The sequence below is a fragment of the uncultured Exiguobacterium sp. genome (assembly GCF_964277885.1).
In the GTDB taxonomy this organism is placed as follows: Bacteria; Bacillota; Bacilli; order Exiguobacteriales; family Exiguobacteriaceae; genus Exiguobacterium_A.
The window spans coordinates 228,379-286,049 of sequence record NZ_CAXYJR010000007.1 but is presented as its reverse complement, the minus strand read 5'-3'; the positions used below and the strand labels follow the sequence as shown (position 1 = coordinate 286,049).

The window sequence follows — 57,671 nt, the reverse complement described above, 5'->3', positions numbered from 1 at the left end:
CATGTTCCTCCCTCGGTCCAGCCGTACGGAACCCTAGAGGATACTCCCTATTCCATTCGATACAACCACCCTAGCACGCCCTTTTTCCCATGTCAAACAGGAATCCGTTCCACATCTGTCAAATAGAATCAACGTGACTTCATCTGAAAGAGGAGGATGCTGCATGCGTTATAAAATCAATGATCAACTTCGGATTCGTCGTTTTACACCAGAAGATGTAGAAGCCGTTCACGCCTATGCCTCACAACCCATCGTCAGTCAATTCCAGTCATGGGGACCGAATACCGAAACGGATACGAAACAATTCCTACACGATGCGCTTGAAAGTGAACTCGAGACACCAAGACGTCGTTATGTCTTTGCCGTGACGTTTCCAAGTGACGTCGTCATCGGTGCCGGTGAGCTCGTCATCACAGACGTTGAGAATAAAATCGCAGAAATCGGATACGTCCTCTCGCCTGATGAATGGGGGAACGGATACGCGACGTCGATCGCCTCTTTCCTTCTCCAATTTGGTTTCGAAAAACTAGAACTACACCGAATCACGGCAACGTGTGACCCACGAAACGTCGCTTCCGAACGCGTCTTGCAAAAGGTCGGCATGACGAAGGAAGGACAGCTTCGCGAGACGGTCTATCTCGAAGATCACTGGCGCGATTCCTTGATTTACGGCATGCTTGACTGGGAATGGCAAGTGGATCACGAAGAAGGTAACTAACATATGACTTCAAACGGTGTGCCGATGCATACCGTTTTTTTATGGACAATCTCCTATTTTTTTGTTTTTTATCAATTTTTAAACAAACGCATGCTACACTATTCATAATGACAAATTTTAAGAATTGGAGTGAACCTCTTAATGAAAAAATGGACTGCTCATGTTGCTGGACTTGCCGCAACGTTAATGTTGAGCTCGGTTTTACCCGCACCCGCTTTCGCTGAATCACCACCTGTTCAACCGACAGCAGAAACACAAACAGTCACCGAGACAACCGGGACGGCTTATTTGAAAGAGGATGCTGCGTTGCTACAGACGGCTGATTCTACAACGGTCATCCAACAACTACCAGCAGGAACGACATTCAAGACACTCGGTACGGACGGTGACTTCACTCGTGTCAGTTGGCAAGAAGGTACTGCTTATGTCGCAACAAACGTCTTAACGCAAACAGCACCTGTCTTTCAAAAACAAGCAACGCTGATGTCAAAAAGTCCACTCTCATTAGTTGCTTCACCATTTGATTCCACCGTCGTGACGACACTTCCTGCTTATCAGCGAATCGATACATATGGCACCTTCGAAACGTTCACACGCCTGAAATGGAACGAGCAATACGTCTATGTATCTACGACACAACTCGAGCAACTTCCGAAATTAGTTGGAACGCGTTATGCCAAACGAGCGACTGCTCTTTTCGTTGAGCCGAAGACCACGAGCGCAAAGACAGCCGTCACTCAAAATCAAGCATTCGAAACGTTCGGTACGACGGGTAGCTTCACTCGCGTAGCGACTAAAACCGGTTACGCTTTCGTATTGACGGCTGATTTAGCTGATACGCAGGTCGTGAACCATCCAGAAACAGGAGTGCGTTACGTCCAACAGCAGACGACGGTCTATGCCACTGCGACTACGAAAGGAGAAGTCGTACAATCGCTTCCTGTGAATACTTCTCTTCAGACGTACGGCGTCGAGGGTTCATTTACACGAATCAAACGAAACGATGAGTATGCCTATGTATTGACGGCACATCTCGGTACGTTGAAATACTATCCGAAGACTGCACGCCTCTATGTTCAGCGCTCTACACCGATCTATAGTGCACCGAATGCTTCCGGCTCCATAATCGATCAACAAAAAACAAATACCTTATTAACGATCTATGGTAAAAGTGGCATCTACAGTCGAATTATTTTCCGCGGAGTCCATGCCTACGTTAAAACAGCTGATCTTGGCAGTGAAAAAGTATACGCCGCAACCGGAACACGGTACGCCAAACGTAACTTGTCCGTCTATACGTCTGCTTCAACGAAAAGTAAAGTGATGTATTCTGTCAAACGAGCTGACAAACTAACGATTTACGGCACGAGCGGCAGTTACACACGATTAAAAAAAGGGGCGGTCTACGGTTACGTCAAGACGAGTGATCTCGTCACGAAAAAGCCGGATTTGTATGACGTTACCGGTCAACGTTACGTGACAGAGGACGACGTCGTCATTCGGTCACAGGCAAAACTGTCGGGTAAAAAAATCGGCACGTTGAAAAAAGGAAAATCGATCACCATCTATGGAAAAAGCGGTTATTTTACACGTGTCAAATATAATAATATCTTTGGTTTCGTCGATTCGAGTCGGATCGGACTAAATAAACCAAAAGCAAAAGCGAAAAAAGGGACGACGTTTTATGTCCATCTGGACCAGACGCCACTCTTCTCTGCTGACGTCGCTTACAGCCGTCCAGCTGCCTATTTGAAAAAGGGAACAAAGCTGATTGGGCTGAAATCAATTGATGATGATTTTTGGCAAGTTCGCTTAGCCAGCGGTCAAACGGGTTACGTCCTCAACCCTTACATCAGTACGAGTAAACCCGATATGCGTTTGACACAAAAAGCAATCAACCGAACGAAAATCTATACCGTCAAACAGACGACATCCTTCTTTTCGAGTCCAACCAGTCCAAAAGGCAGCGGACTCGTTGAACAAGGCAAACGTGTTTATCCGCGTCACCGGGTCGGAAACTTCTATGTCATCCAGTCAGGCTGGACACCTGTCTATCTTCCGGTCTCTGCCGTGACGATCACGTCCGATAAACGAGTCGTTCAAAAGAATAATACGCGCGGTGAAAAGCTGATCCAAGCAGCCGTTCAACATATCGGAACACCTTACACATGGGGTTCGCAAGATGCCGTGAATGGTGGTTTTGACTGTTCCGGTTTGATTCACTACGCGACGAACAAGGCTGGAAAATACGGTGGTCGGACGAACGTTCGTGGTTACTGGTATGGTGCGTTCTTTACGAATCGCCGGACGAGTATTGCAAGTGGTAAACGCTCAGATATCGTCTTCTTCCAAAATACGTATACGAAGGGCCCATCGCATATCGGAATCATGCTCGATAGCGAACACTTCATCCATGCGGGCGGTTCACAGCTTCAAATCAACTCAATTTATGAACCGCGTTGGCAAGAGCATTTCCTCGGTTTCAAATCGATGTAAGACAAAAGAGACGAACCCGTCGAATTCGACGGGTTCGTCTCTTCTTATCGCAACACGTCAAAATGTCATCTCGACGTATTTCGTCACTTGTCGATCCATCAAGTATAACTCGATCTGTTCACGGTAGGCTTTATAGTGGTCGGATGCGATATGCGCTTCGAGCGCCTCTTCGTCACGATACACTTCATACAGCATGAACTGATGCTCATCCTCGATCGATTGATGCAAGGAATAGCGCAAGCATCCTTCCTCTTTTTGTGCGGCATGATAGACCGTTTCTAAAATCGGAAAGACTTGATCCGCGAGTCCTGCTTTGATGGTAAGTACAGCGTTGACGACGATTTCTCCCATGTTTCATTATCCCCTTTCGTGATTACCTGTATCTGTACCCATTTTCACGAAAAAACACACGTCAAAGGAGCTTGAAGATGCAAACACAACTTTTTGAAGCACTCGAACAATTCGAACCGACGATGATCGCGTTACGTCGTGATTTTCATCGACATCCGGAACTCTCTTTCCAGGAAGTCCGCACACCAGAACGAATTGCAAACTTTTACGCGGAACGGGGCATCCCTCACGAAACAGCCGTCGGAGGTCGTGGTGTCGTCGCGACGATCGAAGGCAAACACCATGGCCCAACGATTGCGGTCCGTGCGGATTTTGATGCTTTACCACTTCAAGAAGAGACGACACTCGCTTTCCGGTCGATCCATCCTGGTGTCATGCATGCGTGTGGACATGATGGGCATACGGCGATGGTGATGGCCCTTGCTGCTACGCTCTATCCGTTACGGGATCAATTGCAAGGAACGATTCGAATCATCCATCAGCATGGAGAAGAGGTCTTTCCTGGAGGAGCCATCCAAATGATCGAAGCCGGCGTCCTCGAAGGCGTCGATGCGATTTTTGCGACACATCTCGAAAATGATTTACCGGTCGGTACGATCGGTTTTCGAGAAGGACATACCTTGTGCGCAATCGACGAATTCGAAATCATCGTCCATGGTCAAGGCGGGCATGCCCAGGCACCGCACAAAACAAAAGATGCGCTTGTCGCCGGTGCACAACTGGTCTGTAACCTCCAACACCTCGTCAGTCGACGGGTCGATCCGTTCGAACCCGCTGTCCTTGCGATCGGGTCCTTCCATGCAGGAACGGCACCGAATATCGTCACGGGTGAGGCACGCATCGTTGGGGAAATCCGGACGTTCAATGAGACACTACGACATCAACTCCGGCAAGAAGTCGATCTTGTCGCCAAAACGACGTGTGCCGGCATAGGTGCCACCTATTCGATTGACTTCACGACGGGTTACCCGGCGCTTTGGAATCATCCGGACGAGACAAAACTCGTTCAGGAAGCCGCTTCTTTCTTACCGGAAGCATCTGTCCGGGCACTCACACCGATGATGGCAGCGGATGACTTCGCGCATTACCTAACACATGTCCCGGGAAGTTATTTCTTTACTGGCTCCGGATATACGGACGGTCGCGTCAACTATCCACAGCATCATCCGCAGTACGAAATCAACGAACAGGCGTTGTTGATTGGTGCGAAGACACTCGGAGCGACGGTTTTACGTGCCTTGAAACCTAAGGATTGACTTTATTTCTGTGTGAATGGTATCATCACAACAATGATAACGAATGACATCAACTTCATATACCCTTATCAAGAGTGGACCGAGAGATCTGGATCGATGACGTCCCAGCAACCTGCGCATAGCAAGGTGCTACGACCAGCAAAGCGAAAGCTTTGGTTGATAAAAAGCGACGACTCCTTTTGCAACCAAGCGAAGGAGTCGTTTTCGTTTTTCTCGCTGTCAGACATACAATGGGAATTTCCCACGGAGAGGAAGAGACGGATGGAAAAAGCAACATTTGCAGGTGGATGTTTTTGGTGCATGGTGACACCATTTGAAGAATTACCAGGAATCGAGGGAATCGTATCAGGTTACATGGGCGGTCACGTCGATAACCCAACGTACGAGCAAGTTAAAACAGGAACGACGGGACATCTCGAAGTCGTCCAAATCACGTTTGACCCAAGCCTGTTCCCGTACGAGCGTCTGCTCGAACTCTACTGGCCGCAAACGGATCCAACAGATGCAGAAGGTCAATTCCAAGATCGCGGCACGCAGTACGCACCAGCGATTTTCTATCATACGGATGCGCAGCATGAAGCAGCAATCGCTTCCCGTGACGCCCTTGCTGCAAGCAATCGTTTCAAACAACCGATCGTGACGCGAATCGATGCCGCTTCTGAATTTTATCCGGCGGAAGAGTACCATCAAGACTTCCATAAGAAAAATCCAGAACACTATAAAAAAGATCGTGCTGCCTCTGGTCGCGATGCTTTCATCGAGCAGGAATGGAAAGATACGACGACGGTCTAATCACCTCGAACAACATACAGTAGCTGAGACTGATTTCAAACATCTCGTTCTTCCCTTACTTTCAGTAGAAAGTGGAGGATGATCGAGATGTTACGGGAGTCAGTTTTTTGTATGCAAACAAATGATGTCTTCTTTATCAACACCCTTACATAAATTTGTAACCGTTTACATAAACAGTCTTTTGTTTTACGGTTAATAAAAATTAACTGGTTAAAAAGGAGATGATTGCATGGAACAAAAAGCGATTCACATATTAGAGAGCTATGAACAATTAAAAGTGATCAGTGATCCGTTACGAACAAAAATCCTCATGTTTCTCGTCGAAAAACCACATACGGTACATCAGTTAGCCCACTTACTGACGTTATCCCGCGCGAAGGTCCTCTATCACGTACGAGAACTTGAAAAGCATGACTTGATTCGTCTCGTCCGGACGGAAGAACAGGGCGGCAATCTATTGAAATACTATCAAGCGATTGCTCGAGGATACATTCCTGCCGATCATCTACTGAACTTCGTCGAGACGAAAGAGGCGACCCGGCAGTCGTATCTCGAAGTATTGGACCGGGCAAAGACACGCGTTCTTACAGCTCCGACAGCTACTTTTTCTCCTTCATCTTCGAACGTCGAGGACTGGATGAGCTTATCACTTCAAAAGGAACTAACGATGTCTGAAGCCGACTTTCAACGCTTTGCTACAAAATATCGTGCTTTATTGGACGAGTTCACACAGTCTCCTTCACTAGACAAAAAAGATAAAAAACACTTCTATATCATGACGACAGCCTTTGCAATTGATGAACCACTGTTTGAGAACGACGAGGTTTAAATCGGAGGTGTCTTATGCTACCTGTTGAAATGGATACGAAACAATCGCTGTTTAAAAATCGATCTTTTTTATTTTTATGGGGGTCCGGTATGTGTTCTGCCCTCTCCCTATCAACCTATTTATTTGTTGAACAATGGTATGTCATCCATACGCTAAACCAGGCGTCATATCTCGGATTCGTCCTCATGGCCACCTTGTTACCCCGTATTTTTCTCATGTTGTTCGGTGGCGTCTTATCCGATCGCTATAAACGTTCGACGATCATGCGTATCTCAAGCGGTCTACGGATCAGTTTTATAATTTGCCTCCTCGTGTTACTTCATGCCGATCAGCTTACATTGTTGACGATTTTAGGATTCGCCTTGCTATTCGGTAGTGTGGATGCGTTCTTTTCGCCAGCGAATACTTCCTTACTGCCTACACTCGTTTCGAAAGAACAGCTCACTAAAGCCAATTCACTGATTCAGACATCTAATCAAATCGCCCTCTTTTCAGGTCCGATTCTTGGTGGGGTCATTCTCAGCTATTCTTCTTACTCGCACGTTTTTCTCGTGATTTTCGGGACACTCTGTCTGACGCTTCTCTTCACGTATGGTATTCGTGAATCTAAGATCAAGCGATCACGTCAGCATTCAGCTCTCTTTGAACTAAAAGAAGGGCTACATTACGTCTTTCACTTTCAGCAACTCAAGCAGACACTTTTTCTTATCATCTGTGTCAATTTCTTTTTCTTTGGACCACTCTTACTCGGAATCCCCTTACTCGTTCATGATGTACTCCAAGGAGATGCGATGGATTTAAGTTATATGCAAGGTGCTTATCAAATGGGAATGCTTGGAGGGGCGCTTTGGAGTGGTTTAACGCAGAAGAAAGAAAACGGACTTACCTCATCGGTCCGATTGATTGGCGCCTTAGGTCTGCTTCTCTTCCTGCTTAGTCAAGTCCAACAGATTTCGTTGTACTTGATCGTCCTGTTATCACTTGGTGTCCTTTCTTCGATCATCAATATTCGTTTCATTACGTTCATCCAGTCTCAGTGTGCGGAACAGACGATGGGACGTGTCATGAGTGTCGTGAATGCAGCTTCAAACGGTCTCGTTCCATTATCTTACGCGCTTCTCTCGTTTTTACTTTCGTTTCATGTTTCGATCACGACAATCATGTTGTACTGTGGTCTTCTCATCCTTGTCCTCTCGCTTTACTTCAGAAGACGAATGGTTCATCTATTCGATTGAAATCAAGTCACAACACATAAAAACATGCGAATCTCCCGATTGAATTAGCGGGAAACGCGCATGTTTTATTTAGTCAATCTAGAACGTGAGTGTTCACCCTCGACTCCTGCAGGGAAAGAAAGCGCGAATCGCGCTTTCGTCAGGGTCAGGTAAGACCCGGCAAATCGCATGGAATGCGGGATGACGCGGCTTACCTCCCGCCTGCGGAAAGCGAGGATGACAGAAACGTTCGTCAGTCGATCGAACTAGTATCAGATTTTTTAAGAGACTTGCTTCGGTATATCCTTCGCCTTCTCTTCCGGCGCCACGACTTGATACCGCTTCAAAACGAAGATCCCACATACCATGACGGCGAGACCGACGAGCTGACCGAATGATAAATCAATTTGCGGTAAACCGAACCAGCCGAACGTATCAACAGCAAGAGCAAAGCTTAACTGCGAAATCAGAACGACAGAGATCGCGACGGACGGACCAAGCAACTGAATCCCACGCATGACACAAAAAACGACGCCGACACCGACAAGTCCACCAAACCAATAGAGTGGCGATACGTTTTGGATCTGCCCGATTGTTCCACCACGAAACAGAACATACGTGACACTTGCTCCGATGAAGCCGACGAAGAAGACCAACGTCGTTGTCGCCCAAGCACCGAACGCGTCACTCATCCGGGCGTTCAATACCGTCTGTAAACTGATCAACATCCCTGCCAATACGGCACACACGATGCCTATTACCATGTTCGTTCCTCCTTACTCATAGCTGTTGCCGTTCGCCTTCTCGCGAATCCGCTCCAGATCGACGATGATGATTTTCCCGCGTCGTCGAACGAGAATCTCTTCTTCACACAATTTCGTGATGATCCGGTTGAGGTGACGATAACTCGTTCCAAGCCAGTCAGCGACGTCATGCAGGCTCGACGTCCGCATCTCCTGATAAAATAAACTGTCACTGGCTTCAGAAGCGATCGACAACAAATATCCTGCAAATCGCTCTTCGACGGTATACAACACGTGATGCGACGCTGATTTCGAGTCGGCATACCACTTGGCTGTGATCGTGCGTAATAAAAATTGCAGAAAGACGTTCGTCGTATTGTGCTCGCGTAAAATCGCGTACGGTACGCTCAACACCTCGACGTCGGTCACCGCTTCGACCGTATTCAATACTTCCCGTTCGTTGATGAACTCAGCGTCACCAATCACTGTCAGTGGTGTCTTGAATCGTAGAATTCGTTGCTTTCCTTCTGAAGAGGCAGCAGATATCTTGACCTTGCCTGAGACAATGAAGTACATCCGGTCGATCGTTGCCCCTGTCGTACAGAGGAGTTCCCCTTTTTGAAAGGTTTCTTGACGCAACCAAGCGCGCGTCTCTTCCGTCAAAATCGTATCCAGTCCATACTGTTGAATGACGGTTTCCATGATCATTTCCTCCCTTTAGGCAAGTGAGAAAATCGCAACTCCTGCAAGCATGAGACCCACACCAACCCACTGACCACGATTTCCTTGTTTTTTTAAAACACCGAACCATCCCTTTAAATCAATCACAAACGCACATAAAATCTGTGCGACGAGTAATAAACACATCGCCCATGTCATCCCGAGTGTTTGGATTGCTGTCAGTTCCGTTACGACGACTAGCACGCCAATCAAACCGCCGCTCGCATAAATCCACGGTAACTGACGGAAGCCACCGATTTTCCGGTCTCGTACGAAACTGTAAATGACTAAACAACCCATCAGACCCACAAAGTGGACGATCAATACGGACAACCACGGTCCGACGCCTGTCGCAAGGCGCGCATTGAATATGCCTTGCAGGGCGATGAACAGACCGCTCATCAAAGCAAACACGACTCCTTGCACGTCATCTCCTCCTTTAATCTCTACACTAGAGTAGACCTTACTCGTGCCCTACTTGAAAAGGACAAATGTCCCATTTTCAAAAAAACATGAAAAAACCCGCTGTCCACAAGTGGAATCACGGGTCCAGCCCTGTATGCTCATGTCGTAAAATGAGTCGTTGTTTGCTTTAGCTGTTCCTCTGCTTCCGTCATCATGCGCGTAAACAACTCCGCAACAGTCGGCACGTCATGAATCAATCCCGCAACCAGTCCAGCGTTGACATACCCTCTCTCCTCATCGCCCTCAAGAGCGCCTGTAATATGATACGACTCATTCGTCTGATCGAGAAAAGCAGCAGGTGTCTCTGCTGTGAGTCGTTCGACGTAAGGACCATCAAGGACACGTCGGACAAATCCGACAGAACGTCCGACGATGCGTGTATCGGTATCGGTCGCATCCATTAAGTGTGCCTTGTATGCCGAATGAACCTTCGCCTCTTCCGTCGCGATCAACCGTGTTCCGAGCTGCGCGCCAGCCGCACCAAGCAACAAAACAGCTGCCAGTCCACGACCGTCACCAATCCCCCCTGCTGCAAGAACTGGAATGTTGACCCGATCGACGAGTTGCGGAATCAAGGTCAGCGTCGTCAACTCGAGCGGTGAGTTGATGCCTGCCGCTTCAACTCCCTCCGCTACGAGTACATCTGCCCCTGCCTGTTCTGCCTTTAACGCCTGTTTGACTGAAGCGACAACCGCGATCGTTTTGATACCGGCAGCTCGGAGTCGCTCTATGTACGGTGCCGGATTTCCTGCCGACAAGGAGACGACCGGAATCTTTTCTGCAATCGCGAGATCAATCAGTGCTTCCGTATAAGGAGACACCCGAATCGCGATGTTCAAAGCAAATGGTTGATCCGTCAGCATTCGTGTCTCGTGGATCCGAGACGCCACTTCATCGACCGACAATGTCCCGCACCCGAGCGTTCCGAGTCCTCCGGCATTCGACACTGCTGCCGTGAGCGCTGCATGACTAATGTTACCCATTCCTCCTTGAATCAAAGGATATCGAATTTTAAAGAGCTCACAAATCAGAAACATGTCTTTCCTCCGTTCTCGCCTTCACTCACATGCTATACTGACATGGAATGAATAGTAGTTCATCTTATTCTAGAAACGAGGTCATTCTGTTATGAAGATTCCGTATCAATCGATTCATCCGAACGTCGCCTCCGATGTATTCATCGCTCCTGGTGCTTATCTGATCGGAGACGTCACGATCGGTTCCGAGTCTACCGTCTGGTTCAACGCTGTCTTACGCGGTGACGAAGGACCGATTACAATTGGAAAACGATGCAGTATTCAGGACAACGCGACGATCCATCTCTATGAAGGGGCACCCGTCGTCATTGAAGATGAAGTGACGGTCGGACATAACGCGATTTTACACGGTTGCAAAATCGGACGTCGTTCGATCGTCGGAATGGGTGCGACCGTTCTTGATCATGCAGACATCGGTGAAGAATGCATCATCGGGGCGAATACGTTAATTCCATCGGGAAAAGTCTTCCCACCCCGTTCGCTGATCATCGGCTCACCCGGTAAAGTCGTGCGTGAACTCACAGAAGCAGATCTCGCGATGATTCAGGAGTCGATTGATTCTTACGTCGATAAAGGATATGCCTTCCGGAACATTCTCGCAGAATCAGCTGAACAGAATACATCTGAATGACACGAATGCGGGGAGGATCAACTGATCCGTCCCGCTCTTTTCATTCGAAAAAATGCTCACCGTTCCGCAAACAGCGGATGTTCCGCTGCGTCGTACGAGGCACTACGTTGGGATACATCATGCGTCTCTTCAAAGATCGATTCGAAGAATCGACTCGCTGGTTGTGCGAGCAATCGGTAATATTGTTCGAACAAGAGCGCCGCATGGTGCCCGCTCCAAGCGTCCGGTAACAGTTCTTGCGGTAATCCGGGATCCGTGAACAGAAACTTCCGGTATTCATGTACGAGCATCGTCCGTTCGACGAAACACTGTTCATCCGTCATTTCTCCGAGTTGGAGCTGACTCTGATGGACGATGTATTGCCGGCTGTAATCCGTGATGAACGTCTCGTAACGCTCCTGCAATTCCTCCAGCGGAAACGCGCGCTCGACGAGGGATTGATCCTGCTTCGGACCATGGTATTCACCGACGAAGAAATCGACATACTCTTCGATCTCATACGACGCGATCAATCGTTCCGCCTCTTTTTCAAGTGGGTTCGGTGAAATCCAAACCCCGTTCGATAAGTTACCAAACCCACTCCACGTCAGTTCTTTACGGAGCTCGTCACGAATCTGCCGCTTGTCCTCCGGAATCGTGTACATCAACGTCCGCCATTTCCCGTCCCAGTCGTGCGGTGTTGATCTGTAGATCCGCCGTGCAGCCTCCTCCATCCGTTCCACCCCACGTGGTGTTAATGAATAGAAGCTTTTATTTCCTTGTTTTTCGGAGACGAGCCAACCTTGTTTAACCATTCGGGAGACAGCAACCCGAACGGCCTGCTCGTTATGTCCGAACTCTTTGACGAGTCGAATCAAACTCCCGACCCAGATGTGATTGCCGTAATGACGGATATAATCGCCGTAAATCGTAAAAATCATTGATTGGGTGTTCGCACTCATGGTATTCACTCTCTCTTCAGTCGTTCATAGTGTGTATTGTTAGTATACGGGTTATTTCAAACGTCGACCATCCTCATCTTCCTTCAAAGCGTGGTGCCCGTTTTTCAGCGAAGGCTTGTAACGCTTCCTGACGATCGGCCGTCGGAATGACGACTTCATAAGCTTCTGTTTCGAGCTGCAATCCTTGTTCGAGCGGGACGTCCCGCCCTTGATCAATCGCTTGCTTCGCTTGGCGCAAGGCAATCGGCCCATTCTGTAACATCTGATTAGCAAACTCAAGACACGTCGTCATCAACGCTTCCCGGGCGACGACGGCTGTCGCGAGTCCGTACCGTTCTGCTGTCATCGCATCGATTTTTTTCGCCGTGAAGATCAGCTCCTTCGCTCGTGTCTCCCCAATCAGTCGCGGCAAGCGTTGTGTTCCACCAGCTCCCGGAATGATCCCGAAGCTGGTCTCCGTCAAGCCGACAAGCGCATCCTCGACGAGAAACCGGAAATCACAAGCAAGGATCCACTCGAACCCACCGCCGAGCGCGTGACCGTTGACGGCTGCGATCGTTGGTTGCGGTAATTGCGCGATCGACGTGAAGACGTTCCGGATCGCGAGGACATTGCGCCGGACTTCTTCTTCGTTTAGATGCACGCGTTCTTTTAAATCGGCGCCCGCACTGAATGCTTTACCCGTTCCCGTAAACAGGACGACCCGCGCTTTTGGATCAATCGATAACGCGTCGACTTGTTCCTGCAAGGCGACAAGCGTCGGATAATCGAGACAGTTCAAACGTTCTGGACGATCAATCCGGACGATTGCGATATAGCCTTCTCGTTCTAAGTGAATCATACGAGTCCCTCCCGATCGACGACGAGTGCGATCCCTTGTCCGACTCCAACACACATCGTCGCGAGACCATACGTCCGGTTCGTCCGGCGCATCTCATGCAATAATGTCGTCAAAATCCGAGCTCCACTCGCACCGAGTGGATGACCGAAAGCGATCGCACCACCGTTGACGTTGACCTTTTCGCTTGGTAAACCAAGTGCTTCGATACAGGCAAGACTTTGAGCCGCAAATGCTTCGTTCAACTCGATTTGATCGAGCTGTTCGACCGTCAACCCTGCCCGCCGGAGAACTTTTTCCGTCGCGTCAATTGGTCCGATTCCCATGATGGCAGGTTCGACCCCTGCTGTCGCACTCGCTCGGTAATACCCGAGCGGTGTCAAACCGAGTTCGTTCGCTTTTTCTTCACTCATCAATAACAGTGCCGACGCACCGTCGTTAACACCAGATGCATTCCCCGCCGTCACGGTACCACTTGGGAATAACGGACGAAGTGTCGCCAGTTTCTCACGTGTCGTCTCGGGACGAGGATGTTCATCACGATCGAAGACGCTAACGTTGCCTTTCCGGTCCATTTGTATGACCGCAACCAGTTCGTCCGTGAAGCGCTCTGTCTCGATCGCTCGTTTCGCGCGTTGTTGGCTTTCGAACGCAAAGTCGTCCTGCGCTTCGCGTGAGATCCCGTACTGACGGGCGACGTTCTCGGCTGTCTCCGGCATCGAATCCGTTCCGTATTGATCTGCTAAACGATCATTGACGAAGCGCCAACCAATCGTCGTATCGTACATCGTCTGATTGCCACGTGGGTTGGCCTGATCCGGCTTCGCGAGAACGAACGGTGCACGCGTCATGCTTTCCGTCCCACCAGCGATATAGATATCGCCTTCACCTAAGGCAATCCCGCGCGCCGCCGCGATGACAGCGTCGAGCCCTGACCCACATAAGCGATTGATCGTCGTACCGGCGACTTCGACCGGTAGACCAGCTAGTAGTCCCGACATCCGGGCGACGTTACGATTGTCTTCTCCCGCCTGATTCGCATTGCCGAAAATGACTTCCTCGATCGTCTTCGGATCGACTTGTGGATTACGCTCAAGCAACGCTTCGATGACGCGTGCTCCTAAGTCATCCGGACGAACCTGACGCAATGCGCCGTTATAGCGACCGATCGGTGTCCGAACGGCATCGATGATGGCGACCCGTTTCATGATGTCACCTCGCGATTCGTATAGTCATAGACGCCACGACCGGTTTTACGTCCGAGTCGTCCGGCTTTGACATACTGTTCGAGCAGTGGTGCCGGACGGTATTTTTCGCCGAGCTTCTCATGCAGATACTTTAAGTTATGGAGACGGGTATCGAGTCCGACTAAGTCCCCGAGTTCGAAGGGTCCCATTGGATAGTTTAAGCCGAGTTTGATTGCTTTATCGATCTCTTCTGCTGTCCCGAGTCCTTCTTGTAACATGTAGAACGCTTCGTTTCCGACGAGCGCACTGATCCGCGAAGTCACGAACCCCGGAAACTCGCGGATGACGACCGTTTCCTTCTGCATCTGACGCGCCACCTGCTCAAGAGCTGCGACCGTCTCATCCGACGTCTCAAGACCACGAACGAGCTCGATCAGTGGCATCAGATGGACCGGATTGAAGAAATGCATCGCCATGACCCGGTCCGCTCGGTTCGTAAAGGAGGCAATTTCCGTTGGACTCATCGTTGACGTGTTCGTCGCAAAATAACAGTCCGGACGTGCATGTGCTTCTAGCGTTTCAAAGACTTGCTGTTTGATGCTGAGTTGTTCCGGTACTGCTTCAATGACGAGATCTGCTTGTTGTGCCGCCTCGGCTAGATCGGTCGACAGATGCAGCCGATCGAACAGTCCCTCGACCTCACTTGTCGTCATCTTGCCACGGATGATGCCTTTTTCCGCGATTCGTTCTAATTCTTGCAGTGCTCCTTTGACGTATTCCTCTTTGATATCAACGAGTGTCACCTGAAATCCGCGGTGTGCGGCAACGTACGCAATGCCACGTCCCATGACGCCGGATCCGACAACGACGATTTGTTCTACCATCTAAATTCCCCCTTATCCCCTGTGCTGTTAAAAAAGGCTGGACTTCCCGACGGAACCCCAGCCTTCCCTCTTGCTTATAGTCCGAACGGATTGAGTGGACGACTGCCGTAATACGACAAGATACTTTTTGTTTCCGTGTACAGATCAAGTGTTTCAATACAGAGTTCACGACCGAAGCCCGATTGTTTATAGCCACCAAACGGTGTACCCGGGAAGGCAGAGAACGGACAGTTGACCATGACGATGCCGGCTTTGATTTGATTTGCGACACGTGTCGCTTTCGCGCCGTCTTTCGTCCAAACAGCTGAGCCGAGTCCAAACGATGTATCGTTTGCTAGACGAATCGCTTCTTTTTCATCTTTGAACGGCATGACGACGACGACCGGTCCGAAGATTTCTTCATTGACCGCTTTCATCTCATGTGTGACGTCTGTGATAATCGTCGGTGCGTACCAGAAGCCTTTTTCGTATCCTTCTGGTGCTGAAGCATGACCTCCTGTGACGATTGTTGCCCCGTCCACTCTCGCCGACTGGACGTATCCATCGATGACATCGACTTGTTGTTGGTCGATGATCGCTCCAACGTGTGTTCCTTTATCGAATGGATTACCAAGGACGAGTTGTTTTGTCTTCGCGACGAACTGTTCCATGAATGCTTCGTAGATCTCTTCGTGGACATACAGGCGCGAGCGCGCTTCACACGATTGACCGCTGTTATAGAAGATGCCGAACAACGAACCATCAACGGCTGCTGTCACGTCCGCATCTTCAAAGACGATGTTCGGTGATTTCCCACCGAGTTCGAGTGTGACTCGTTTTAGCGTCTCGGACGCACGTCCCATGATGTCTTTACCGACTGGCGTTGAGCCCGTGAAGGCGACTTTATCGACGTGAGGATGCTCGACGAGATGGTTGCCGATCTCGCGTCCGGATCCCGGGATGACGTTAACGACACCTGCTGGTACGCCAGCCTCTAGACAAATCTCTCCGAGAATGATTGCTGTCAATGGTGTCAATGTCGCTGGTTTGACGACGACCGAGCAACCGACGGCGATTGCTGGTGCGACTTTCCAAGCTGCCATCATCAACGGATAGTTCCACGGAATGATTTGTGCACAGACACCGACCGCTTCTTTTTCCGTGTAGTTATGGAATTGCCCCGGTACGTTATTGACGACACCACGATGACCGACGATCGCACCCGCATAGAATTCAAAGTCTTCAATCGCTTGTGTGACTTGTCCTTGCGCCGCTGCCAGTGATTTCCCTGTATCAAGAATCTCCAGTTCGACGATTTCGTTGAAGCGGGAACGCATGATGCTCGCAATTTTATTCAAGATTTGTGCCCGACGCCCGACCGGCCACATCTTCCACTTTCCGTGATCAAACGCATCGCGCGCTGCTTGAACAGCACGATCCGCGTCTTCTTTTGATGCTTTTGCGACTTCCGCGATCACTTCGCCCGTCGCCGGATTGTATGTTTTGAACGTCTCGCCTGTTGCGCCCTCGACCTGTTCGCCGTTAATGAGCAAATGATAGACGGACCGTTTCATTTCAAGTGTTTTTTCATGTACTGTCGACATTGTATTCACTCCTGTTCCTGTTGATTGAAAATCGGTGATCGTTTTTCGAGAAATGCTTGCATGCCTTCTGTTTGATCGGCTGTCGCGAACAAGAGATAGAAGTTACGGCGTTCGTGCTCCATCCCATCCTGTAACGATAAATCGACGGCTTTGTTTGCCGCGTCCTTGATCAGTCGCAACGCCATACTCGGTTGGTTCGATAACCGCTCTGCCATTGCCAGTACCGTCGCTTCGACATCAGCCGTCACCCGGTTGATGATACCAAGTCGTTCCGCTTCCTCTGCCTTCATCCGGTCGCCGGTGAAGAGCCACTCGAGCGCCCGCGTTCGACCGATGCATTTCGTCAAGCGCTGCGTCCCGCCTGCTCCTGGCATGACGCCGAGTCCGACTTCCGGGAATCCGAACTGTGTCTCGGGATCGGCGTAGATTAAATCACAAGCGAGTGCCAGTTCAAAACCGCCGCCAAGGACGAACCCATGGACACCTGCGATGATCGGCTTTTTGATTCGGCTGATCCGGTCCCAGTCCGCGAACGGATCGAGGAGTTCCATCGAGATCGGTGTCGCCTCGAGCATCTCCTCGATATCGGCGCCCGCTGAGAACGATTTTCCATTTCCGGTCAAGACGATGACCGTCACCCGTTCGTCTCGGTCGAACGTCTCCATCGCCTCGACGATTTCCCGGACCATCGTTCGGTTCAGCGCATTGTATCGTGCCGTTCGGTCGAGTCGAATCCGACCGATCCGATCGACCATTTCCGTCTTAACGTACTGTTGTGTCGGCATGGACATCTTCACCAATCATCAATGTGACGAGATCCCCCGCAAAGCTCATCAAGTCTTTCCCGGACGCTTTTCCTTCGAGCGAACGCATACCTGCTTGCATCGCTTCCTGACTTTCATAGACCATCTCGCACATCAAGTAATACTTTCCGTCTCCGCCCATTGGTGAACCGACGATTTTCGTGACATTCATTTCTTGCAGTCCTGGAATTTTTGCTGTCAATGGACCATGGACCTCAAAGTAGTGCTGATCGAATGCTTCCTTGTTTTCTGGATGTTTGTACAGTGCGATTAATTTTGCCATCTTGATTACCTTCCTTCACATGAGAGTAGAGACGGGTTTCATCGCCTCGAATGGATTTTTACACGATTTACAGTAGAGAATACTTCGACATGCTGTCGGTCCGAATAAGTTTTCCATCGTCACATACGTCGATCCACAATACGGACAGTCAATCTCCCACTTCCCTTGCTCAAACCGAGGAGGAGCGATACCGAATTCCTTCAATCCTTGCATGCCTTGTTCCGTGATTCGGTCCGATGTCCACGGTGGATCAAACCGGAACTGGACGTCGACCTGTTTGACATTTGGAATCACCTGCAAGGCAGATTCGGTGTTTTTTTTAATGATTTCAAGCGCCGGGCAACCGAGAAACGTCGGGAGAAGCGTGACGCGCACCAGGTAACCATGCTCCGTCGCTTCCGCGTCCATCGTCTCGACCATGCCAAGATCTAAAATGCTGACGCTATCAATTTCCGGATCCTTCACCCCGTTCAGGGCTTCCCGGATTGCATCCTGGAGTGTCGTCGTCATGCTTCCCTCTCCTTTCACCACGTCGCGGTCTGATCAATCAAGTAGACTTCTCCGAGTGTCGCAAGCGCGTCATTCAAATCTTCCGTGTGATCGCCGTCCCGCCCGTTACGCGTCATCTGCATTTCCGGAAGCGTCACGTTCAATTCGACGAGTAACGGTGTGATCGTCTGATACCAACGATCGAGTAAAATGCCTTGTCCTTCGATCAACCGCATCTCTTCGATCAATTGACCGTGTTCGCCATAATCGAACATGTCACCGAAGTCATAGAGGACTTTTTCTAGGGCTGCATCCATCTTCTGCCGCGCCGTCTCCGTCGATTGATAAAGCTGGGTGAACCATGTTTGCCAGTGCAGCAAATGATAGTACAACTCCATGTTGATCTTGACGGCAGCCGTAGCGAGTGGCTCATAACTGCTCGACTTCAAAGCATCAATCCGGATCTTTTTCGCGACCGTGTAGCAATAGTTCCGTACGACGGCGAATGCCCAGTCATATTCAGGCTTCTCCATGTAGTAGCCAGGTCCGTTGACACGTTCGACGAGAATCGAATTCTTTCGTTCATGCGCCAGTCGGACATGAGCTAATGCATCAGCATTTCCTTCGCCAAGTTCTTCGAGAAGTTGGTAATACATCGCCGCGTGTCCCATCGAATCTTGCGCAATCGACGACGAAGCGACGTCCTCTTCGATATGCGGTGCGAGTCCGAGCCATTCCGAACCACGATACGCGTAAAGGAAATCATCATCCGCGAGTTGATAGAGTAAGGAAGCGAGTGCCGTCCGTTCTTGTTCCGTCATTTGGAATCGCCCCCTTGCCAAGACATGATCTCTTTTTCATCGAGCATCTGTTGCTCGTAATGACGCCATTTTTTCTTCAAGTAGCCGTACCCTTTCGTCGTTCGGTAGTCCTTATTATCAAGACGTTGTAACATCTGCTTCTCATCGGGTGATAAACCACGGATATCCTCCCGTTTGACGACCCAGATGTCGACGACCGGTTCCCGGCGCATGAAGTTTTCTTGCGCCATCAACAGTGCCATCTCCTTGTTCGGAGCGAGCAAGCTGAATTGATGGGTGAACGCCGCGTTCGGCGTCCGTTTGCTAAAGACTTCGAATTCGTGATAAAACGTCTCGTTCATCGTGCTTTCCCCTCTCATGCCTTCGTTTCAGCGAGTGCATCCCGTACCCAGGCGTTATTTTCATAAGATGTCCGGCGTAGGTCCAGTCGCTCTTTCGAACGTGGTCCTCCCCCTTGGATGATCGTCTTGAATTTTGTCCAGTCTGGTTGTGCATATTCCCATTGCCCTGTCTCTTCATCAAAACGTAACGTCGGATCAGGGATGACGAGTCCGAGTGAACGAATCCGTGGCACGTACTTCGTAAAGAAGTTTTGCCGGAGCTCTTCATTCGTTTTCGTCCGAATCTTATAGGCGATCGTCACGTCCTGTTTTGATGTCCCGGTCGTCTCTTTCGAAGCTGGTCCAAAGAACATCAACAAGGATTCCCACCACTCATCCAGTGATTCCTGAATCATCGCCCGCTGTTCCGATGTTCCTTCTGCGAGTGCCATAATGATTGATTCCCCGTGCTGCGCGTGGAAGACTTCCTCTGCACAGATGCGTTGCAAGGCACGTGCGTACGGTCCGTACGAAGCACCGAGCATGTTCGTCTGCGTGATGATTGCCGCGCCATCGACGAGCCAACCGATCATCCCGGCATCAGCCCATGACCGTGTCGGCATGTGGAAGACGTTGTGGAACTTCAATCGTCCCGTGAACAAATCATCCATCAAATCCCCGCGTGTCTTGCCATATGGCTTCATCAAATCCTCGACGACACGAAGCAACAGTTGCCCGTGTCCCATCTCATCCTGGACCTTTGCCATGATGCCAAGCTTCCGGCGAAGCGATGGTGCTTTTGGAACCCATTCTTTTTCTGGAAGCGCACCCATGATTTCACTGATACCGTGCATCGAAATCAATTTGATCAGCGTATCCCGGTAAAAAGCAGGCATCCAGTCATCGGCTTCAATCTTTTCACCTTGCTCAATCCGTTCCTTGAAGCGTGCTAATTTTTCTTCTTCCGTCAGTTGGACGGGTTCGAACAGTTGTGTTGCATCATACATGCTAGTTCCTCCTTTGAATCAGACAAGTGATGTCGAGCGTCGATCAACGATCCGAACGGCTTTTCCTTCCGATCGTGGTAACCCTTGATGCGGGTGACAGACGAGATCAATGGAAATGAGGCATTCCGACTTGATGGCGTCACATATCGAACGCATTTGTCGCTCCGAGATGTTTTCGAATTCGATATGTAGCTCAACAGCATCGAGTCCCGCTTTACGCACGAGATGGATTTGATAATGCGGCGTCACGTCCGGTTGCTGGAGCAAGACCCGCTCGATTTCTGATGGGAAGACGTTGACCCCTCGAATGATCAGCATGTCGTCTGTCCGCCCTTTGACACGTGACATCCGTGTCGTCGTCCGACCACAAGCACATGCCTCATGCGTGATCGATGCTAAGTCACCTGTCCGGTAACGAATAATTGGAAGCGCTTTCTTTTTCAAGCTTGTAAAAACGAGTTCCCCGACCATGCCATCTGGTACCGGGTCCCCCGTAACGGGATCGACGACTTCCGTAATGAATAAGTCATCCATGATATGCAGACCTGCCTGCTCCTGACATTCCATCGCGACACCTGGTCCCATGATTTCACTGAGTCCATAAATATCGAATGCCTGTAGATCAAAGGTCTGTTCGAGTTTCTGCCGCATCTCTTCCGACCAGGGTTCGGCTCCGAAGATGCCGTAACGCATACTTGTCTTGCGTGGATCGATACCCCGTTCGATCATGCGTTCTGCTAATCGCAAAATATACGAAGGTGTCCCACAGATCCCATCCGGTCGGAAATCCTCGATTAACGTGATTTGGCGATCCGTGTTGCCACCGGAAATCGGCAGGATCGTCATGCCTAGTTTTTCTGCTCCTGCATGAAGACCGAGTCCACCTGTGAACAATCCGTAGCCGTATGCATTGTGCAATAAGTCAGCTGGTGAACCACCGGCTAAGACTAAGCTCCGTGCTACGGCACCTGCCCAGTCGTCTAAATCTTCTTGCGTATATCCGACGACGGTCGGTTTACCACTGGTACCAGACGAGGCGTGAATTCGGGTGACCTGTTCTCGTTCGACGGCAAATAGCCCGAACGGGTAATGATCGCGTAAATCTTGCTTGCGTGTGAAGGGAAATTTTCGTAGATCCTCGATCGTTTGAAAATCATGTGCCGTCATCTGCAATGTTTGCAGACGTTCTTGATAGAACGGAACGCGTGTGACGTGTGCCATCATTTGACGTAATTGCTCCATCTGCAGCTGCTCCCGCGTTTGCGCATCCATCGTTTCCTGATGTTGATCGTACATACCTGCACCTCCTCATCATGTATACAATAATTAAACGGTCGTTTATTTTTAGTTATATGTTTAACGTACGATACGTTCACAATGTTGTCAATCTTGTTTTGTTAAATGCTCCCAAACGATTCTTACTTTATCACTTCAACGCACCTTACCAGTAAATCAATCAGCTTATAAAGCTATTTTTCATGATCGAGAGTCTTTTTTGGAAAATATTTCTGAAATGATTTGCTCATTTTGTAACGGGTTGATAAAATATCGTGTGACAAGTGTTATACTATTTTTGGTAAGACCACTTGATTGAATGAGGATTCGTTGTAGTGAAGGGGGATCACGATGAAGCCAGGTTTAGCTGTCGGGGATACAGCAGAGATTCAAGCGGTCGTCTCGCAAGATATGTTTGCACGGTTTGAAGGTCAATTGGTTCATCCCGCATACTCGACTGTTTCGATGGTCTACCATATGGAATGGGCAGCACGTCAACTCATCCTGCCTTACTTAGAGGCAGACGAAGAAGGTGTCGGGGGTGCGGTTTCGTTGAAGCATCTTGGCATGGCAGCTGAAGGTGCACGATTGATCGTGACCGCTACAGTAACACGCGTCACAGCACGTCGCGTTGACGCTGACATCGAAGTCCGAGACGGACAATCGATCATTGGAACAGGAGAAGTGACACAATTCATTTTAGAAAAAAGCCGGATTCAAGAAAAATTGCAAGTGAATGCTCCAGCAAAATGAAAGCGCTTACTTATATTTGATAGAGGAGGACTCTACTATGAACACGTTAAACCCATCTACGAATCCAACGCTCTCGATCATGGAAAAAATCGCGGGTCACGAACAAGTCGTCTTTTGCAACGACCCTGTATCAGGGTTACAAGCGATCATCGCCATCCACGATACGACGCTCGGTCCCGCTCTCGGTGGTTGCCGCATGGCGCCTTACGCTTCTGTCGATGAAGCACTTGACGATGTCCTCCGCCTGTCGCGCGGCATGACGTATAAATGCGCTGCAGCTGATGTTGATTTCGGTGGCGGTAAAGCCGTCATCATCGGTAATCCGGCAACGGATAAATCACCAGAGCTTTTCCGTGCCTTCGGTCGCTTCGTCGATTCGCTCGGTGGTCGCTTCTACACAGGAACCGACATGGGCACGACGATGGATGATTTCGTTCACGCTAGTCGGGAGACATCACGCATCGTCGGCATTCCGGAAGCCTTTGGTGGGAGTGGTGATTCATCGATCCCGACGGCTGAAGGTGTCGTCTATGGACTGCGGGCGACAATCGAGACGTTATTCGGTTCGGACGACTTAAGTCGCGCGACTTATGCGATTCAAGGACTTGGAAAGGTCGGATTCAAGGTCGCCGAACAACTGTTACTCGCCGGTGCGACGATCTATGTTTCAGACGTCAATGAAGCCGCGCTCGCAGCAATCGTGACACAAGCCGAAATGGCACCTGGCACGGTTCGCGTCGTCTCACCTCACGAAATCCATTTAACAGACGCTGATATTTTCGTTCCATGTGCATACGGCGGTGTCATTCACGCTCAAAATATCGCCCTCTTACCGTGCAAAGCCATCTGCGGTTCGGCGAACAATCAGCTTGCAGATGAACAGCTCGCTCACGTCTTGATGGATCGCGGCATCTTGTATGCACCAGACTATATCGTCAACGGTGGTGGGTTGATTCAAGTCGCTGACGAACTGTACGGAGCAAATCATGAACGGGTTCTCCTGAAGACGCGTCACATCTATGACGCCGTGCTCGAAGTCTTCAAGGAGTCGCAAGCAGAAAACATCACGACGGTCGAAGCGGCGAACCGGATGTGTGAAAAACGGATGCAAATCCGGGCAAAACACAACAACATCTTTACGAATACGACAAAACCAAAATGGGATATCCGTAACCACTGAAGGAGGGACTGACATGGAGCAACATTTTCCGATTCAACGCATCATCGATGAAGAAGGTCGTATCATCGATGCCTCAAAAGAACACGATCTGACGAAAGAGCTTGCCCTCACCCTGTATGAACAGATGCATCGGATCCGGACGTTCGACCGGAAGGCGATCAACTTACAACGCCAAGGGCGCCTCGGCACTTATGCACCGTTCGAAGGACAAGAGGCAGCGCAAGTCGGTAGTGCACTGGCGTTGTCCGATCAGGACTGGTTATTCCCGACGTACCGGGATCACGGTGCAACGTTGACGTTCGGTGCCGACATGGTGCGGACCCTTCTCTACTGGAACGGGCGCGTCGAAGGTTGCGTGCCGTCTGAAAAACACATCTTCCCTCCTGCCGTACCGATTGCGACGCAAATTCCACATGCCGTCGGTGCCGCATGGGCAGAAAAACGAAAAGGTACGACGAACGTTGCGGTCGCCTACTTTGGTGACGGGGCGACGTCTGAAGGCGACTTCCATGAAGGAATGAACTTCGCGAGTGTCTTCCAAGCACCAGTCATTCTGTTCAACCAAAACAATCAATTCGCAATTTCTGTCCCGATCGAAAAACAGATGCATTCTGAAACGATCGCACAAAAAGCAATCGCCTACGGGATGCCGAGCGTCCGAATCGATGGGAACGATGCATTTGCCGTCTATTTCACGATGCAAGCAGCCGTTGCGCGTGCCCGATCTGGTGGTGGACCAACATTGATTGAAGCCGTCACGTGGCGATTTGGTGCGCATACGACAGCAGACGATCCAACGAAATACCGTGATCAAGCCCGCTCGCGTGACCGGGTCGATCCGCTCGATCGACTTGAACAGTTCTTAAAACACCAAGGCTACTTTGACGAAACCTGGATGCAACAGCTACAGGAACGGCATCAAGCAGAAGTCGAAGCGGCAGTAACTGCGATGGAGCAATTCAAGGCACCAGACGTCAATGACTTGTTCGACCATACGTACGCGACCTTACCGGTTGATGTCCAGCAACAAAAAGAAGCGTATCTGCTAGCAAGGGGGAAATGAGATGGCAACACCAATCAATCGTCAAACAGAGATGACACTCGTTCAAGCTGTCACGGATGCCCTGCGGACAAAATTGTCGGAGGATGAGACGACACTCGTCCTTGGAGAGGACGTCGGAAAAAACGGTGGTGTCTTCCGAGCGACGGACGGCTTACAGGAAGAGTTCGGGGAAGACCGGATCGTCGATACACCGCTCAGTGAAGCCGGCATCGTCGGTACGTCGATCGGTCTTGCCATCAATGGCTTTAAACCGATCGTCGAGATTCAATTTCTTGGCTTCATCTACCCTGCCTATGAACAAATCATGACACACGTCTCCCGGATCCGGATGCGGACGATGGGACGGTACAGTGTGCCGATGGTCATTCGTGCGCCTTATGGTGCCGGCATCCGGGCACCGGAAATCCATTCCGACAGCACGGAAGCACTCTTTACATCGATGCCTGGTCTCAAGGTCGTCTGTCCGGCGACGCCATACGATGCAAAAGGGTTATTGATTGCTGCGATTGAAGATCCGGATCCCGTGTTGTTCCTTGAGTCGATGCGCAGTTACCGCTCATTTAAGGAAGTCGTACCGAGCGAATCGTATACCGTTGAAATCGGAAAAGCGCGCTGCGTCAGCGAAGGGACGGACGTGACGTTGATCGCCTGGGGAGCAATGGTTCAAGTAGCCCAAAAGGCAGCAACGGCTGCTCAGGAACGCGGGATTTCTTGCGAAGTCCTCGACTTACGGACGCTTTATCCGCTTGACCGGGAAACGATTGCTGCTTCCGTTCAAAAGACGGGTCGTGCCGTCATCGTTCATGAAGCCGCAGCAATGGGTGGTCTCGGTAATGATCTCGTGACATTGATCAACGATACGGCGTTTCTTTATTTACGGGCACCGATTGCCCGCGTGACCGGTTTTGATGTTCCGGTTCCGCTGTTCGCCCTCGAAGACCATTACATTCCGACGCCAGAACGTGTCCTTGCGACGATTCAGCGTACGGTCGAGTTTTAAGGAGCTGAATGCCATGATCGAAGTTAAATTACATGATGTCGGTGAAGGAATGACAGAAGGTGAAATCGCCCATTACCTCGTTCAAGTCGGAGACCATGTCACGACGGATCAACCGGTCGTCGAGGTCGCGACCGATAAGATGGTCGCCGAACTACCGGCTCCTGTTTCCGGGATCGTCAAGGAAATCATCATCCCGGTCGGTCAGACGGTGCAAGTCGGTACGACGTTATTGCACATCGAAGCAAATAACGCTTCCGACATGCCGGTCGCGGTAACACCTGAAGCGTCGTCCGCTCCTGAACCAGCATCGGTTGCTGTCACCGCCCCACCTGTTCAAGTTTCTCCAGCAAAACGGGTCCTTGCGACACCCTATACGCGAAAAATCGCTCGTGATCACGGGATTGATATCGAAGCTGTCACGGCTTCCGATCCATCGGGTCGCGTCTCGGAGGACGATGTGCTTCGCTTCGTCCAGGCTACTACTGCTCCACAAGAGACAGCTACGCCGATCATTGAAGAGGTCACGTACCAACAAACCTTACCGGAAACGATTCCGTTTCGCGGCATTCGCAAGCAAATCGCGAAAAAGATGACCCAGTCACTTTACACGATTCCCCATGTCACTCACTTCGAGGAAGTCGATATGACGCGTTTGCTTGCACTACGTGCCGAATGGAAAGCGGCTGGACGAAACATCAACGTCAACACCTTCTTCATCAAAGCCTTGATTGTTGCCTTAAAAGAGTATCCTGTCTTTCATGCCAAGCTCGATGAAACAAATGCATGTATTCGATTAGAGCAGGATTTCCATTTTGGCATGGCAACGGAAACACCGGACGGGTTGATGGTTCCGGTCATCCGTCATGCCGATCAGCTTTCACTGACGGAACTGCATGAACAATTGGTTGCGCTACAACAACGTGCTCAAAACGGTACCTTGCGCGCAGCAGACTTAAAACCAAGCACTTTTACGATGAGTAATGTCGGTCCACTTGGTAGTACGGGAGCAACACCGATCATCAACTATCCGGAGACAGCACTGATTGCCTTCCATAAGACGAAAAAACGAGCCTGTGTCGATGAGAATGATCAAATCGTCGTTCGCTCGATGATGAATTTGTCGATGTCGTTCGATCATCGTGTCGCAGACGGGGCAACGGCTGTTGCCTTTACGAACCGATTCGTGTCACTGATTGAACATCCGACCACCCTACTTTTGGAGTTGATCTAACATGGTTGTTGGCGAACTTACACAAGAACGGGATCTCCTGATCATCGGTGGAGGTCCCGCCGGTTACACGGCAGCGATTCGCGCCGCACAAGGCGGTCGAAACGTTACATTGATTGAACAAACTGAACTCGGTGGACTTTGTTTGAACAAAGGCTGTATCCCGTCCAAGGTCTATGCGCATGCAGCAGAAGAGATGTTACGCTTGCCGCATCTTGAAGACCTTGGATTCACCGCCCCTGCTGTCCATGACTTCAGCAAACTGAATGCTTACCGGAATCGTGTCGTGCAGCAATTACGTCAAGGAGTGGTCGCCCTCTGTCAGGCGAACCAGATTGAACATATCTCTGGTGCAGCCTCCTTCCTGTCAGAGGACCGGATCGGCGTCGAGTCGGGACATCAGTTCGATACGTACCGATTCCAGGACGTTATCATTGCGACCGGTAGTCACAGCATCCAGCACGAGGAATCGTGTCGTTTGAACGCCGAACAGCTTTATCAACTCGAGCAACTGCCAGATAGCCTATTGATCATTGGATCTGACACGTTAGCACTCGAAGCGGCCGCCTGTTTCCACGCACTTGGGACAGAGGTGACGTTGTTCGCGGATCAATTATCACTCGAACCAAGCCTTGAAAAGGAACTGAAGCGGACATTCAAAAAACAAAAAATCCGTCTCGTGTCGGATGTCGTGACACGTATCGAGGCTTCATCGGACGCAACCGTCACCGTCATGAAAAACGGAGAAGAAGTCGCCTATCAGGGGGCCTATCTGTTCCAGTCCCTTTCCCGGATCCCGAACAGTTTGACACTCGGTCTCGAACGGATCGGTGTGACGCTTGCAGAAGACGGAACGATTCCAGTCGACGCAACGGGACGAACGAATCAACCGCATATTTACGCAATCGGTGATGTGACACCGGGTCCACAGCTCGCCATCCGTGCGATTCATGAAGCGAAGCGAACGGCAGCTCACTTGTCTGGTCAAGACGTCGATCCGACGACACCGTATTATCCGACGGTTCTACGGACTTTCCCACCGATTGCTTCGGTCGGGATGACGGAACAAGAAGCGGTCGAAGCCGGACATGCTGTTCAGAGCGGACAGTTCCCGCTGAATGCAAACGGAGCGACGACGATCGAAGGTGGTAGTGGATTCGTCAAAGTCATCGCTGACGAGCAAACATCACTGATCCTTGGTATTCACATGATTGGGGACGATGCTCATCGTCTCGTCGGACAATTCACCCAAGCACTGGAACTGACAGCAAAACGGGAGGATCTTCTTTTCCCTGTCATGGCACATCCGAGTCGAAGCGAAGCCTTGACGGAATCGATGGAAGCCTTATTTGGTCAATCGATCCACCTTCCACCACGTCAACAGGTCGGTTCGCGCGCGTAATCCAAAAGAGGTGCCTCTGCGTCAGAAGCACCTCTTTCTAATTCATCACTTCATTTCGTGTAGAAAGGAAAACATGTCATGGAACTGTACTTCACTCGTTTGCACTGGAATACGCATACGTTTCCGGTCGCCGCTACAGCAGATGGTCTCTGTTATGTCGGCGCTTGGGATGAACCGGAGGATGTATTCGACGACTGGTCGCGGAAACACTTCCCCCGAGCCGATCGGATTGCTTCTGACACCACTCTTGCCCCGTATACGGAGCAGCTACTGGCTTATCTGAATCAACAGTCGACGACACTATCCTTTCCAATCGCACCAGTCGGGACCCCGTTTCAACTTGAAGTCTGGAATGCTTTACGCGCGGTACCGTACGGTCAAACCGCCACCTACTCCGATATCGCGGAACGTCTCTTTCGACCGAACGCGACTCGCGCGATTGGCACGGCAATCGGGAAAAATCGATTACTGCTCGCGATCCCGTGTCACCGAATCATTGGCAAAAAAGGCGATCTGCTCGGCTATCATGGCGGTCTGAATATGAAGCGGACACTACTCGCGCTCGAGCAACGCCTCTGATTCTCGTCCCTCTTCGCTGAAAGATAGAGCGAACAGAATCCCGAACGGATCGCAGACTTGCGCATACCAACCTCCAAAGTCTGCTATCGCAAGAGGTGTGACGATTTGACCGTCTGTCGTTAATCGCAGATACACTTGCTCGAGCTCTTCAAGCGACGTAAAAGTCAACAACAGATGGAGCGAAGAAGAGGTATTCGGTGCGTCACTCTCGTCCCACAGCATCAATTCAAACGCCCCATTGGATAAATGTGCGTGATAGACGGTATCTTCTGCTTCATCAAGTAAGAGACGACGACGTGTCATCGTAAATACGTTTTCGTAGTACACGATCGCCTGCTTGGCTTGTCCCGAAAAAACGAGACAAGGAGTAGCGGCATACTGCATGAAAAGTCCTCCTTTCATTATGCTTTAGTATTACCTTTCGCACTTTTCTTCCCGATTTCCTTCTATACACAAAAAGCCCCACTTTCCTGTCTAACCGGACACGGAAAGTGGGGCTTCTTCTTCGAATCAATCAAGACACTACACCAAAGCGATAAGCTGTTTTCCAGTGATAGGTCTCACCGGGTGACAACAAGATTGATGGAAAATCAGATTCATGGACTGCATTCGGATGCACTTGTGCTTCAAGGCATAAACCAAGTGATGGTCGAGCAGGAACACCGTGAACCGTATAATCGGTCAGTAGTTGCGTTCCCGTATAGAGCACGATCGCCGGCTGATTCGTTGTCACGTCGACGAAACGACCGGACACCGGATCTTCAAGTCGAAGTGTGTCATCCCGCAATACGAAGGGATGATCATAGCCGTTTCCAACAGCAATCGTCTCGGGATGCTCCGGCGTAATCCCGTCACGAATCGACTGACCGTTCCGGAAATCAAACGGGGTTCCGGAGACATCCCGCTGTTCCCCTGTCGGTAAGCCGTCTGGCTGGACCGGTAAGTAGCAGTCGCTTGGTAACGTCAAGACATGATCTAACACATCCCGCTTCGCATTTCCCGATAAGTTGAAGTACGTATGATTCGTCAGATTGAGTGGTGTCGTCTGATCCGTCACGGCCGTCATCTCAAGCGTCAATGTTGTTCCCTCTAATCGATAATGCACGTCGAGTGTGACCGTTCCCGGATACCCTTCTTCTCCATCCGGACTGTTCAAACGCAAATGAAACAACGTATCCGTCGCTTCGATAACATCGAACCATGCTTGATCGAATCCGTGAATCCCACCATGCAGATGATTCGCACCGTCGTTTGCGACGAGCGGATAGACCTCTTCCGCTACTTCGAAGCGTGCCTGTCCGATTCGACCAGCGACGCGTCCGACGATTGCCCCGAAGTAAGGCGAGTGCTGTTGATACTCTTCTACCGTCTCGAGACCTAAGACGACGCTTTCCAAATGACCTTCCCGATCGGTCGTCCGGATATCTTGGATGATGCCGCCGTAGTTCCAGAGTGTCACTTCGATGTCTTCTTGACGTAACGTATGTCGGATCAACTCTTTCTCAAGTAGTCGTGTCATCGTTGTTCCTCCACCGGTTGGCGCGTCACGAGTTGAACAAATCGCCCGAACGCCGCCTGACCTTCTTCCGTCTGTTTAAAGACGCCACAGTCCTCGAGACCACGTACGAATTTCGCAGCGACTGCTTGTTCGACGTACATCGTGACATCTTGACCGTCATACGCTTGTTTTAGTTCCTCTGCCCAGTCAGCATGAGCAACTGCCACTTCGTCGATTTCACCTACGATGAATCGTTCAACCTGTTGCAACTCTTGAAGCAGGCGTGCCGGTAAGACCGCCAGTCCCATCACTTCGATCAAACCGATATTTTCCCGTTTGATATGGTGAATATCAGCATGCGTATGGAAAATACCGTCCGGATGTTCTGCTGACGTCCGGTTGTTCCGTAAGACGAGATCGAGCTCGAATTGTCCATCACGCTGACGAGCAATCGGCGTCACCGTATTGTGTCGCGTCTCACCTGTGTGTGACTGGATCTCTTGACTCTCATCCGTATACGTCAACCACGTCTCATAGACGGTCGCCGCAGCATCGAGTAGTGCCGACGCATCTTCACTCTTCAGACGCAACACACTCAGTGGCCAGTGTAAGGTTTCACCAGTGACTATCGGCTGATCCGGGAACGTAAAGGATGTTAAAGCGTTTGCCCGGTCCATCGCAAACGTATAACGACCGCCCTGATAATGATCATGCGTCAGGATTGATCCGCCGACGATCGGCAGGTCCGCATTCGAACCAGCAAAGTAATGCGGGAACTGCTCGACGAAAGCGAGCAGGCGTGCAAAGGCATCCCGATTGATGACCATGTCACGATGTTCCTGTGACAAGATGATGCTATGTTCGTTGTAGTAGACATACGGTGAGTATTGTAGTGCCCACGGTTCTTCCATCAGTGTCAGTGGAACGATTCGGTGATTCGCACGGGCTGGATGATTCGCACGACCCGCGTAGCCGACGTTTTCAACGCATAACAGGCAGGTCGGATAGTTCGACGTCGTCGGTGCTTCCGTCCGAGCTGCCGCGATTTCACGTGGATCTTTTTCCGGCTTCGATAAGTTGATCGTGACATCGATCGTTCCGTAAGCCGTATCCGCTTGATAGCGTTTATTCTTAGCAATCCGTTTCGTTTGAATGTAGTTACTTGCTTGACTCAGTTGGTAAAAATAATCTGTCGCAGCAATAGGTGATTCATCGTATAGACGACGGAATACCGCTGTCACGTCAGACGGACGGGCGACGAAGATATCCATCACATCTGCTGCGAACTGTTCTTTGTCTTCAAGACGCGCTGGCAACTGCCCACTTGCAATCAACACTTCAATCATCTCATCCAAGATATCTGGAATCGGGCGAGATGATGCGTCGGTCATTTCTTCAAAGTCAGCTTGACCGACTCGTGCTAGAATCCGGTTTCGAGCGTAGATCGCATCTTCCGGTTCAATCAAGCGCTCCTGGATTGCTTGCGCTACTAACTGTTGGATGAGTTCATTCATCGCCGTCACTCTCCTCATTCTATCTCTCTTTAACGAACGCTCGTCCGGTACCCTTCTGGATGATGTGCATGCCAGTTCCAAGCATCACGAATGATTGTTTCGATGTCGGTGCGTTGTGGCGTCCATCCAAGGACGTCTTTTGCTTTGGTGGATCCGGCGATCAAGATACTCGGATCACCTGCACGACGTTCAATGATTCGTTCTGGAATCGGATGTCCTGTCACGCGACGGGCTGCCTCGATGATTTCCCGCACGGAAAACCCTTGGCTTGAACCGAGGTTAAAGACTGTGCTGTCGTTGCCATCCGCTAAATAATCGAGTGCTCGTACATGGGCATCGATCAAGTCTTCAACATGGATGTAATCACGAATGCACGTGCCATCCGGCGTTGGATAATCATCGCCATAGATCGAAATTTCTGCCCGTTGTCGGTTGGCGACTTCAAGGACGAGCGGAATCAAATGTGTTTCTGGTGTATGGTCTTCCCCGATCTCACCTGTCGCCCGTGCACCGGCGACATTGAAGTAACGTAACGCGACGTAACGTAAGCCATACGCTTGTTCAGACCAGCGCATCATCTTCTCCATCATCAACTTCGTCTCGCCATATGCATTCGTCGGACTCGTTTCCGCTGTTTCGAGAATCGGCATCTGTTCCTGTTCACCGTATGTCGCTGCCGTCGAAGAGAAGACGATTTGTTTGATGTCGTGAGCAATCATCGCTTCGAGCAACACTTGTGTCCCATAAACGTTGTTATCAAAGTAGCGTAATGGTTCCGTCATCGACTCGCCGACAAGTGAAAAAGCAGCGAAATGAACGACTTGTTCAATCGTCTCTTCCGTAAAGACGCGATCGAGAAAAGCACGATCGCGTATATCTCCTTCATATAAACGTGCTTGCGGGTGAACCGCTTCACGATGACCGGATTGCAGATGGTCGATGACGACGACATCCTTTCCGGCATCAATCAATTGATAGACGGCATGGGAGCCGATATAACCAGCTCCACCTACGACTAACGTTGCCATTTAGATGACCTCCCGTTCGATTTCACGTGCTCCGTCACCGACCGTCGCCGTATAGAACGTCGCCGGGTATCCGATCCGTGCTTCATAATGTTCGCCGACAGCTTGTTTGAAGGCGTCGACTGCCTCGTCTTCAACGATCGCAATCGCGCAGCCACCAAAACCAGCACCTGTCATCCGTGCGCCGAGCACGCCCGGTTGTTCCCAAGCGGCTTCGACGAGTGTATCAAGTTCAATCCCTGTCACTTCATAATCTTCCCGTAACGAGACGTGTGACGCATTCATCAACTGACCGAACGTCGTCAGTTCTCCCGCTTCGAGTGCCGCTAGCGCCTGAAGCGTTCGTTCATTTTCTGAAATCGCATGGCGAGCGCGACGCATCAAGATTTCGTCTTCCCATGCGACTTTTGCGAATTCTGACGTCGTCCATTGTCCGAGTGCTTCCCGTGGCGTGAATTGATTGAGATAAGCGAGTGCTGCTTCACACTCTGCTCGGCGTTCATTGTATTTCGAATCCGCTAGTTCACGGCGTTTGTTCGTATTCATGATGATGATCGTATATCCTGTCAAATCGAGTGGGGCATACGTATAATCGAGCGTCTCACAATCGAGCAACAATCCCGCTCCTGCTTTTCCCATACCGATCGCAAATTGATCCATGATGCCACTGTTGACGCCAATATAACGGTTTTCGACTTGTTGACCGAACCGGACGAGATCAAGACGTGGAATCTCTAATCCATATAATCGATCGAGCAAGACACCGATGACGAGTTCAAGCGAAGCCGATGATGAAAGACCAGCTCCATTCGGGATGTCACCTTGAATCAGGATGTCACATCCTGAGTCGATGCGGTACCCTGCTTCCTGTAAGACTGTAATCATCCCCTTCGCGTAGTTCGCCCAACCGTGCGTCGCGTCGTACGCGAGTTGGTCGAGTGCGACTTCGATGATGCCGTCTTGCTCAAAATTCAATGAATAGAAGCGGAAGCGTTGATCGTCTCGTTTTCGCGCGATCGCATGCGTACCGAACGTTAACGCACATGGAAAGACGTGACCGCCATTGTAATCCGTATGTTCACCGATTAAGTTGATCCGTCCTGGTGCAAAGAAGCGATGCGTCGACGGTGAGCCAAACCGCTGTTCAAATTGTTCTTCTAACGTCTGGTCTGTCATACGATCGTCTCCTTTGATTCGAGTAGTGAAAGCGCACGGTGGACTGGCTGAATCCGCAAGCAGCGGGCTTCATAGTCCGTCGTGTATGAGAATGTCAAGCCTTGTTGCATCAAATAAGCGCCGCTTAACGTCCGGTCCTCGACTTGATAACGCATTGCTGGGTCGAGTCCTTTTAGCTTGAAGTGATACTGATGTGCTCCGTATTGTCGAAGTGGCGCGATCGCAAGTAAGACTGTTTCTTCTTCTGATGTATACTGCATGACGCTTGGCGTCTGTTGTGTAAAAGCAGATAAGCGATACTGGATACCGCGTTGAATCGTCGGACGAATCGCTTGGTATGTCTCGATCCAACCTTTTGCTTCCGCAAGTTCATCCGTTGACCACTCGCTTAAGTTACCACCGATGCCGAGTGTGCCTTGCATCGAGGAGACGAATCGTGTCGCAAGCGGTACGTTGCGTCCATTTAACCAGTTCGGTCCGTCCGTCACCCAGCAACTCATCATCTTCGCATTGTAGGCATACGAGAAATCATGCTGAATTTGTAAGCGATCGAGTGGATCGGTGTTATCACTCGTCCAGACTTGTTCCGTCCGTGAGAGGATTCCAAGGTCGATCCGTCCACCACCACCAGCACAGGCTTCGAAGTCGACCGTCGGATGCAAGCGACGCAATTCATCAAAGATTCGATACAATGCATCGACGTGACGTTTCCATAATTCCTGTTGGCGATCCGTCTGATCTTTTGGAACGCCTGGTTCTGAGAAGGCACGGTTCATGTCCCATTTGATGTAGTCGATCGCGTGACGCGTGAGCAAGTCATCCATCATCTCGAGAATGAATTGCTCGACTTCTGGTAATCCAAGGTTTAAGACGTATTGATTCCGAGACGTCGTCCGGACCGCATCGCGCGCATGGTAAATCCAGTCTGGATGCGACCGGTATAGATCAGAATCCGGATTGACCATCTCCGGTTCGACCCAAAGACCGAATTGTAAGCCTTGTTGTTTCACATACGAGATCAAAGGCTGAAGACCATTCGGAAACTTTTCCCGATTGACGTGCCAGTCTCCGAGTCCCGCTTGATCGGAATGGCGTTCACCAAACCACCCATCATCGACGACGAACAGTTCACAGCCGATTCCTGCTGCCAGATCAACGAGTTCACGTTGACCGGATTCCGTCACATCGAAATAGGTCGCTTCCCATGAGTTATAGAGAACCGGACGATCGGTCGCACGCGGCATGATGACGTCTCGCTGGAACGCATGCGCATGGGCGCTCATATCCGCGAAACCGTCCGCATAGCCGATGTAGAACGTTGGTGTCGTCAACTGTTGTTGATGTGATAGTTTCCAGCTGAAGTCAAACGGATTCATGCCGCCCGATAGCTGAACGAAACCGAACGCATCTTGTTCGACGTGAATCGCCCAGTTGCCGGAATAAGCAAAATGTCCGTAGACGATTTCACCGCCATCTTCTGTCGCGTCCTGTTCGAGTGCGAACCAAGGATTCGCTTGATGACTCGTCACCCCACGCCGACTTTCGATTGTCTGACGTCCTGGTGTCACCGGTGTAATCTGTTTCTTGAACTCCCCTGTCCACATCCCAGCGAAGTGATGCAGTTTTAAATGCGGTTGATGCCAGCGTCCCATCGCAAAGGACTGGGCTGCTGTCAAGCGTACTGGTAATCGGCCTGTATTTTCGACGACGATTGAACGACCGATGATGTCGTAATCGGCGAACACTTCGTACTGAACCCCGACACGCATCTCCTGCAAGGGATCAAACAGCCAGAGCGTCAATTTCGTTTCCGTCTGTTCGGAGTGCTCAAACTGGAACTGGTGAATCCGCTGTCCGTCCTCTCGTTCCGACTTCAAAGTCGGTTCCGTGTACAACATCTCGCCGAATGGTACGAAATCGTACGTCGCGACGCCGTCTGGCGATTCAAACGAACTGTGCGCGACGACCGGACTCGGTAACGCTTCATAATCATTCCGGTATGGTAACTTGGCACCGAAATAGGTGTGAATCAGCTTACCGTTCGCACCGACCGTGACGACGTGAGCGACCCGTTTCCCTTCGACGACGAAACGACGTCCTGCTACTTCAAAGATTGCCATGGTTCTCTTCCTCCTTACGTCGTCAGAATCAGTGTCTCAAGTGGTGCGAGCTGGACCGTTCCACGATATGTCTCATCTTTTGTCAATGCTTTGTATGTTCCGTCTAACGTAACGTCCCGCGTTTCTTTCGTGTCATGGTTCATCAAGAAGAGAAAATCGCGTTTTTCGCCGTGACGACGCACGATTTCGACTTGATCCGGTGCCTCGATCATCTCGATACCGGCCTCCGTGAACGCTTGACGGTAAATCGTATCGATCATCGTATCATCAATCGATGAGCCGATGTAGGTAATCATTCCTTTATAGGCATTGCGCGTCACAGCCGCTACACCCTCGTAGAACGTATCTTTATAAACAGCAAGCGTCTCTGCTGTCGTTGGTGTGATGAGATCACACCAGAGGCGGGCTGTTGAAGATTGTCCTGCCATCTCGCCGATACCTGCCACCTGATGTTGCTGAACGGATTGGAGTGACTCGTATTCGTCAATCTCGATTCCCGCATACGGCGCGAACTTACCTGGTAACGTCGTCGGTACGACATGATTCCGTGCATCCTTGACGCCTGTCCGGTAAGTGAAGATGACGTGACCGCCTTGTTCCATGTACGCAATCAAGGCGTCGTCGAACGTTGGATTCGTCAAGAAATAGAGTGGAACGATGATCAGTTTATAACGAGAGAGATCATCACCTGGGAAGACGATGTCGGTTGCGACTTGTTGACGAACCGCTCCACCATAGAAGCGGACGAACTCCGTCCGGAAATCAAACGCATCACTATGTGGCTGGTGTGTCCACGCCCAGACGTTTTCTTGATCGAAATAGACACCGACTTTCGCGTCGTAACGGCTCGCGTTGATCTCATCACCATACGTATTTAGTTCCGTCATGATCTGTTTGACTTCTTCGAATTTTCGTTTCGGTTTGCCATCATGATCGATGATACCGTGACAGAACTCCTCTGTTCCGAAATGAGCAGCCCGGAAGCGGAAGTAGACAATCGCTTCTGCTCCTCGCGCGACCGCTTGGTACGTCCAGAGGCGAATGTGTCCTGGTCGTGGCAAGTAACCGATTTTGCTCCAGCCTTGTGCGCCACTCAATTGCTCCATGACCCAGAACCCTTTTCCTTGCTTCGAAGAGCGGCAAAGATCATGATCACTCGCCATCTTCTCGAATCGGTTCGGCTCCGGTAGTCCACCCCAGACTGGGTAGTTATCGAACGCCACGTAATCAAGGTCTTGCGCCATTTGTTGCTGATTGACCGCCATATCACTGTAGACTAAGTTATGCGTGATGAAGACGTTCTCTGGAATGTAGCGACGTAAGACATCAACTTGTAACTTGTTGTAGTACGTATAGCCGTCGGCACAGAAACGATCGAAGTCGACGAGCAAGGATGGGTTGTGTTCCTGATAGACTTTACGCGGTACCGGGATTTGCTCCCACGCCGTGTACGTCTGACTCCAGAAGACGGTTCCCCACGCTTCGTTCAAGGCATCGAGCGTTCCGTAACGATTTTCTAACCAACGCTGAAAAGCAGCGCGGTCGACATCGCCGTAAGAACGATCCGATTTCTCATGCCCGTATTCATTATCCGTTTGCCACCCGATGACACGAGGATGTTGACCGTATCGTTTCGCCATCTCTTCCGTGATCTTGACGGATAGACGCTGGTACGTTTCGCTGTGGACCGTGTAATGGCGACGAGCACCAAAGCTGATCGTCACACCGTTCTCATCGACCGGTAAGATTTCTGGATACTTCGTACATAACCAAGCCGGTGGTGTCGCAGTTGGTGTCCCGAGTACGATATCAAATCCTTCCGCACTCAACCGTTCGATGACGTCATCCCAAAAGCTGAAGTCATAGACGCCTTCTTCCGGCTCCATCATCGACCAAGCGAATTCCGCGAGACGAACGACGTTGACGCCAAGTTCCTTCATCAGTCGGAAGTCTTCCTCCCATAGTGCTCGTGGTGTTTGTTCTGGATAATAATCGACTCCTAAATACATTGTGCTCCCCCTTACGCAAAAACAATTATTTTACTGCACCCGCCGTCATTCCTTTTTGGAAGAAACGTTGGAAGAAGATATAGAAGATCATCGTTGGTAAACTGATCAAAACAAGTGAAGCGTAGATTTTTCCTGGGTCTCCGCCGAGCGCATCCTTGAAGAAACTTGGTGCCATCGTGACTGTCTGATAGGCAGGATCCGTCATGAACGTAAGAACCATCAAGTATTCGTTCCATGAGTTGAGGAACGCATAGATTAAAGCTGTGGCAAGCGCTGGTTTTGCGAGTGGTAGCATGACTTTGAAGAACACTTCAAGAATCGTCGCCCCATCGATATACGCCGCTTCCATCAGTTCGTTTGGTAGTTCATCAAAGTATCCTTTGATCAGCATCAGACCGAATGGTAAGAAGAACGCAACTTCCGCTCCGATCAGTCCCCAGTGATTGTTCAGCCCGTCAAACGAACGGAGCGTGAAGAACAATGGAACGATCATCGAAGCGACGGGTAACATCAGACCCGCTAAGACCATATTGAACAACAGGCGTTTTCCAGCAAACTCAAGTTTCGAGAAGGCAAACGCCGCGAATGCCAGAATCGTGATCGAGATGATGATCATGAAGAAGGCAACGAAGAAACTGTTGAAGACGAACGTTGGGAAGTTCGGGTTTTGTAGTGTTGCGATATAGTTATCGAATCCATTGATTCGGAGACTCTCTTTGAACATGACGAAAATCGGGAATAACCAGACGATTGATGCTAGCACCAATACAAGGTTGATCATCCAGCGGCTTTTTTTAGATTCTACATCCATGGGTCGTTCCTCCTTAGTTATCCATTTTCTTTTGTACGCGCAATTGGAAGTACGTGATGAGCAAGGCAATCGTCAATAGGATGATGGCAACCGCACTCGAGTAACCGACTTCCTGTTGCAACATCGATTTCCGGAATAGATAAGTCGAAATGAACTCCGTCGACGATCCCGGTCCGCCTGCTGTCGTGATCCAGACTAAGTCAAACGTCTTCAGACCACCGATGACACCGAGGATCGAAAGTGTGAACGTCGTTCCTTTCAAGTTCGGGAAGACGATGCTCCACAGTGTCCGGAAGAATCCAGCTCCATCGATTTTTGCTGCTTCGAAGATTTCCTTCTCAATCGTCAGCATCGCCATGTAGTACATGACCATTGAAGAACCTGTCCACTGGAAGATGTTGATCGCAATGACGGAATAAAGCGCGATATCCGGGTCACCGAGCCAGTTCTGTTCGAGGCTACCGAGACCAATTGCACGGAGGAACTCATTGATGTAACCAAACTGAAAATCATAGATTTGTGAGAATGCCGCACCGAGTACGACAGGGCTCAAGACGACAGGGAAGAAGAAGACCGACTTCATCGCCGTCCGCAATGGTCCCGGCGTATGCAGGAAGTACGCCAAGACAAGACCAATACCAGCTTGAATCGAAACGGTCAAAATCGTGAAGATGAACGTATTCTTCAACGAGAGATAGAAGTCCGGATCTTGGAACATCTCAGCATAGTTGTCGAGTCCGACGAACACTTTGTCAAACGAAATCCCGTCCCACGAGAAGAACGAGTTATAGGCATTATAGAAAATCCCATAATAGATGAAGCTGACGACGAACAAGACGATTGGAGCAACGAATGCCCATCCGACCATGTTCCGCTTCATGTTCTTTTTCTTCTTTGGCGCAGGTGTACGTGTCGCTACCGGCTGGAGCGGTTCTGCTTTTGGTTTAATCGGCAATTCCTGTCGCTCTGTCTGCATATCGATTCCCCACTTTCCTCAAGTCCAAAAATCAGGAAGTGGCACGCAAGCGTACCACTTCACTGTCGAGTCTTATTTCGCTGATTGATCCGCTGCGTCTTGGACGCGTTGTAATGCTTCTTTCGGATCTTGTCCTGTCGCGATGTTTTGAAGTTCCTTACCGAGGATATCGTTTAATTTCGTATCCCGGATACCACGGCTAGCAACCGCTTTTGCTAATGTGTCGTTCAACATCTTGTACGACTCTTTTTCTCCTTCAGATGTGAAGGCAGCATCTGAATCGACTTTGACATCCTTGATACCAGGTGCCATCTCGAACTCACCCATATAGACTTCTTGTCCTTTTCCTTGGCTCATGAAGGCGATGAATTCCGCTGCACCTTCTTGTTGTTTCGACTCTTTGTTGACACCAAGTGCCATATCGATCGAAGCGATGATTGGTTGCTCTGTACCACCTACTAAGTTCGGGAGTGGAACGAATCCGAGCTCATCGTCGATTTTCCATTTGTCTTTTTTCTCAGCAGTCGTCATCGAGTGTGCTTCCCATGAACCGATGACCCACATTGCTGCCTTTTTATCGAAGAATTGGTTCATCCCGTCATTGTATGTCGCGAGACCAAGTGCTCCTTCTTGGAAGACTTTATCTTTGAAGAGATCTTGCCAAACTTGTGCTGTTTTGACCATCTCATCGTCTGTCCATTTTGCTTGACCTGAGAGGACTTTTTGGATGTAACCCGGCGCGACCTGGTGGCTGAGGACGTTGTAGACGTCGATGTCGATCCACGCGTCTTTTGCTCCGAGCATGAGCGGGATGACCTTATCTCCTGAGTCTTTGATCTTCTTGACTGCGCTGACTGTTTCTTTGTAGTTCTTCGGAGGCGTCACGCCGTATTTGTCGAGCATCGTCTTGTTGTACATCAAGTACGCTTGACCTGTGAACCCGATTGGGACCGCGTATTGTTTACCATCAAGTGTCGTCTGTTCGATTCCAAGCTCAACAAACTTGTCTTTCCAGCCTTTGCCGGCTGCTTTATCCATGTATGAGTCGACCGGTACGACACGATCCTTGTACTGCTGGATCATCGGTTCTTTTAGACCGATGATGTCTGGACCCTTACCTGACAACATCGCGACTTGTAATTGTTTTTCATAGTCTTCACTGTAGCGTTTGAATTGAACGACGTATTTATCTTGTGATTTATTGAAAGCATCAACGACTGCTTTCCCCGCTTCTGGTTGTGGTGCCCAGCCCCACCATGTGACGATTGTCTTACCGTCTTTCGTTTTTGTTTGTTGCTCATCTTCGCCACCACAAGCGGCAAGGAATGCGGATAATGTTAGGACTGATGCTGCAGCAACGAGTTTCGTTTTTTTGAATTTCATGTAAGAGCTCCCCTTTTATGTGTAAGTAGTCAAGCGTATCGTCTAGCGTGTTCCCCTTCGATTTGTGCTTGTTTGCACCATTCTTCGATCACCTTCGTCTGAATCGGCATTCCCTGTAGCTGAATCAATACACGGGCGATCAATCGAAGACGGTACGCCAGCGTATCGACGTCCGGTCGGACGAAGAGATAAAACTCCCCACCGAGCGTCAAACAACCGGCAGAGCGCATGTGTTGCATGAGTGCGCGTAATTCAATGTATCCGCTCTCATTTTTTCGAATGTGTAGCTCGGATGAACGGATCGTCAGGACCCCTTGTACCGATGACATCCGGAATTGAAATACACCGTCACGTCGTGGTCGGACGAGCACGATATCCTGCTCGTCTGTCGGGACATCGCCAGGACCCTGTTCTGTCATCTGTTGCGTCGACCGATGAAAATAAAAACCGCGGATTGCTCCGTAACGCCCGAAAGCTTCACGGTACGAAACCCATGGATCGTGTGGTTCCATTGCGCGATGCCTCCCTTTCCTGCTTCAGCTTGATTAGCCCCTGCTAACCTGCATCCACCTCCACATAGTTGACCATGAACTTAGTAAATTAAATTTATTATCTAACTTTACATCGACTATAGCACATCACTTTTTGTTTTGTAAACGGTTTCATTAAATTATTTTTGAATAACAAAACCGATTCCATCTCCTGCTGGTGCGCAAGACATGGAATCGGTTCATTAAATCGTTTGAAATAAACTGTTTGTTGCAAGAGCCGCAGCACTGAGCGCTCCCTGTTTGTCACCCCACGGGACCATCTTGACATCGGTTTCACGTGAAGCAGCGGTCAACGCCGTGTGCTCGACCCGTTCCTTGATTTGATCAACGATCGTAGGTGCGAGCTCGAACATTGGTCCCCCAAGTAAAATCCGGCGTGGATTTAAAAGATGAATCGTATTCAAGACACCAATTCCGATATATTCCCCCGCCCGTTCATACGCACGAACCGCCTGCTCGTCTCCCTCGTTCAACCGCTTGCGCAAATCAGCAAGCGTCATGACTTGTGGATCAACGACCGCATAATCCCGGAGTAATGCTTTTTCGCCTGCCAACGCTTCAAGACATCCTCGGTTCCCACACGAGCAAATCGGACCATCGAGATCAAGGCGCATATGTCCGACCTCTCCCGTAATATGATGTTGACCATCGACAAGTTGGTTATCGAGTACGTAAGCCCCCCCGATGCCTTCCCCAGCATAAAGATAGAAGAATTGTTCAACCCCGACGCCTTCACCGAACAATAACTCAAACGAAGCGAGTGCCCGGACGTCATTTTCGATGAAGACCGGATAGTCAAAGCGTGCTTCGAGTTGTACCTTCAGTTCAACATCATGCAAATGGAATCGTGGAGCAAAAAGAATGACACCCGTCTCCGGATTCACCATCCCATGGACAGAGATTCCGATACCATGAATCGTTCCCCGTCCTTGTGTCTGTGCAATCAACGTCTCGCATAAGCGACCGATGGCATCAATCAGTTCTTCATTTGTCTCAAAGCGTCCCACGGCTTCGGACTCATGAATCGTATTGCCACTCAAATCCGCAACGACCCCGATAAATTGGTGACTCGTCGCGTCGATACCGATGACATATTGTTCTGTTGCGACGAGTTCGAGCATGATTGGTTTTCGTCCCCCGTTCGATACCCCAAGCTCTCGCTCCGTCACGAGTTGTTCTGCAATCAATTCACTGACGATATTTGATACCGTCGGCTTCGTCAAGTTTGTCCGTTGTGCTAACTCGACCCGCGAAATCGGTTGATGCATCCGGATCAGTCGCAAGACGAGTGCTCGATTATAAGAACGCATCCATTTAGAATTACGCGGTGTTTCTTTCGCCATGTCCCCCTCAACCCCTTTGGTCTGTCTCTTTACTATCTTCGCATATTTTGTAAGGGATTTCACGGTCTCACACAAAAACCGTTCATCTGCTGAACGGTTTTTGTGCACTTTCATACTTCATCGTATGGTTGTTCCAAGATCAAGACACGTGAACCGTCCGGATTCTCGGTCAGTTCGATTTCGACGATGGCTTGACCAACCAGCAAGACGATCGGTTGAGACGGATCATTCTCGCGAAAGAAACCGATTTTTCCGTGGTGGGCATCCATATAGTCCGCATATAAAAATGTGCCGTTGACATGTAACTCATCCTTCATGCGATTAAACGTCAGACGTGGCACACCGTACCAGGCTTCCCCATTCAAATAAAGCAACGGACGCTCGCCGACCGATTCATTCATCGCCCGTCGGACCTCGATTGCCCCCGTCGTATCGTAATACAATCGATCCTGACCACGTGTCGCGATGACGATCGGATGTTTCTGATACAAGACGACTTCTAAAATTTCATCTGCTTGTTCGACGAAATAACCAGTCTCATCCGACTGGGCAAAACTAATCGTATACAGCTGCATCCAGGACACAATATCCGTCACTTGAACCGGTTTATGAAAAAGCGCAGAAACAAGCAGTGTTTCTTGCGGAGTCACAATCAGATTGACGGAGATATCCGCTAAGCGGATCGTCCGGATTTGTGTCGAAGGGTACGTATGATCATAACTCGGAACAAGCATCGCTTCATAGTGATCATCCTTTTCGACCAGTTCAATCGATGGCATGCGTCGATCAAAATCCGCAATTTGAATTCGTTTCATCCGACATCTCCTCTCACCTTCATCGAACAGCCTCACGCAAGTTATTACCCAATATCTGGTTTTCATGCACTCCCCTGAATTCAAAAAAACCGGAACGCATGCGCCCCGGTCATTGTAGGTACAGATCATATAACAGATACAGAATGCCTCCGACGATGATTAAAAATGAAAAGATGCTCGCTTTCCCAAAAAAGACGCGATCGACGATTTCATCCCGTTCAAATCTTGGTTTCGTCATATAGTACCGCTCCCTTTAATAAGCTTGTAGTACTACATATATTTCAATATTTTCTATCCTATTCCTTGTTACGATCTATCATTTCATTCCATTCGCGAAATAAATCAATGTTTCGCTCTCATCTTCTGTCAACGATCGTCCTGTCTCTTCTGCATATAAGGTCCGCATATCTTTCAGTCGTCCTTCGGTCGCTTCCGTTATGCGAATGGCTCGACGCAATATCTGAACCTCTTCTTCAAATTCCGATTTCGGCATCGCTTCTCCATGCGACCAGATATAATAGTCGACATCTAAACGATCGAGTACTTCTAATAAACGTGCCGTCCGCTCCACCGTGTAGTTCCACTTCGGCGAAAAGATATCAGCATACATGGCGTCTCCTAAGAACACGACACGTTCTTCCGGAATGTAGACGAGAAGGCTCCCAGGAGAATGATCATTGTCGACTTCAATCAGTTGGCACTGCACGCCGCCCAAATCAAGATCCAGTTGTCCTTCAAAGCCGATCGTCGGTAAAACGACTTCGATATCGCGCGCTTCACCATACTCGAGCTTGATTGCGTCCGCACAAAATGGAATCTCGATGCCTTGATCCATTCGTTCTCGTAATGCTTCATCCGTCCAAGCGTAGGGTTGCATCTCCTTCATATGAGTAATCGTTTGCTTAGTCGCAATCGACGGCAGACCAAAATGTTTCATTCCAAAAATATGATCCCAGTGCCAATGGGTCAACGCTAACAAATCAGGTGTTCCGAGATTTCGTTTTTGCATTTCTTCTAAGAAAAGTGCTGCGTGTGCTGACGAATTCCCCGCATCAATCATCAATTGATGCTTCTCCCCACGCACGACGGCGAGAATCGGGCGGTCCGTTTCGCTGACTGGTGTCTGATACCAAATCCGTGAAGTCAATTGTTTGAAGTGTTGCATGTCCTACCTCCTTCTACTCTGCCCTTAGTATACGTCATGACAAAACCGGGTTCATCTAGAAGACAAACCCGGTTTGGTTAGTTCTTATTTTTTAGCGTTTGGTCGAAACGGCCACCAAACCCCTTTACCAAACGATACCGTGATCGCTGGAATCAAGAGTGGTAGGACGATTAAACCATATAAGAGTAGACCTGTGATGACGATTGTTGCGATTTGAACGAGACTCAAGACACCAGACGGCATCATCGCTCCGAACGTTCCGGCGAGGATGATTGCTGCCGTGATAATGACGGACCCCATCTTTTTCATCGACAGGAACATCGCTTCCTTCGTATCAAGTCCATTGATCGTCTCTTCCCGGAAACGATCGAGTAGGAAGATTGAGTAATCGATACCAAGAGCAATCAACATGACGAATCCGAAGAACGGAACGGCCCAACTGATGCCGTCATATCCGAGTCCGTTGACGAAGATCAATTCAGCAATCGACATCGACGTGTAATACGTCAGCAATAACGAACCAATCATGAACAATGGCATGATCAACGAACGGAACATGATTGCTAAAATGACGAAGAGACTGATCAGCATGACCGTCACGGTTCTTTTGAAATCGGCTTTCGACGTATCGTTTAAGTCGCTGTTAACGCTTGAAATCCCGCCATATGCGACAGTACTGTCTTCAAACGGTGTTCCTTTGATCGTATTCGCTGTCGTCTTTTTGATCGCAGCGACGGTTTGAATCGCTTCCGGTGAATACGGATCATCTTCAAGGATGACTTCGAACTTCAATCCCGTCTGTTGATCAATCGCGTAACGATCGATTGCTGGCTTAAATGCCTTATCCGATAGCGTATCTTTTGGCACGAATACGCCTGTTCCACGAATCGATGTGGCTTGTCCCATCTCGGTTAACAAACCTGAGATGTCATCTAGCCCATTACTAATTTTCGAGAGCCCTGTGTTTGCCTGACCGACACCATCCGCAAGTTGCGTCAACCCACTTCCAAGTTGACCCGCTTGTGCTCCTTGGGATGCAATTCCACTTGCTGCTTGACTGATACTAGCTTGAACTTGACTCAATTGACCAGACAAAACATTTAATGTCCCGACGGTTTGCGGGATGTTTTGTGTCGACTGTAGACCTTGACCGACGAGCATCAATTGTTGATTGATCTGTCCAAGTCCGTCTGCCGCTTGTTGCAACTGACTTGCTCCTGCTGAAGCAGCGTCTCCTGCCGGTAGCTGCCCTGTGATACCGTTGAGATTGTCTTCAACAGTCGTCAGACCAGACTGAACGTCCTTAAGACCCGCAGTTGCTTTCTTCATGCCAGCAGCGACTTGTTTTAATTGACGATCGACGTAGAAGTCATTGATGACTTCGCCTGTCGGACGAGAAATCGAACGAACCGATTTGACCCCGTCAATTTTCACAAGTTCACGACTGAGTTGTTCCGCATAAGGAACTGTTTTTTCAGTAATCAAATCTTTGTCGCTCTTCAGGATGACATTGACTGGGAGCGACTCACCCGCCCCAAATCCATCCGAGATCGCATTCAGTCCTTTGACCGTGTCGTACTTCGCACCAATCTCATCGACGGTATTAAACGAGAGGTCATCATCGTACGTAAAGAGTGTCGGGACCGTTACGATCGCAACGATGATCATCGCAAGTAACGGACGGCGGATTGATAACCCACCATAATGTGACCACAGTTTGCTGTCCTGGTGACTCGCTGCCTTCTTCGACGGCCAGAATAATTTTTCTTTTAGTGTCGCCATGAAGAATGGCACAAGTGTGAATAAGACGAGTAAGAGGACGGCAATCCCTACTGCAACAGCGACCGACGATTTAAAAATCGGGAAGTCCGCAAATCCGATTGCTGAGAAACCGACGAGAACAGCAAGACCACTGATGAGTAACGTACGCCCTGCTGTCTTATACGTATTGACGATTGCTGTCTCAACGTCGTGTCCTGCCGTCAACTCTTCCTTGTACCGGCTCAGGAGCAAAATACAATAGTCCGTCCCAATCCCGAACAGGATGGCAACGAGGAAGATTTGCGTATAGTTCGATACCGGGAAGCCGAACCAGTCGACGAAAAAGGCGACAAGTGATTGGCTGATCAGGTACGTAAACCCAACCGCAACGAGTGGGACGAACGGTGTGACGACTGAACGGAAGACGAGCAGAAGCAGTCCGAAAATCAATCCGACCGTAATCAGTTCCGTCCGCTTCAATCCCTCTTGCGAGCTCGTATTAACGTCATCGTTGATTAACGCTTCGCCCGTTAGATAAATGGTTTGATCCTTCGGTAAAAGATCCGTCCGGATTTGTTTTGCCAGTTTGACGATCTCTTCTTGCGAACCGTCGACCGTGATTGGCACGAGCACCGTCTTTTTGTCTTTTGAGACGAGTTGTCCTTCCGTCTCTTTGTTTTCAAACGGATTCAGGACATCCGTGACCGGACGATCGAGTGCTTCTAAATCCTTAACGATTTTCCCGATTGATGTGCGATCGGCATCGCTGACTTTGTCTTTAAGCGGAATGACAAGAGAAATTGTTTCCTCACTTGCCCCCGCTTTTTCTAAAATGTCAGCTGCCCGTTGTGAATCGGCATCATTTGCAAGCTGAATCGCACCAGCTTCTTCTGCTTGTTTAGCCAAGTTTGGTGCCGTGAATAGTAAACCTACTGTGACGATAAGCAATAACGCTAGAATTGCCCAACGCCATTTGACGATTTGTCGCATATCCGATTCTCCTCTTCCTTCGATTCTGTCTTTAGTCGTTCAACTGCAAAATTTCTTTGATTTTCTTAAAGGTTTCGATGAACTGGATGATTTCTTCTTCCTCGACCTTTCCTTCAATCAAATTCTCAAGATACGTATAGATTTCTTGCTCCGCTTCGGTCGCCACTAGCCGACCTGCTTCCGTCAACGAGATGTACTTCGTTCGGTGGTCATTTTCTCGACGTTCGACGATGACGAGACCTTTTTCGGTCAACTTTTTCAGTCGATTGGAGATGGCACTTTTGTGAACACCCTGAACTGCCGCGAGACGCCCCGATGAGATCGGTCCATATTTTCCGACGAGCTTCAATACATGGAGTTGTTCCGGTGAATACATTTGCCAAACGGGCGCTTCAACTGACTTCAATACGCGTTCTGTTCCGTGGATCATGACTTCTTCAAACAGGAGGACTGCTTCACGTAGATTGTCTTTCATTTTTAGTTTACCCCCTAAACTTATGAGGTTAGTTTAGCCCCTCAACTAGTAGACTGTCAACTCTAAACTGTCACAACTCATCGATGCAGAACATGGCCATTTTCTGTATGATAAAGGAAGAGAGGAGCATGCTTATGTTGACCTTGTTTTGGATTGCGTTAGTCATCTGTCTCGTAGGTCTTGTCTTTACGTTACGGATTGCCAAGCAACCAGCAGAAGAAAAGTATGACCACAAAACTTCGGCTAAAAATATGTCTTGGATGTATTTCATTTTTCTGCCGATCATTCTGATTTTATTAGGCATCTTCTATTATTTTTTAACGTGACATAAAACAGCACACATCAATTGATGTGTGCTGTTTTATGTCACTTCAAGGTTTTAGGGCGAACGATATAGATATCGCATTTCGCATAACGAGAGATGTTCTCAGAAACACTTCCGATCATGATGCGTTCCATCGCATTCATTCCAACTGCCCCGCAGACGATCAATCCAGCACCAACACGTGGTGCGATGACCTTCGGAATTAGTGTTTTTGGAGAGCCATTTTCAATGACCAGTTCAATCGTCTCAACACCTGCCTCTCGTGCCCGCTTTTCGTAACGATCTAACAGTTCTTGTGCATATTCGGTGACATTTTGATCAATGAAACGTTTATTGGCACGTACATTAGCAAACGTCTGAATATCGATCACATGAGCAATGACGAGTTTCGCATGATCGAGATTGGCAAATTTCACTGCCTTCTCAAAGGCTAAATCTGCCGTCTTTGATCCGTCGACTGCCACCAAAATCGTATGATACTGGCTCTCCATCAAGCATCATCCTTTCTGCACGACTCTCTTACAGCATCCGGTCATTTTCATTTTCGAGGGCGCGATTTTCATGATCGAGTTTCCGTTCTGCCTCGATTCCTTCTGGCTCTGTCTCCAAAATACTTTTTGGTTTCGGCGCAGGACGCGACGCTCCTTCCTCATCTGCTAATAGGACATACTCGCCTTGTTGGACACGTAACACATGCTGACGAATATCCGACTCTGGTAACCCGAGTTCCGTAAAGGCGGTTTGAATTTCCTCAGCCGAAGCCGGTTTGCCTGTAAACCGCTCAAACAACGTCCGTTTTCCGGAGACGAGTTGAGCCGCTGATTGTCCGCGTAACATCGCCATATCGGTCTTGTCTTGCAACACAACGTATAGATCCTCTTCTAGATAACCGGCAAAATGTAAGTCTTCAATCTTACGAATCAATTCCGTTTCATTTTGATAGACACCGATCCATTGTTTTTTTCCCATAACATACGTCTCCCCCTTTTATAACAGCTATATGGGATATACCCCAAATTCGTCTAAAACATGACTAAGACGAAGAAGACTTCGGTGAATGCTGTCGAAAAAGACGTTGCCTTCTATAGAAGACGTAATAGCACAAGAGTAAGGCACATACGATCCCGATTCCTGTTACGATTTGTTGCACAAGAACGAGGCGATGGTTAAAGAACAGTCCAATCAAATACCAGATGAGTGCGAGACCAAATACCCAATCCGAGTGGATTGCGATGAACAGGAGCCCACCAATAACAGCTACTATGAGTGCAATCGTACCCCATTGGCGTTCGGAAAGACCGAATAACGAAGTGAATTGAAAATCCGATAAGATGCGAAATGGTAAAATCAACAGCATCGTACTGATCCAGGCAAGCAACACTGAGAAGGGAGAGCGCATCCACGGGGAACGTCGGGGATGGTGTTGAATTTTCATGTAGACTAAGCACAGGCTGATGAAAGAAATCGTCGTCGAGACAAGTTCCCACGGTGGTCCACTCATACTACTTATTCCAAGCGTCACGAGTGATAACGCAAGCCACCCTCCGATATCTTCAATCAGCTCTCGATCCGCAGGGAAGGCACGAACTGGTCGAATACACCAAATCAATAATGTCGTAAACACAACACCTGTGATGGCGTCAAAAAATGGTGCCGGAACAAGAGGTAACTTAGGAATGGTCGTCGGATGTTGCCAAACGACGCGTGCTAGCAATGCAAAGAGAAATGCTCCTACATTCATCAAGCGTAAAAATGTTAAATACTGCACCTCCCTCTTCACCTCCTCGTTCAGTCTGTTATTTAATTCCCGTTGCAAGAGTCTGAAAAACTAAAATGTCGCTTTGTTCTCTTACCAAATTCCGGTACGATGAAAAGAAAAGGAGGAACAAGAATGGACGCATTTTTATTACCTTATCAATACAATTTCATTCGGAATCAAGTCGACCTGTTGCAACATCAATTCGCGGCCGTTCATGATCCCGATGTTCGTGATGCTGTCCGGTACAGTGCCGCTGAAAAGATATTTGATCTATTGCCCGTACTTACACCGGAACAAGAAATCTTATTGACGAATATTCGGGACGCTGAATCCGAACAGGATCTCTTCGCATATTTAGCGCACGTCGAACCATTCATCCAACCGTTTCCGAGCATTTCTGAATCACACATCCGTCAGCTATTCAAAAAAACGAAAAAGCTGCATGTTCCGCCCCTTCACTCCTTTGAGTGGACACACACGACGTTTTTAAGCTGGAACGATACCGGAAATCGGAAAAAATACTTCGTCTATCCTTTGGATGGTGAATGGATTGGCGTCGAAGGTACCTATCTGCCATCGATTCAAAAAGGGATTTGTGCGATTTGCCATACGTATAGTGACATCACACTCGTAACTGCCACGACACGCCGTTCTGCTGAACAGCACCAGACGATCGGTCATCATATGTGTATCGATAGTGATACATGCAATCAAGCGGTGACGAATCCAGAAGTCATTGAAACGTTCTTAGCTCGTACGCAAAAGAAATGATACGTACCAAAAAACACGTTCGTATGACTGGTCCGCTTGGATCAGCATACGAGCGTGTTTTCGTTTAGATATTCGTTACCATGGATTCGTACAAATAGAATTGATTTTTCCCTCGCCGCTTTGCTTCATACATCGCAAGATCTGCAAATTCAATCAAATCCGCTCTTGAGGCAGCATGTGCAGGATAGATCGTTCCCCCAATGCTCGCTGTCACAGGAAGTGGAATGATGCCATGATGAAACGGCTTTCGGAATAAGGAAACGAGATGTTCTCCACACTGCACGACTTCTGACTCTTGTTCAACATCAAATAATAAGACGACGAATTCATCCCCTCCTTGCCTTGAAATGACTGTGTGGGGTGGTAGTTTTTTTTGTAAACGTATCGTGACATCGATGATGAGTTGATCTCCAACGTGATGTCCATACGTATCGTTCACTTGTTTAAAATGATCAATATCAATAAAGAATAAACCAACTTGTCTATCATTCGCTTCCGCCCGGTATAGAGCATCTTGAAACAGTCTTGCAAACAAGTACCGATTCGGTAGTCCTGTCAAAGCATCATGATATGCCATTTGCCGCATCTCTTCCATCGCAGAGGCCAATGCTTCCGTTCGTTCCTCCACCTTGGCTTCAAGATTTTCCCGTAACCGTTGATTATCAACGACGATTCGAATTTGACGCGAAATCAACAACGGAATTGCAATCATTAGTCCAATCGTTAAACCGTTCCAACTGATCGTTTGCCGTGCCATCGTCACGAATAGAATCAACAAGAACAAGTAAGGTGTGATCAAACGTAAGACATCGATCCATCTTCGTGTGATATCAATGTTGACAAATGACTCCTCGGCGTCAAAACGATAAGCTGCTAATCCGACAATCATAACAGTCGCTAACCATAACGGATCGAGCCAACTCGAAGGAAATGGATAATCAAATCGTTCTAGTACAACGTATAGGAGGTCGGCAAGTAACTGAAAATGAAACGCAATTAAAATCAACAACAATGAGCTTCCATTGCCTCGTTTCATCAAACCAAAGAACAAGACAATCATCCCGCCAAGTAATAATAGATCGCCGAGTGGATAGCGCAACCATAAAATCGTCTCGAACGTCAACATGGCATTTGCTTCAAAATATGGTGTCACTAAATAGTGCCACGAGAGTGAACCAGCAACGACCAAGATGATAAATTCATCAAATAGAAAAACGCGAAGATTGACTTCACGTCGTCGATTTTGCAAAAAATAACCAAAAGCGACGATGTAGATCACGATTTGCAAACTAAAGATCAAGTCAATCCAGTCAAACGGTTCCGTACGTGTACGTTCTTGAAGGAAATAAACGAGCTGTCCACATTCACCTAAACCGAGCATCGTGTTGGCAAACAATAAAAGAAGAAATAAACGAGAGGTAAAAGGACGTCGCATCTGGCGACGTCGTGCCTGCCAAATTAAATAGAGAGAGACCGAGACACCACCAATCGTGAACAGACTATTGACGACTTGTCCGATTACTGTATCCGTCCCAACGTATGCCACCCAACCGATGTGTAAAAGAAGCCAAAAAACAACGACTCCTAACCAATTCTGATACACGGCGATCCCCCTCCTTTTTTAATCATAGTCCGTTTGTCCTATAGGTATATCGGTTCATCATTGCATTTTATTCACCTTTTTTTATTTTATTGATATTTTTTTGAAATCAATAGAAAACCGTGTTTTCACCTAAGCGGCTTGAACACGGTTTAGTAACAACGTATTTTGATTAACTAAAGCGTCGATTTTCTTCTGTCGACTCAATCGCTTCGGTCAGACTGAGGGGTAATACGATGATAAAACGACTTCCTTTTCCGACTTCAGACTCTACATGAATGACGCCCTCATGCTCTTTGACGATTTCCTTACAAATCGATAACCCAAGTCCAGTCCCACCGATTCGACGTGTATCGGAATTATCGACACGATAAAACTTATCAAATAAGTGAGCAAAGGCATGATGCGGAATGCCAATTCCTTCATCCTTCACTTCGATGATGGCGTGGTCATCTTTCGTATCAATCCAGACGTCAACACGCCCACCATCCGGAGAATATTTGATTGCATTGTTGATCAAGTTACTCATCAGTTGTTTGATTCGGTCTTCATCTCCTAAGATGAATGGGCGATCCGGACTGAGTAGCTGTAAATGAAGATCATGTCGTTCACTTGATGCACCATACAGAGACATCACTTGTTCTGTCAGACTAAATAAATCAAGATGCGCCATTTGGTATAATTGGCTACCCGACTGCATGCGTTGAACGTCTAAAAAGTCCGTGACGAGATTGGATAACCGTTCTGTCTCATTATGAATCGTCGTCAGATATTTCTTCTGCTTCGAATCATCGATTTCTCGATTCAGCATCAATTCCGTAAAACCATAAATCGACGAAAGCGGTGTTCGTAACTCATGTGACACGGTCGAGACAAGTTCTGTTTTGAGACGATCGGCTTCTGTTTCCCGGGTAATATCCCGTAGGACGAGGATGATTCCCTTCCACCCCCCGACGACATCAATGCGTTCCGCATAGACTTCCAGATGCGCTGTGTTATTTCGAATATCAAATCGGACCTTGTCCGGTGAAATCTCACCGGAGCGAATCAAATCTAGATACGTATTAAAAGCCTCGACATCATCCACTAACTGGCGCATCACATCGATGACATACTCACTCGACGGTAACGTCCGATCTACCGTGAATTCTGATTGTAACTCTGGAATCAACTCAAACAATGGACGGTTGACGTATAACTCTCCGTTTCCATCCTCAAGATAAATGATTGCTTCCCGGATGGAGTCTAACACTTGTTCGGTCTTTTCTTTTTCTTGACGCATTCCTTCGTATGAACGTGTACGCAGGAGCGATAACGTCATCTGTTGTGCAAACTCGCGAATATCCGTCAACTGCTGCCCTTTATAGGCAGATTTATAACGAACCAGATAGATGGTCGCAATCAGTTCGTGCGTTTCTGGATCTTTGATAGGAATCGTAACTTCGTGCGTACTGAATGAATACGGATGGTCTTTTTGACGTGTCACTTGTTTCTCCGATTGGACGAATTCCATCTCCCGAACCGATCGATTGATGACAGACATCTCATCTTTTAGAAGAACTTTTAAATAATCCATTGTCATTCCATTCGTCGTCGCACCCATGAACTGACCATCTTCATAGAGTAACAAAGCGCCATACTCCGAAGAGGTGATATCGATCATTTTTTGGACGATCGCAGGATACGATTCGACGGTTTCGCGAACAGCAAGTGCCTCGGTCAGTTCGCTACGCAATCGGAGCTTTTCCTCATTCTTTTTCGTCGTTTGATACGCTTCTTCGAGTTCCTCTTGTTGTGCTTGCAGTTCTTCTTGTTGCGCGAGCAACTCTTCACTTTGCGCCTGCAGCTCTTCGTTCTTTCCTTGCATCGCATCCGTATGGGCATTCGTCGTCATGACCATCCGATTAAAGGCTTCGCGTAACAATCCGATTTCGTCTGGTCGCTGCTCGGCAGCTTTATCAATCTTAATCGGTTCTTTCCGAGCGAGCTTCTGATTATCATCAATTAAGCGTAGTAATTGTCGTGTCATCCGGCGAAGGAACGGATGAACGAACAAAAGAATAAAAGCGACAAGCACGACGATACTCGAAATCCAAATCCATTGTGACTTCGCGACTTCACTCCGCAGTTCCCCGACAGCTGTCTCTTGTTGTTGACTGAGATTCGTACGGTATTCCTCAAGTGCCGCAGATGCTTTTTCAATATCTGGCGTAATATCAATCGAACCGTCGGCAGTTGGCTTCAACCGTCCTTGTTCAACAAGTCGTTTCGCAATCGGTAAGGAAAACAGACTATCCCCTTGTAAAAAGTCCTCATTAATTCGATTCGCCTTTTTCTCATTGACGTAAGACTGGGTCAACGGAAACAAAGCATCATAATATAATTCATATAAATTCGTCATTTGTGCTGCGAATTCTTCTTCTTCATCCGTTTTTGCGTTTCGCATGAACCAATCGGTTTCGCTTTTAATGTCTGTTCGAAGTGCCTGGATTTCATCAAATCGTTCTTGGTTACCAAAAATGACGAATCCCCGTAAGCCGAACTGGACCGTTTGCCAATTGTCCCATAAATCGTTGGCTCGGCGATTTTGCTCGCTGATCGTTTCAAGGTTCTCTTTAGATGTTTCAATTCGTCCTTCCATGTAGTCATAGACGAAGAACGAAGTAATCGATACTACGACCAGTACCGCATAAAAAACCGTCAGCAGTTGCCGACCGATTCGTCGCCGAATCCAATTCATCATGAATGTATCCTCCTCATCATTCGCTGAATGATGCTTTTTCATTTATTTCTTTTAATATAATAGAAACGCTTTCGAAGCAACAGCTATGATGTCCAAAAAAAGACCTTTTCTCGGAATGTACCCGAAAAAAGGTCTTTTTACCCTCTTACTTTTTCGCTTTTTTCACTGTCACAGATGTCACAGGGCTGATTTGTCCACGTGTATTCTTAACATAGACGGAAAGTTTCGCTTTTGCTTTTTGCTTTGGAATTTTGACCGAATAGTTTCCTGCTGATGAAACCGTTCCTTTTCCGATGACTTTTTTCTTCGCATCTTTTACATACACACTCAATTTCTTTTCAGCTGTCCCGGTTACTTTCGTTTGACCGGCATAGACTGATTTCACTTTGGGTGCTGCTGGTGCGGGTAAGACTTTTACGACAGTCGGTTTACTTGTACGTTTTGCAATATCCGTCACCGTGACGATCAAGCTTGAACCACCAACTTGTTTTGGTAATTTCGCACTGAAGTGACCTTTTGCGTCGACTTTCGCTGTGGCGATTTTCTTTTGTTTTGCATCTTTGACAGTAATCGTGCCGCTCGCAAGAGCTGTACCTGTCATTTTTGTTGCGCCGGCAAGTACTGGTTTAACTTTTGGTGCCGCTGGTGCTTTTCCTGCAAGAACTTCTGTACGTTCTGACGTGACATCAAGTCCATTTGTGTAACGAACCGTTAGGACCGTACCTTTGTTTTGACGCGGAATCGTCACACTATATTTTCCGGATTTAGCTGTAGCAGAACCCAACTTCTTAGTAGACCATACTTCCACTTTTGTTCCGGTTTTAACCGTTCCTGTGACAGTCAGTTTATTATCATATACGTTGTTGACAATTCCATTCAGGTTCAATTGTGAAATCGCCCGAGGGATACTGACTTTTCCGTATCCTGAAACCGGACTGACATAGGCAGGAAACTTGAATTCAAGCTCTTCTCCCTCTTCTTCCTCAAACCAATCATTCGGGTTTTCGAAAGCTAGTGGTTCAGCACTTTTTTGTAGAATTTGTTCGATTTGTTTAGGTGTTAGTTTAGGATTAAGTGACTTCAAGATTCCCGCAACAGCTGCGACGTGTGGTGAAGCCATACTTGTTCCATCCATGTACACCGTATTTCCGTCCGGAATCAAACTCGCAACTTTTGAACCCGGTGCAACAACATCAAGGCCTACTCCATAATTCGAGTAGTCTGAAACCATACCGAGCGTGTTTGTCGCTCCAACAGCAATCGCATATTCCGAGTTTGCTGGGAACCCGACCATCATATCGTAGTCGTTTCCTGAAGCCGCAACGACTGTCACACCATGATCTGCAGCATATTTCATCATATAAGCCATCGTGCGGCTTTCACCGCCACCAAGACTCATGTTAATGACTTTTGCTCCATGATCAACAGCGTATTTAATTCCAAGTGCGATGGCATCCGTTTCTCCTTCGCCATTTGCATTCAATACTTTAACCGGTAAGATTTGTGCCGACTGATGAATCCCTTGAATTCCGTAATCGTTGTTGATCGTCGCTGCGATAACGCCTGCCACGTGTGTTCCGTGACCATTATCATCAATCGCGTCGCCATCTCCGTTTACGGAAACATAGTTCTTCTCATTCGCAATATCCACTTTCCCTTGTAAATCCTTTAAGCGATAATCAACTCCTGTATCAATGACTGCAATTTTAACAGGTGCTAATTTTTTACCACTAAATCGTTTTTGGAACTCCTCAAAACCAATTCCAACATTCGGGAATTGTTCGAATACTGTTTTCTTATTGACAGCCCATTGGTAATCAAAATTGATATCACTTGTTGCTTTGTAAGTTTGAATCTTTTCTACATATTCGACTGCTGATGAGCGACCAATCGATTGCTTTAATGCTGACGCTGATTGTCCCTTCACCGTTGGATCTTCTGTCACTACAATGAAATCACCAGCTTTACCAAGC

General features: G+C 48.8%; 56 protein-coding genes and 1 riboswitch (1 of these 57 running past the window's edge). Of the genes, 16 read left to right on the top strand and 40 right to left on the bottom strand.

Annotation, left to right across the window (positions count from 1 at the left end; genetic code table 11):
• The first annotated feature begins 163 nt into the window (after nucleotides 1-163).
• Together ACHWTJ_RS15435 and ACHWTJ_RS15430 are read left to right on the top strand one after the other, a co-directional pair.
• Nucleotides 164-718 carry a GNAT family N-acetyltransferase gene (locus ACHWTJ_RS15435; RefSeq protein ID WP_294739149.1) on the top strand — a complete coding sequence of 185 codons (555 nt, stop codon included), beginning with the start codon at nucleotides 164-166 and terminating at the stop codon, nucleotides 716-718.
• Nucleotides 719-859: 141 nt separating this feature from the next.
• Entirely contained in the window at nucleotides 860-3,214 is a 2,355-nt protein-coding gene (locus tag ACHWTJ_RS15430) for an SH3 domain-containing protein (protein WP_394679986.1), read from the top strand.
• 57 nt (nucleotides 3,215-3,271) lie between these two features.
• Here the strand turns inward: ACHWTJ_RS15430 and ACHWTJ_RS15425 are convergent, their stop codons facing one another.
• Nucleotides 3,272-3,565 carry a putative quinol monooxygenase gene (locus tag ACHWTJ_RS15425; RefSeq protein ID WP_055970186.1) on the bottom strand — a complete coding sequence of 98 codons (294 nt, stop codon included), beginning with the start codon at nucleotides 3,563-3,565 and terminating at the stop codon, nucleotides 3,272-3,274.
• Between the two features lie 77 nt (nucleotides 3,566-3,642).
• Here ACHWTJ_RS15425 and ACHWTJ_RS15420 point away from each other — a divergent pair, with 77 nt between their 5' ends.
• The 4 genes from ACHWTJ_RS15420 (at nucleotide 3,643) to ACHWTJ_RS15405 (ending at nucleotide 7,677) form a co-directional block, all read left to right on the top strand.
• A complete protein-coding gene (locus ACHWTJ_RS15420) occupies nucleotides 3,643-4,821 on the top strand; it encodes a M20 family metallopeptidase (protein ID WP_394679985.1) in 1,179 nt (392 codons plus the stop codon).
• A 62-nt stretch (nucleotides 4,822-4,883) separates the two neighbouring features.
• Nucleotides 4,884-4,987, top strand: a riboswitch (SAM riboswitch).
• 95 nt (nucleotides 4,988-5,082) lie between these two features.
• Nucleotides 5,083-5,613, top strand: coding sequence for a peptide-methionine (S)-S-oxide reductase MsrA (gene msrA / locus ACHWTJ_RS15415; RefSeq protein ID WP_023467010.1), 531 nt, complete (start codon nucleotides 5,083-5,085; stop codon nucleotides 5,611-5,613).
• A gap of 229 nt (nucleotides 5,614-5,842) precedes the next feature.
• On the top strand, nucleotides 5,843-6,442 hold the full coding sequence (locus ACHWTJ_RS15410) for an ArsR family transcriptional regulator (protein WP_394679984.1): 600 nt from the start codon (nucleotides 5,843-5,845) through the stop codon (nucleotides 6,440-6,442).
• Nucleotides 6,443-6,456: 14 nt separating this feature from the next.
• Nucleotides 6,457-7,677, top strand: coding sequence for an MFS transporter (locus ACHWTJ_RS15405; protein WP_394679983.1), 1,221 nt, complete (start codon nucleotides 6,457-6,459; stop codon nucleotides 7,675-7,677).
• Between the two features lie 260 nt (nucleotides 7,678-7,937).
• Here the strand turns inward: ACHWTJ_RS15405 and ACHWTJ_RS15400 are convergent, their stop codons facing one another.
• The 4 genes from ACHWTJ_RS15400 to ACHWTJ_RS15385 form a co-directional block, all read right to left on the bottom strand.
• Nucleotides 7,938-8,420 carry a DMT family transporter gene (locus ACHWTJ_RS15400; protein ID WP_294739162.1) on the bottom strand — a complete coding sequence of 161 codons (483 nt, stop codon included), beginning with the start codon at nucleotides 8,418-8,420 and terminating at the stop codon, nucleotides 7,938-7,940.
• 12 nt (nucleotides 8,421-8,432) lie between these two features.
• Nucleotides 8,433-9,101, bottom strand: coding sequence for a Crp/Fnr family transcriptional regulator (locus ACHWTJ_RS15395; protein WP_294739164.1), 669 nt, complete (start codon nucleotides 9,099-9,101; stop codon nucleotides 8,433-8,435).
• A gap of 15 nt (nucleotides 9,102-9,116) precedes the next feature.
• Entirely contained in the window at nucleotides 9,117-9,545 is a 429-nt protein-coding gene (locus ACHWTJ_RS15390; RefSeq protein WP_050678968.1) for a DMT family transporter, read from the bottom strand.
• Between the two features lie 137 nt (nucleotides 9,546-9,682).
• Complete coding sequence (locus tag ACHWTJ_RS15385; protein WP_294739168.1) at nucleotides 9,683-10,621, bottom strand: nitronate monooxygenase family protein; 939 nt, start codon at nucleotides 10,619-10,621, stop codon at nucleotides 9,683-9,685.
• Between the two features lie 91 nt (nucleotides 10,622-10,712).
• Here ACHWTJ_RS15385 and ACHWTJ_RS15380 point away from each other — a divergent pair, with 91 nt between their 5' ends.
• Nucleotides 10,713-11,252: a gamma carbonic anhydrase family protein gene (locus ACHWTJ_RS15380; protein WP_029343369.1), complete on the top strand. Its 540-nt coding sequence runs from the start codon at nucleotides 10,713-10,715 to the stop codon at nucleotides 11,250-11,252.
• A gap of 56 nt (nucleotides 11,253-11,308) precedes the next feature.
• Here ACHWTJ_RS15380 and paaX read toward each other — a convergent pair whose 3' ends face one another.
• The 12 genes from paaX to ACHWTJ_RS15320 all read right to left on the bottom strand — a co-directional run bounded on the left by paaX (nucleotide 11,309) and on the right by ACHWTJ_RS15320 (nucleotide 21,704).
• Nucleotides 11,309-12,193 (bottom strand): phenylacetic acid degradation operon negative regulatory protein PaaX, encoded by an 885-nt coding sequence (paaX, locus tag ACHWTJ_RS15375; protein ID WP_035399021.1) that lies wholly within the window; start codon nucleotides 12,191-12,193, stop codon nucleotides 11,309-11,311.
• A gap of 73 nt (nucleotides 12,194-12,266) precedes the next feature.
• Nucleotides 12,267-13,034: an enoyl-CoA hydratase-related protein gene (locus ACHWTJ_RS15370; RefSeq protein ID WP_394679982.1), complete on the bottom strand. Its 768-nt coding sequence runs from the start codon at nucleotides 13,032-13,034 to the stop codon at nucleotides 12,267-12,269.
• A complete protein-coding gene (locus ACHWTJ_RS15365; RefSeq protein ID WP_294739179.1) occupies nucleotides 13,031-14,239 on the bottom strand; it encodes an acetyl-CoA C-acyltransferase in 1,209 nt (402 codons plus the stop codon). Before ACHWTJ_RS15365 ends, ACHWTJ_RS15370 begins: the two co-directional genes overlap by 4 nt.
• A complete protein-coding gene (locus ACHWTJ_RS15360) occupies nucleotides 14,236-15,102 on the bottom strand; it encodes a 3-hydroxyacyl-CoA dehydrogenase (RefSeq protein ID WP_294739182.1) in 867 nt (288 codons plus the stop codon). Before ACHWTJ_RS15360 ends, ACHWTJ_RS15365 begins: the two co-directional genes overlap by 4 nt.
• Before the next feature lie 74 nt (nucleotides 15,103-15,176).
• Nucleotides 15,177-16,685 (bottom strand): aldehyde dehydrogenase family protein, encoded by a 1,509-nt coding sequence (locus tag ACHWTJ_RS15355; protein WP_394679981.1) that lies wholly within the window; start codon nucleotides 16,683-16,685, stop codon nucleotides 15,177-15,179.
• A 5-nt stretch (nucleotides 16,686-16,690) separates the two neighbouring features.
• Nucleotides 16,691-17,470 carry an enoyl-CoA hydratase/isomerase family protein gene (locus ACHWTJ_RS15350; protein ID WP_023466997.1) on the bottom strand — a complete coding sequence of 260 codons (780 nt, stop codon included), beginning with the start codon at nucleotides 17,468-17,470 and terminating at the stop codon, nucleotides 16,691-16,693.
• Entirely contained in the window at nucleotides 17,448-17,771 is a 324-nt protein-coding gene (locus ACHWTJ_RS15345; protein ID WP_023466996.1) for an EthD family reductase, read from the bottom strand. The genes ACHWTJ_RS15350 and ACHWTJ_RS15345 overlap by 23 nt, the downstream gene beginning before the upstream one ends.
• A 15-nt stretch (nucleotides 17,772-17,786) precedes the next feature.
• On the bottom strand, nucleotides 17,787-18,281 hold the full coding sequence (gene paaD / locus ACHWTJ_RS15340) for a 1,2-phenylacetyl-CoA epoxidase subunit PaaD (protein WP_394679980.1): 495 nt from the start codon (nucleotides 18,279-18,281) through the stop codon (nucleotides 17,787-17,789).
• A gap of 14 nt (nucleotides 18,282-18,295) precedes the next feature.
• A complete protein-coding gene (gene paaC, locus ACHWTJ_RS15335) occupies nucleotides 18,296-19,081 on the bottom strand; it encodes a 1,2-phenylacetyl-CoA epoxidase subunit PaaC (protein ID WP_023466993.1) in 786 nt (261 codons plus the stop codon).
• Nucleotides 19,078-19,422, bottom strand: coding sequence for a 1,2-phenylacetyl-CoA epoxidase subunit PaaB (gene paaB / locus ACHWTJ_RS15330; RefSeq protein ID WP_023466991.1), 345 nt, complete (start codon nucleotides 19,420-19,422; stop codon nucleotides 19,078-19,080). The genes paaC and paaB overlap by 4 nt, the downstream gene beginning before the upstream one ends.
• Nucleotides 19,423-19,436: 14 nt before the next feature.
• On the bottom strand, nucleotides 19,437-20,408 hold the full coding sequence (gene paaA / locus ACHWTJ_RS15325; protein WP_294739191.1) for a 1,2-phenylacetyl-CoA epoxidase subunit PaaA: 972 nt from the start codon (nucleotides 20,406-20,408) through the stop codon (nucleotides 19,437-19,439).
• An 18-nt stretch (nucleotides 20,409-20,426) separates the two neighbouring features.
• Nucleotides 20,427-21,704, bottom strand: a complete 1,278-nt coding sequence (locus tag ACHWTJ_RS15320) for a phenylacetate--CoA ligase family protein (RefSeq protein WP_394679979.1) — start codon at nucleotides 21,702-21,704, stop codon at nucleotides 20,427-20,429.
• Nucleotides 21,705-22,034: 330 nt separating this feature from the next.
• On the opposite strand from ACHWTJ_RS15320, the gene ACHWTJ_RS15315 reads away from it, so the two are divergent.
• The 7 genes from ACHWTJ_RS15315 (at nucleotide 22,035) to ACHWTJ_RS15285 (ending at nucleotide 28,888) form a co-directional block, all read left to right on the top strand.
• The gene (locus ACHWTJ_RS15315; protein WP_294739195.1) at nucleotides 22,035-22,436 is read left to right on the top strand and encodes a thioesterase family protein; all 402 of its coding nucleotides are present in this window, start codon (nucleotides 22,035-22,037) and stop codon (nucleotides 22,434-22,436) included.
• 37 nt (nucleotides 22,437-22,473) lie between these two features.
• Complete coding sequence (locus ACHWTJ_RS15310) at nucleotides 22,474-23,616, top strand: Glu/Leu/Phe/Val dehydrogenase (protein WP_294739197.1); 1,143 nt, start codon at nucleotides 22,474-22,476, stop codon at nucleotides 23,614-23,616.
• Nucleotides 23,617-23,629: 13 nt separating this feature from the next.
• The gene (pdhA, locus tag ACHWTJ_RS15305; RefSeq protein ID WP_047391568.1) at nucleotides 23,630-24,679 is read left to right on the top strand and encodes a pyruvate dehydrogenase (acetyl-transferring) E1 component subunit alpha; all 1,050 of its coding nucleotides are present in this window, start codon (nucleotides 23,630-23,632) and stop codon (nucleotides 24,677-24,679) included.
• Between the two features lies 1 nt (nucleotide 24,680).
• The gene (locus ACHWTJ_RS15300; protein ID WP_058265564.1) at nucleotides 24,681-25,679 is read left to right on the top strand and encodes an alpha-ketoacid dehydrogenase subunit beta; all 999 of its coding nucleotides are present in this window, start codon (nucleotides 24,681-24,683) and stop codon (nucleotides 25,677-25,679) included.
• Between the two features lie 13 nt (nucleotides 25,680-25,692).
• Nucleotides 25,693-26,910 (top strand): dihydrolipoamide acetyltransferase family protein, encoded by a 1,218-nt coding sequence (locus ACHWTJ_RS15295; protein WP_394679978.1) that lies wholly within the window; start codon nucleotides 25,693-25,695, stop codon nucleotides 26,908-26,910.
• 1 nt (nucleotide 26,911) lies between these two features.
• Nucleotides 26,912-28,309: a dihydrolipoyl dehydrogenase family protein gene (locus tag ACHWTJ_RS15290; RefSeq protein ID WP_394679977.1), complete on the top strand. Its 1,398-nt coding sequence runs from the start codon at nucleotides 26,912-26,914 to the stop codon at nucleotides 28,307-28,309.
• A gap of 78 nt (nucleotides 28,310-28,387) precedes the next feature.
• A complete protein-coding gene (locus tag ACHWTJ_RS15285; RefSeq protein WP_394679976.1) occupies nucleotides 28,388-28,888 on the top strand; it encodes a methylated-DNA--[protein]-cysteine S-methyltransferase in 501 nt (166 codons plus the stop codon).
• On the opposite strand, the gene ACHWTJ_RS15280 is transcribed toward ACHWTJ_RS15285, so the two are convergent.
• The 17 genes from ACHWTJ_RS15280 to ACHWTJ_RS15200 form a co-directional block, all read right to left on the bottom strand.
• Complete coding sequence (locus ACHWTJ_RS15280) at nucleotides 28,862-29,272, bottom strand: VOC family protein (protein ID WP_294750754.1); 411 nt, start codon at nucleotides 29,270-29,272, stop codon at nucleotides 28,862-28,864. The two genes, ACHWTJ_RS15285 and ACHWTJ_RS15280, sit on opposite strands and share 27 nt — an antisense overlap.
• A gap of 130 nt (nucleotides 29,273-29,402) precedes the next feature.
• Entirely contained in the window at nucleotides 29,403-30,407 is a 1,005-nt protein-coding gene (locus tag ACHWTJ_RS15275) for an aldose epimerase family protein (RefSeq protein WP_394679975.1), read from the bottom strand.
• A complete protein-coding gene (locus ACHWTJ_RS15270; protein ID WP_394679974.1) occupies nucleotides 30,404-31,900 on the bottom strand; it encodes a UDP-glucose--hexose-1-phosphate uridylyltransferase in 1,497 nt (498 codons plus the stop codon). The genes ACHWTJ_RS15275 and ACHWTJ_RS15270 overlap by 4 nt, the downstream gene beginning before the upstream one ends.
• 29 nt (nucleotides 31,901-31,929) lie before the next feature.
• Complete coding sequence (galE, locus tag ACHWTJ_RS15265) at nucleotides 31,930-32,928, bottom strand: UDP-glucose 4-epimerase GalE (protein WP_294748670.1); 999 nt, start codon at nucleotides 32,926-32,928, stop codon at nucleotides 31,930-31,932.
• Complete coding sequence (locus tag ACHWTJ_RS15260) at nucleotides 32,929-34,101, bottom strand: galactokinase (RefSeq protein WP_294739219.1); 1,173 nt, start codon at nucleotides 34,099-34,101, stop codon at nucleotides 32,929-32,931.
• Nucleotides 34,098-36,221 (bottom strand): alpha-galactosidase, encoded by a 2,124-nt coding sequence (locus ACHWTJ_RS15255; RefSeq protein ID WP_294750746.1) that lies wholly within the window; start codon nucleotides 36,219-36,221, stop codon nucleotides 34,098-34,100. The genes ACHWTJ_RS15260 and ACHWTJ_RS15255 overlap by 4 nt, the downstream gene beginning before the upstream one ends.
• 14 nt (nucleotides 36,222-36,235) lie before the next feature.
• Nucleotides 36,236-38,230, bottom strand: coding sequence for a beta-galactosidase (locus tag ACHWTJ_RS15250; protein WP_294750744.1), 1,995 nt, complete (start codon nucleotides 38,228-38,230; stop codon nucleotides 36,236-36,238).
• A gap of 25 nt (nucleotides 38,231-38,255) precedes the next feature.
• Nucleotides 38,256-39,041, bottom strand: a complete 786-nt coding sequence (locus ACHWTJ_RS15245) for a carbohydrate ABC transporter permease (RefSeq protein WP_023466970.1) — start codon at nucleotides 39,039-39,041, stop codon at nucleotides 38,256-38,258.
• 13 nt (nucleotides 39,042-39,054) lie between these two features.
• Nucleotides 39,055-40,017: a carbohydrate ABC transporter permease gene (locus ACHWTJ_RS15240; protein ID WP_294739225.1), complete on the bottom strand. Its 963-nt coding sequence runs from the start codon at nucleotides 40,015-40,017 to the stop codon at nucleotides 39,055-39,057.
• 72 nt (nucleotides 40,018-40,089) lie between these two features.
• Nucleotides 40,090-41,400, bottom strand: a complete 1,311-nt coding sequence (locus ACHWTJ_RS15235) for an ABC transporter substrate-binding protein (protein ID WP_294739227.1) — start codon at nucleotides 41,398-41,400, stop codon at nucleotides 40,090-40,092.
• A 29-nt stretch (nucleotides 41,401-41,429) separates the two neighbouring features.
• Complete coding sequence (locus tag ACHWTJ_RS15230) at nucleotides 41,430-41,912, bottom strand: hypothetical protein (RefSeq protein ID WP_087681912.1); 483 nt, start codon at nucleotides 41,910-41,912, stop codon at nucleotides 41,430-41,432.
• Between the two features lie 221 nt (nucleotides 41,913-42,133).
• Entirely contained in the window at nucleotides 42,134-43,294 is a 1,161-nt protein-coding gene (locus ACHWTJ_RS15225) for an ROK family transcriptional regulator (RefSeq protein ID WP_294739230.1), read from the bottom strand.
• 110 nt (nucleotides 43,295-43,404) lie between these two features.
• Nucleotides 43,405-44,109 (bottom strand): hypothetical protein, encoded by a 705-nt coding sequence (locus ACHWTJ_RS15220; RefSeq protein WP_294750736.1) that lies wholly within the window; start codon nucleotides 44,107-44,109, stop codon nucleotides 43,405-43,407.
• Between the two features lie 109 nt (nucleotides 44,110-44,218).
• Complete coding sequence (locus ACHWTJ_RS15215; RefSeq protein ID WP_294739232.1) at nucleotides 44,219-44,347, bottom strand: hypothetical protein; 129 nt, start codon at nucleotides 44,345-44,347, stop codon at nucleotides 44,219-44,221.
• 78 nt (nucleotides 44,348-44,425) lie between these two features.
• The gene (locus ACHWTJ_RS15210) at nucleotides 44,426-45,274 is read right to left on the bottom strand and encodes an MBL fold metallo-hydrolase (protein ID WP_294748661.1); all 849 of its coding nucleotides are present in this window, start codon (nucleotides 45,272-45,274) and stop codon (nucleotides 44,426-44,428) included.
• An 84-nt stretch (nucleotides 45,275-45,358) separates the two neighbouring features.
• Nucleotides 45,359-48,025 (bottom strand): MMPL family transporter, encoded by a 2,667-nt coding sequence (locus tag ACHWTJ_RS15205; RefSeq protein WP_394679973.1) that lies wholly within the window; start codon nucleotides 48,023-48,025, stop codon nucleotides 45,359-45,361.
• A 31-nt stretch (nucleotides 48,026-48,056) separates the two neighbouring features.
• Complete coding sequence (locus ACHWTJ_RS15200) at nucleotides 48,057-48,500, bottom strand: MarR family transcriptional regulator (RefSeq protein WP_294748655.1); 444 nt, start codon at nucleotides 48,498-48,500, stop codon at nucleotides 48,057-48,059.
• A gap of 128 nt (nucleotides 48,501-48,628) precedes the next feature.
• Here ACHWTJ_RS15200 and ACHWTJ_RS15195 point away from each other — a divergent pair, with 128 nt between their 5' ends.
• Nucleotides 48,629-48,826, top strand: a complete 198-nt coding sequence (locus ACHWTJ_RS15195; RefSeq protein WP_023466956.1) for a hypothetical protein — start codon at nucleotides 48,629-48,631, stop codon at nucleotides 48,824-48,826.
• A 40-nt stretch (nucleotides 48,827-48,866) separates the two neighbouring features.
• On the opposite strand, the gene ACHWTJ_RS15190 is transcribed toward ACHWTJ_RS15195, so the two are convergent.
• The 3 genes from ACHWTJ_RS15190 to ACHWTJ_RS15180 all read right to left on the bottom strand — a co-directional run bounded on the left by ACHWTJ_RS15190 (nucleotide 48,867) and on the right by ACHWTJ_RS15180 (nucleotide 50,593).
• Nucleotides 48,867-49,316 carry a universal stress protein gene (locus tag ACHWTJ_RS15190; RefSeq protein WP_294739240.1) on the bottom strand — a complete coding sequence of 150 codons (450 nt, stop codon included), beginning with the start codon at nucleotides 49,314-49,316 and terminating at the stop codon, nucleotides 48,867-48,869.
• 28 nt (nucleotides 49,317-49,344) lie between these two features.
• On the bottom strand, nucleotides 49,345-49,794 hold the full coding sequence (locus ACHWTJ_RS15185) for a general stress protein (RefSeq protein ID WP_294739242.1): 450 nt from the start codon (nucleotides 49,792-49,794) through the stop codon (nucleotides 49,345-49,347).
• Between the two features lie 64 nt (nucleotides 49,795-49,858).
• Complete coding sequence (locus ACHWTJ_RS15180; protein WP_294739243.1) at nucleotides 49,859-50,593, bottom strand: hypothetical protein; 735 nt, start codon at nucleotides 50,591-50,593, stop codon at nucleotides 49,859-49,861.
• A 123-nt stretch (nucleotides 50,594-50,716) separates the two neighbouring features.
• Between ACHWTJ_RS15180 and ACHWTJ_RS15175 the strand changes: the two genes are divergently transcribed.
• Nucleotides 50,717-51,355, top strand: coding sequence for a FusB/FusC family EF-G-binding protein (locus ACHWTJ_RS15175; RefSeq protein ID WP_294748650.1), 639 nt, complete (start codon nucleotides 50,717-50,719; stop codon nucleotides 51,353-51,355).
• 64 nt (nucleotides 51,356-51,419) lie between these two features.
• Here the strand turns inward: ACHWTJ_RS15175 and ACHWTJ_RS15170 are convergent, their stop codons facing one another.
• From ACHWTJ_RS15170 to ACHWTJ_RS15160, 3 genes are all read right to left on the bottom strand, one after another.
• Nucleotides 51,420-52,958: a diguanylate cyclase domain-containing protein gene (locus ACHWTJ_RS15170; protein ID WP_394679972.1), complete on the bottom strand. Its 1,539-nt coding sequence runs from the start codon at nucleotides 52,956-52,958 to the stop codon at nucleotides 51,420-51,422.
• Nucleotides 52,959-53,127: 169 nt separating this feature from the next.
• On the bottom strand, nucleotides 53,128-55,698 hold the full coding sequence (locus ACHWTJ_RS15165) for an ATP-binding protein (RefSeq protein WP_294739249.1): 2,571 nt from the start codon (nucleotides 55,696-55,698) through the stop codon (nucleotides 53,128-53,130).
• Nucleotides 55,699-55,843: 145 nt separating this feature from the next.
• Nucleotides 55,844-57,671, bottom strand: the 3' portion of a protein-coding gene (locus ACHWTJ_RS15160; RefSeq protein WP_294739251.1) for a S8 family serine peptidase. 1,019 nt of this gene lie beyond the right edge of the window; 1,828 of the gene's 2,847 nt are visible here — the last part of the coding sequence; its start codon lies beyond the right edge, outside the window — the gene reads right to left on this strand; its stop codon occupies nucleotides 55,844-55,846.

Coding starts and splice junctions, on each gene's coding strand:
- ACHWTJ_RS15435 (WP_294739149.1), top strand. CDS start 164: ATGCGTTATAAAATCAATGATCAACTTCGGATTCGTCGTTTTACACCA.
- ACHWTJ_RS15430 (WP_394679986.1), top strand. CDS start 860: ATGAAAAAATGGACTGCTCATGTTGCTGGACTTGCCGCAACGTTAATG.
- ACHWTJ_RS15425 (WP_055970186.1), bottom strand. CDS start 3,565: ATGGGAGAAATCGTCGTCAACGCTGTACTTACCATCAAAGCAGGACTC.
- ACHWTJ_RS15420 (WP_394679985.1), top strand. CDS start 3,643: ATGCAAACACAACTTTTTGAAGCACTCGAACAATTCGAACCGACGATG.
- msrA (WP_023467010.1), top strand. CDS start 5,083: ATGGAAAAAGCAACATTTGCAGGTGGATGTTTTTGGTGCATGGTGACA.
- ACHWTJ_RS15410 (WP_394679984.1), top strand. CDS start 5,843: ATGGAACAAAAAGCGATTCACATATTAGAGAGCTATGAACAATTAAAA.
- ACHWTJ_RS15405 (WP_394679983.1), top strand. CDS start 6,457: ATGCTACCTGTTGAAATGGATACGAAACAATCGCTGTTTAAAAATCGA.
- ACHWTJ_RS15400 (WP_294739162.1), bottom strand. CDS start 8,420: ATGGTAATAGGCATCGTGTGTGCCGTATTGGCAGGGATGTTGATCAGT.
- ACHWTJ_RS15395 (WP_294739164.1), bottom strand. CDS start 9,101: ATGGAAACCGTCATTCAACAGTATGGACTGGATACGATTTTGACGGAA.
- ACHWTJ_RS15385 (WP_294739168.1), bottom strand. CDS start 10,621: ATGTTTCTGATTTGTGAGCTCTTTAAAATTCGATATCCTTTGATTCAA.
- ACHWTJ_RS15380 (WP_029343369.1), top strand. CDS start 10,713: ATGAAGATTCCGTATCAATCGATTCATCCGAACGTCGCCTCCGATGTA.
- paaX (WP_035399021.1), bottom strand. CDS start 12,193: ATGAGTGCGAACACCCAATCAATGATTTTTACGATTTACGGCGATTAT.
- ACHWTJ_RS15370 (WP_394679982.1), bottom strand. CDS start 13,034: ATGATTCACTTAGAACGAGAAGGCTATATCGCAATCGTCCGGATTGAT.
- ACHWTJ_RS15365 (WP_294739179.1), bottom strand. CDS start 14,239: ATGAAACGGGTCGCCATCATCGATGCCGTTCGGACACCGATCGGTCGC.
- ACHWTJ_RS15360 (WP_294739182.1), bottom strand. CDS start 15,102: ATGGTAGAACAAATCGTCGTTGTCGGATCCGGCGTCATGGGACGTGGC.
- ACHWTJ_RS15355 (WP_394679981.1), bottom strand. CDS start 16,685: ATGTCGACAGTACATGAAAAAACACTTGAAATGAAACGGTCCGTCTAT.
- ACHWTJ_RS15350 (WP_023466997.1), bottom strand. CDS start 17,470: ATGCCGACACAACAGTACGTTAAGACGGAAATGGTCGATCGGATCGGT.
- ACHWTJ_RS15345 (WP_023466996.1), bottom strand. CDS start 17,771: ATGGCAAAATTAATCGCACTGTACAAACATCCAGAAAACAAGGAAGCA.
- paaD (WP_394679980.1), bottom strand. CDS start 18,281: ATGACGACGACACTCCAGGATGCAATCCGGGAAGCCCTGAACGGGGTG.
- paaC (WP_023466993.1), bottom strand. CDS start 19,081: ATGACGGAACAAGAACGGACGGCACTCGCTTCCTTACTCTATCAACTC.
- paaB (WP_023466991.1), bottom strand. CDS start 19,422: ATGAACGAGACGTTTTATCACGAATTCGAAGTCTTTAGCAAACGGACG.
- paaA (WP_294739191.1), bottom strand. CDS start 20,408: ATGTATGATGCAACACAACTGTTCGAACCCGTCCAACTGACGGAAGAA.
- ACHWTJ_RS15320 (WP_394679979.1), bottom strand. CDS start 21,704: ATGTACGATCAACATCAGGAAACGATGGATGCGCAAACGCGGGAGCAG.
- ACHWTJ_RS15315 (WP_294739195.1), top strand. CDS start 22,035: ATGAAGCCAGGTTTAGCTGTCGGGGATACAGCAGAGATTCAAGCGGTC.
- ACHWTJ_RS15310 (WP_294739197.1), top strand. CDS start 22,474: ATGAACACGTTAAACCCATCTACGAATCCAACGCTCTCGATCATGGAA.
- pdhA (WP_047391568.1), top strand. CDS start 23,630: ATGGAGCAACATTTTCCGATTCAACGCATCATCGATGAAGAAGGTCGT.
- ACHWTJ_RS15300 (WP_058265564.1), top strand. CDS start 24,681: ATGGCAACACCAATCAATCGTCAAACAGAGATGACACTCGTTCAAGCT.
- ACHWTJ_RS15295 (WP_394679978.1), top strand. CDS start 25,693: ATGATCGAAGTTAAATTACATGATGTCGGTGAAGGAATGACAGAAGGT.
- ACHWTJ_RS15290 (WP_394679977.1), top strand. CDS start 26,912: ATGGTTGTTGGCGAACTTACACAAGAACGGGATCTCCTGATCATCGGT.
- ACHWTJ_RS15285 (WP_394679976.1), top strand. CDS start 28,388: ATGGAACTGTACTTCACTCGTTTGCACTGGAATACGCATACGTTTCCG.
- ACHWTJ_RS15280 (WP_294750754.1), bottom strand. CDS start 29,272: ATGCAGTATGCCGCTACTCCTTGTCTCGTTTTTTCGGGACAAGCCAAG.
- ACHWTJ_RS15275 (WP_394679975.1), bottom strand. CDS start 30,407: ATGACACGACTACTTGAGAAAGAGTTGATCCGACATACGTTACGTCAA.
- ACHWTJ_RS15270 (WP_394679974.1), bottom strand. CDS start 31,900: ATGAATGAACTCATCCAACAGTTAGTAGCGCAAGCAATCCAGGAGCGC.
- galE (WP_294748670.1), bottom strand. CDS start 32,928: ATGGCAACGTTAGTCGTAGGTGGAGCTGGTTATATCGGCTCCCATGCC.
- ACHWTJ_RS15260 (WP_294739219.1), bottom strand. CDS start 34,101: ATGACAGACCAGACGTTAGAAGAACAATTTGAACAGCGGTTTGGCTCA.
- ACHWTJ_RS15255 (WP_294750746.1), bottom strand. CDS start 36,221: ATGGCAATCTTTGAAGTAGCAGGACGTCGTTTCGTCGTCGAAGGGAAA.
- ACHWTJ_RS15250 (WP_294750744.1), bottom strand. CDS start 38,230: ATGTATTTAGGAGTCGATTATTATCCAGAACAAACACCACGAGCACTA.
- ACHWTJ_RS15245 (WP_023466970.1), bottom strand. CDS start 39,041: ATGGATGTAGAATCTAAAAAAAGCCGCTGGATGATCAACCTTGTATTG.
- ACHWTJ_RS15240 (WP_294739225.1), bottom strand. CDS start 40,017: ATGCAGACAGAGCGACAGGAATTGCCGATTAAACCAAAAGCAGAACCG.
- ACHWTJ_RS15235 (WP_294739227.1), bottom strand. CDS start 41,400: ATGAAATTCAAAAAAACGAAACTCGTTGCTGCAGCATCAGTCCTAACA.
- ACHWTJ_RS15230 (WP_087681912.1), bottom strand. CDS start 41,912: ATGGAACCACACGATCCATGGGTTTCGTACCGTGAAGCTTTCGGGCGT.
- ACHWTJ_RS15225 (WP_294739230.1), bottom strand. CDS start 43,294: ATGGCGAAAGAAACACCGCGTAATTCTAAATGGATGCGTTCTTATAAT.
- ACHWTJ_RS15220 (WP_294750736.1), bottom strand. CDS start 44,109: ATGAAACGAATTCAAATTGCGGATTTTGATCGACGCATGCCATCGATT.
- ACHWTJ_RS15215 (WP_294739232.1), bottom strand. CDS start 44,347: ATGACGAAACCAAGATTTGAACGGGATGAAATCGTCGATCGCGTCTTT.
- ACHWTJ_RS15210 (WP_294748661.1), bottom strand. CDS start 45,274: ATGCAACACTTCAAACAATTGACTTCACGGATTTGGTATCAGACACCA.
- ACHWTJ_RS15205 (WP_394679973.1), bottom strand. CDS start 48,025: ATGCGACAAATCGTCAAATGGCGTTGGGCAATTCTAGCGTTATTGCTT.
- ACHWTJ_RS15200 (WP_294748655.1), bottom strand. CDS start 48,500: ATGAAAGACAATCTACGTGAAGCAGTCCTCCTGTTTGAAGAAGTCATG.
- ACHWTJ_RS15195 (WP_023466956.1), top strand. CDS start 48,629: ATGCTTATGTTGACCTTGTTTTGGATTGCGTTAGTCATCTGTCTCGTA.
- ACHWTJ_RS15190 (WP_294739240.1), bottom strand. CDS start 49,316: ATGGAGAGCCAGTATCATACGATTTTGGTGGCAGTCGACGGATCAAAG.
- ACHWTJ_RS15185 (WP_294739242.1), bottom strand. CDS start 49,794: ATGGGAAAAAAACAATGGATCGGTGTCTATCAAAATGAAACGGAATTG.
- ACHWTJ_RS15175 (WP_294748650.1), top strand. CDS start 50,717: ATGGACGCATTTTTATTACCTTATCAATACAATTTCATTCGGAATCAA.
- ACHWTJ_RS15165 (WP_294739249.1), bottom strand. CDS start 55,698: ATGATGAATTGGATTCGGCGACGAATCGGTCGGCAACTGCTGACGGTT.